This window comes from Brucella daejeonensis, from assembly GCF_014199265.1.
Classification (GTDB): Bacteria; Pseudomonadota; Alphaproteobacteria; order Rhizobiales; family Rhizobiaceae; genus Brucella; species Brucella daejeonensis.
Genome location: NZ_JACIJG010000021.1, coordinates 1 through 57671, shown reverse-complemented (window position 1 = coordinate 57671; position 57671 = coordinate 1). Strand labels below are relative to the sequence as shown.

Genomic DNA, 57671 nt, shown 5'->3' with positions numbered 1-57671 from the left:
GATCGGTTGCGGTTGCGAGGCGGCAATTGATATGGATATTCCCGCCGACCAGACGCCGGACGGGCGGCCGGGCTGCCGGGTCATGATTTTTGCGATGAGTACGGACGATCTGCAAAAGCAGCTGAAAAACCGGCTTGGGCAATGTATTCTGACTTCGCCGGGTAGTGCCTGTTATGCGGCGCTGGAAAGCGAGTTTTCGCTGCCGCTCGGATCATCGATCCGCTATTTCGGCGATGGCTGGCAGATATCGAAGAAATTCGGCGGCAAGCATTATTGGCGCGTTCCGGTGATGGACGGCGAATTTGTCTGTGAAGCCACCACGGGCATGACCAAGCAGGCGGTCGGCGGCGGCAACTTTCTACTCCTGGCGGCAGATCACGCGAAGGCGCTCGCTGCGGCGGAACGGGCGGTAAAGGCCATAGGCGAAGTGCCTGGGGCGATCATGCCCTTTCCGGGCGGGATCGTTCGCTCCGGCTCGAAAGTCGGCGGCAAATACAAGGGCATGATGGCTTCGACGAATGACGCTTTTGCGCCGACACTGCGCGGTGTCGTCAAATCCGCACTTGGTCCCGATATCAATGCGGTGCTCGAAATCGTCATCGACGGGGAAACGAATGAAGCGGTGACTGCCGCCATGCGCGCCGGGCTGAAGGCGGTCATTGAACTTGGTCCCGAACACGGGGCGAAGCGCATCAGTGCCGGAAATTATGGCGGCAAGCTCGGCAAGTATCATTATCATCTGAAGGAGCTGCTGCCATGAAGCCGCTGGTTTTCACATTGCGCTCGGCCCCGGAGGAGCGGCTGGACCTGTCCTGTCTGACGCCGGATCGTTTGAAGGATATGCAGGTAACGGACATGGCCCGGCTGGAGATTGGAACCCGCCGTGTTCCGGTACGGGTCGGCGATGTATTTGCAATTTCGGGGGAAGACAGCGCCAACATCGTCTTTTCCGGCGGCAGCAGCCGGTTCGATTGCATTGGCGCGGGTATGTCGACGGGTGCTATTCGTATTGAGGGCGATGTCGGGGCAAGGGTTGGACGAAAAATGTCCGGCGGTCATATCGTGGTTGCCGGGCAGGCGGGCATTGAGGCCGGTTCCGGCATGTCCGGCGGGCGGCTGGAAATCGAGGGTAGCGCCGGAGACAGCGCGGGCGGCCCCTTGGCGGGCGAAATGCAAGGCATGTCCGGCGGATTACTTATCATTCGCGGGAAAGCGGGTCATAAAACGGGCGAGCGGATGCGGCGCGGCGTGATCGCGGTCTTGGGCGGCTGCGGCGATTATGCCGGGCTGGAAATGGTGGCGGGGACAATCGTGGTGTCCGGGCCGGTTGGCCAGATGCCGGGGCATCTGATGAAGCGTGGGTCGCTGCTGTTTGATCGCCGCCCGGAGCATCTCTCGCCGACATTTGTGGATTGCGGTCCAGTCGATACACCATTTACGACCCTGTTCGATCGTTATCTGATCCGGGAGGGGATCTGTGCCGGGCCGCTTCTTGGCGCAAGACCGGCCAAATTCGGTGGCGATAATGGGGTGTCGGGCAAGGGCGAAATTCTATTCCGGCAGGGCAGATAGAAGCATTGTATAGTGTAGCATGATCGACAAGCTGGAATTTTTCATGGCTCTGGCCCGGGAGCGGCATTTCGGACGGGCGGCGGAAGAATGCGGCGTTACTCAGCCCACGCTTTCGGCCGGGATCAAGCAGCTTGAGGATATTCTCGGCGTCATGCTGGTGCAGCGCGGCACCCGGTTTCAGGGCCTGACGCCGGAGGGGTTGCGCGTTCTGGAATGGGCGCGCCGCATTGTCGGCGACGCGCGCGCCATGCGCGAGGAAATGCGCGCCGTCCGTTTCGGACTGAACGGCCATATCCGCCTCGCGGTCATTCCGACTGCTTTGGCCATGGTTTGCGAACTGACGACGCCCTTTCGGATGAAGCACCCGGAGGTGACCTTTTCCATCCTGTCGCGTACGTCAGTGGAAGTGCTGGCCCTGCTTGAAAATTTCGAGATCGATGCCGGTCTGACCTATCTCGACAATGAACCGCTGGGGCGGGTGACTTCCGTGCCGCTTTATAGCGAGCGCTATCACCTGATTACATCAGCCGACGGTCCTTTTGCGGAGCGCAGCACGGTCACATGGGCGGAGGCTGGCAGCCAGCCCCTCTGCTTGCTGACCGCCGATATGCAGAATCGCCGCATCATCAATGGTCATTTGCAGGATGCAGGCGTGGAAGCGCATCCGACGCTCGAGTCCAATTCGATGATCGTGCTGTTCTCACATATCAAGACCGGAAAATGGGCCAGTATCATACCGGTCAATCTCGCCGAAACCTTTGAATATTCCGGCGAGGTCAAGGCCATTCCGATTGTTGCGCCGGATGTGTCGCATTCGGTCGGGTTGATTGCGCCGGGCCGCGAACCGCATACGCCGCTCGTCTCGGCATTGCTTCAGGAGGCGCGTAACCTTGCCATAAACAGGCGCAGCAGCGGGCGGGATTGATAGAAGATTTCTATCGTCTGACGATTTGGTTCTATTGAACTTCCGTCTGCGATTTGGTCTTCTATTGAGAATGAATGGGAGCGAGTTCAGGGCGTGGTTCCAGAGGATGGGAACCGCTCTGACAATTGTATGAACTGCATTTGTGGTACTGGATGTTTCATCTGGCCGCGAGATGCCCGTGGGAGGGTTGTTGCACCGATGCGACAAGCGACGCTTAGCGTTAATACCGAACAGGTGATAGAGATTATCGATCATTTCAGGCAGTCCGAGGGACCGCTCCTGCCGATACTGCATGCCGTGCAGCATGCCTTCGGCTATGTGCCTGAAGAAGCCCTGACGGTGATTGCCGCGCGGCTCAATATTTCTCGCGCGGAAGTTCACGGCGTTGCGACATTCTATCCCGATTTTCGCGCAAAACCGGCAGGTCGGCATGTGCTGAGATTGTGCCGCGCCGAAGCCTGCCAGTCGATGGGCGGCGAGGGTCTGGCCGAAAAGGCAAGACAGGCTCTGGGCGTGGAATGGCACGGCACGACGGCGGATGGTGCTGTCACGCTGGAACCTGTTTACTGTCTGGGCTTTTGCGCCTGCGCACCGGCTGCTATGCTGGATGAAAAGCCTTTTGCGCGTCTCGACGAGGACGCGCTGAAGGAGATTGTTGCGGAGGCGCGGGCATGACGACCATCATCTATGTCCCCTGCGATGCGGCAGCGCTGGCCGTCGGAGCCAACGCGGTTGCCGCAGCCGTCGAGCAGGAAATCACCCGGCGCAAGCTCGATGCGCGGGTTGTGCGCAACGGATCGCGTGGCCTATTCTGGCTGGAGCCGCTCGTGGAAATTTCCACCGACAAGGGACGCGTCGCTTATGGCCCGGTGGTTGCTGCCGATGTCGCGTCTATTTTCGATGAGGGCGAGGCGCATTCGCTGTGTCTGGGGCCGACGGAAGAAATAGCGTTTCTGAAACGCCAGACGCGCCTGACCTTTGCCCGTTGCGGCATCACCGATCCGCTTTCGCTTGACGATTACGAGGCGCATGAGGGGCTTGCCGGCCTGCGGCGCGCGCTCGACATGCAACCCGATGCCCTTGTGCAGACGGTGATCGATTCCGGTCTGCGCGGGCGCGGCGGCGCAGGCTTTCCGACCGGCATCAAGTGGAAGACGGTTCTGGAAGCCGAGGGACCGCGCAAATATATCGTCTGCAATGCCGACGAGGGCGACAGCGGCACTTTTGCCGACCGCATGATCATGGAAGGCGACCCCTTCGTGCTGATTGAAGGCATGATCATTGCGGGTATCGCCACGGGCGCGACGCAGGGCTATGTCTATACGCGGTCGGAATATCCCCACGCCATCGCAACGATGAACAAGGCGATTGCGGCTGCCCGGCAGGCAGGGCTTCTGGGGCAAAATGTGCTCGGTTCGCAGCATAGTTTTGACATGGAAGTGCGCGTCGGCGCGGGCGCCTATGTCTGCGGCGAGGAAACGGCGCTGCTCGAAAGTCTCGAAGGAAAGCGCGGTGTGGTGCGGGCCAAGCCGCCGCTGCCAGCCCATAAGGGACTGTTCGGCAAACCGACCGTCATCAATAACGTTATTTCTTTGGCCTCGGTGCCAGTTATTCTGGCGCGCGGGTCTGCGTTCTACCGCGATTTCGGCATGGGTCGTTCGCGGGGCACAATCCCGATCCAGATCGCGGGTAATGTTCGCCATGCCGGGCTTTTCGAAGCGGCTTTCGGTCTGACGCTCGGGGAAATCGTGGAAGAAATCGGCGGCGGTGCGGCCTCGGGACGCCCGGTCAAGGCAGTGCAGGTCGGTGGCCCGCTTGGCGCTTATTTCCCGCCAGCGCTGTTCGATACGCCCTTCGACTACGAAGCCTTTGCGGCCCGTGACGGGCTGATCGGCCATGCGGGCATCGTGGTGTTCGACGATCGCGTGGACATGCTGCATCAGGCGCGCTTCGCGCTCGAATTCTGCGCGGTGGAATCTTGCGGCAAGTGCACGCCCTGCCGCATCGGTTCGACGCGTGGCGTCGAGGTGATTGACCGGATTGCGGCGGGTGTCGAGCCTGAGGCGCAGACGGCGCTGCTGCGCGACCTGTGCAATACGATGAAATATGGATCGTTGTGCGCTTTGGGCGGTTTCACGCCCTATCCGGTCGTGAGCGCGCTCGATCATTTTCCTGAAGATTTCCAGCCGACGCCAGTGCGTCAGGCCGCCGAATAGGAGTGTTTGCCATGTCGCTCATTCATGAAATCGACTACGGTACGCCCGCTTCCGGCGCACAAAAACAGGTGACGCTGACCATCGACGGCAACAGCGTGACGGTGCCGGAAGGCACCTCGATCATGCGCGCCGCCATGGAGGCGGGCATTACCGTTCCCAAATTATGCGCCACCGACATGGTGGACGCTTATGGTTCCTGCCGCCTTTGCCTCATCGAGATTGAAGGGCGCAACGGCACGCCTGCCTCCTGCACCACGCCGGTGGCGGACGGGCTTGTCGTGCATACCCAGACCACGCGTCTGAAAGACATCCGCCGTGGTGTGATGGAGCTTTATATTTCCGACCATCCGCTCGACTGCCTGACCTGCGCGGCCAATGGCGATTGCGAGTTGCAGGATATGGCGGGCGCGGTCGGATTGCGCGATGTGCGTTACGGCTATGACGGGCATAATCATGTCTTTCCGGCGGCGCGCCAAGGGGCGGGCCGAAGTGGCGGCGCGCCGAATGCGCTCTATATGCCGAAGGACGAATCCAACCCCTATTTCACCTATGATCCGTCCAAATGCATTGTTTGTTCGCGCTGCGTGCGCGCCTGCGAGGAAGTGCAGGGCACCTTTGCGCTGACCATTGAGGGGCGCGGCTTCGATTCACGCGTTTCGGCGGGCATGCATGAAAGCTTCCTCGGATCGGAATGCGTATCCTGCGGCGCCTGCGTACAGGCCTGCCCGACCGCGACACTGACCGAAAAAACGGTGATCGAGATCGGCCAGCCGGAACATTCCAAAGTCACGACATGCGCCTATTGCGGTGTCGGCTGTTCCTTCAAGGCGGAAATGCGTGGGCAGGAACTGGTGCGCATGGTGCCCTACAAGGATGGCAAGGCCAATCGGGGGCACTCCTGCGTCAAGGGCCGTTTTGCCTATGGCTATGCCAATCACCGCGACCGCATCCTCAACCCGATGGTGCGCGAAAAGATCACCGACCCATGGCGTGAAGTGACATGGGAAGAAGCTTTCGCCCATGTGGCGCGTGAATTTGGCCGCCTTCAGAGCCAATATGGCCGGGATTCGGTTGGCGGCATCACCTCGTCGCGCTGCACGAATGAGGAAACCTATCTCGTGCAAAAGCTGGTGCGCGCGGGCTTCGGCAATAATAATGTCGATACGTGCGCCCGCGTCTGCCATTCGCCGACCGGCTATGGGTTGAACCAGACTTTTGGCACATCCGCCGGTACGCAGGATTTCGACAGTGTCGAGCAAACCGATGTGATGATCGTCATCGGTGCCAATCCGACGGATGGACATCCGGTCTTTGGCTCAAGGATGAAGAAGCGTCTGCGGCAGGGCGCAAAGCTGATCGTCATTGATCCGCGACGCATCGATCTGGTGCGCTCGCCGCATGTGGAAGCTGCCTATCATCTGCCTTTGAAACCCGGCACCAATGTTGCGATGCTGACGGCGCTGGCCCATGTGATCGTGACGGAAAACCTGCTCGATGAAGCCTTCATCCGCGAGCGTTGCGAATGGGATGAGTTTCAGGATTGGGCCGAATTCGTCAGCGCGCCGGAAAACAGCCCCGAAGCTGTCGAAGCGGTCACCGGCGTTTCCGCTGCTGACGTGAGAGGCGCTGCTCGCCTCTATGCGACAGGCGGCAATGGCGCGATCTATTACGGGCTCGGCGTCACCGAACACAGTCAGGGTTCCACGGCGGTGATGGCCATTGCCAATCTGGCCATGGCGACCGGCAATATCGGGCGTCCCGGCGTCGGGGTTAATCCGCTGCGCGGCCAGAACAACGTGCAGGGATCCTGCGATATGGGATCGTTCCCGCATGAATTGCCGGGATATCGGCATATTGCGAACGATTCCGTGCGCGACATTTTCGAAAAACTATGGGGCGTTACACTTCAGAACGAGCCGGGTCTGCGCATCCCCAATATGCTGGATTCCGCTGTCGAAGGCAGCTTCAAGGGGATTTATATTCAGGGCGAGGACATCTTGCAGTCCGATCCCGATACGCAGCATGTGGCTGCGGGGCTGGCGGCGATGGAATGCGTCGTCGTGCATGATCTGTTTTTGAACGAAACCGCCAATTATGCGCATGTGTTTTTGCCCGGTTCTACCTTCCTTGAAAAAGACGGCACCTTCACCAATGCCGAGCGGCGCATCAATCGCGTGCGGCGAGTGATGGCTCCGAAAGCCCGCTATGCCGATTGGGAGGTGACGATCCTGCTGGGCAAGGCGCTCGGAATGGATTGGCATTACGACCATCCGTCGCAAATCATGGACGAGATTGCCGCGACGACGCCCAGTTTCGGCGGCGTTTCCTATGCACTTCTGGAGCGTGAAGGCTCGGTGCAATGGCCCTGCAACGAGGCGGCGCCGCTCGGTACGCCGATCATGCATGTGGATGGCTTCGTGCGCGGCAAGGGCAAGTTTATCCGCACGCAATATGTTGCCACGGACGAGAAAATCGGGCCGCGGTTCCCGTTGCTGCTCACGACCGGGCGCATCCTGTCGCAATATAATGTCGGGGCGCAGACGCGCCGCACCGCCAATGTGGCCTGGCATGAGGAGGACCGGCTGGAAATCCATCCCCATGATGCCGAACAGCGCGGCATTCGCGACGGCGACTGGGTTCGCGTTCGCAGCCGCTCTGGCGAAACGTCGCTGCGGGCGCTGATCACCGACCGGGTGGCGGTCGGGGTCGTCTATACGACCTTCCATCATCCGGCGACGCAGGCCAATGTGGTCACGACCGATTTCACCGACTGGGCAACGAACTGCCCGGAATACAAGGTCACGGCGGTTCAGATTTCGCCGTCCAACGGGCCGTCGGACTGGCAGGTTGAATATGGCGAACAGTCGGCCCAGAGCCGGCGTATCGCGGGACGGCTGGATGCGGCGGAATGACCGCATCCACGTATGTAGAGGCAGGGATTGAATGTATAAAAGTCGTATTCCGCAGATGGCCAACCAGATCGCGACATTCTTCACGTCGCAGCCGGAAGATAAACGGGTTGCGGGGGTATCCGGGCATATAAACGCCTTCTGGGAGCCGCGTATGCGCAGGCAGCTTCTCGATCTCGTTGCCGCTGGCGGGGAAGGATTGCATCCGCTGGTCCTGGCCGCTGCCGCTCATGTCCACGATCCAAAGGTGGCCACCCAGCATTAGCTGTACGATGCTCTAGATGGACGATTCCGGGTAGAGCCTGTCGAAGAATGGCAGGCAGCGGGCGCCATCCGTACGCAGGAAAGTCTGAAATGCCTGCATGGCGGGCGAAACGCTTTTATCCGTCCGCATGACGGAAAACCATTCCCGGCGGATGGGCATGCCCCTGACGTCGAGCACGACCAGCCTGCCGATTTCCAGTTCCATGGCAATCGTGTGGGCGGAAATAAACGCAATGCCAAGCCCGGCCATGACGGCCTGCTTGATTGTTTCGTTCGATGCCATTTCGGTGCCGAGATCATCCAGTTTGCCGGGTATCTCGCTCAGGAATATCTCAAGTGAAATACGCGTGCCGGAACCGGGCTCGCGAATGAGAAAATGCTCTTTGGCGATCTCTTTCTTCGTGATGTCCCGCTTGTGGGCAAGCGGATGGTCGGGAGCGGCGATCATGACCAGGGGATGATCGCCGAATATGGTCGCGGAGAGCGGCAGATCCCTTGGCGGCCTGCCCATCAGGACGATATCGAGTTCGTGATTGCGCAGCATCGTGATGATTTCCGCCCGGTTGCCGATTTCGAGCTGGATGGAAATATCGGGATGTTTCTTGCGGAAAGTCGCCATCAGGCGCGGCGCGAAATATTTGGCCGTCGAGACGACGCCCAGCTTGAGACTGCCGATTTTGAGGCCCTTGATCGCGTCGATCTCGTCGGCCAGCAGGGCCAGACGCTCCTCAATCATCTGCGCGGCGTCGATAAAGGCATGGCCTGCGGTCGTCGGGCGTAGCCCGTCGCTGGTGCGGTCGAAGAGCAGCAGCCCCGCTTCTTCTTCCATCTGTTTGAGCTGGATGGTGATGGCCGAAGGCGTCAGATGCAGGGCTTGCGCGGCTGCGGCAATCGTTCCGTATTTCAGGATCGCCTGTGTGGAACGCAATTGTTTGAGGGTCAGGTTTCTCATGGAGAGAGCTTAAAAAAATTTAGTATAAGTGTAAATATAATAAATTTTACTAAATATAGTCTGTCTGGTTTGATGCTCCCTGTCAGTCGCGAAAATGACGGATCAGGGAGGAACACAGATGACTTCGGCGACACTGGATGCATTCTTGAGATCCCACAGCGATAATGGTGCGCCGGAGCGTTTGGCGGTGGCTGCCACGATCCGGCAACTGGCGCTGGCTGCGATCCGCATGCGCAATGCTATCCATCTGGGGGTTGAGGGAAAGGGCGCTGCCAGCGGACGCGGCAACACCAATGCCAGCGGCGACATGCAGAAGGGGCTGGATATCCACGCCGATGCGCTGTTTCTCGATGCCATGCGGCAGGCGCCGGTCTGCCTCTACGGGACCGAAGAACGCGAACAGCCCGTGCTTCTTGACCGCACGGCGCCTCTCGCCATCGCCATCGATCCGCTGGACGGATCCTCCAACATTGAAACCAATATTTCGATTGGCACGATTTTCTCCCTGCTCCCCGTGGCGGGAGACCCCGACGGTGATGCACCCTGCGCTTCGTTCCTCCAGCGCGGTGCGGCCCAACTCGCCGCCGGGTTTTTTATCTATGGACCGCAGCTCGCACTGGTGCTGAGCGTGGGCAGCGGCACACATGCCTTTGTCTTTTCGCCGCGCCTCGGCACGTTCGTGCAGGCGCATGAAAGCCTCGTCATCGATCAGCGCACCCAGGAATTCGCGATCAATGTCTCCAACTACCGCCATTGGGACGAGGCCGTGCGTCTCTATATCGATGATTGTCTGGATGGGGAGGATGGTCCGCGCGAGAAGGAATTCAACATGCGCTGGGTCGCCTCGCTGGTCGCGGAAGCCTATCGCATCTTCATGCGCGGCGGCGTCTTTCTTTATCCGGGCGACCAGCGGAAGGGCTATGGCGAAGGCCGCCTGCGCCTTGTCTATGAGGCAAATCCCGTCGCCTTCCTTGTCGAACAGGCGGGCGGTGCGGCCACCGATACGGTCAACCGCATTCTCGACCTGACGCCAACCGGCCTGCACCAGCGGGTGCCGCTGGTATTCGGCGCGGCAAGGGAAGTTCACCGTATCGCGCGCTATCACACCAGCCCGAGCAATATCGGCGAGCGCGCACCCCTTTTCAACAATCGCGGCCTGTTCAGGGCCTGACCGGGAGGATTGCGATGTCAGCCAGACACCCCATTGTTTCGATCACCGGTTCGTCGGGAGCGGGCACCACATCGGTAAAGCGCATCTTCGAGCAGATATTTCGCCGCGAGGAAATTGAAGCCGCCTTCATCGAAGGCGATGCCTTCCACCGCTATGACCGGCAGGCCATGAAAGCCAGGATTGCCGAGGAGGAAAAGAACGGTAATCCGAATTTCACCCATTTCAACGCCGACGCGAATGAGCTGGAAACGCTCGAAAGCGTGTTCGAGGAATATGGAAGGCGCGGCACGGGACGCACGCGCACCTATATTCACGACGAGGAAGAGGCCGCGCGTTTCAACAGCGCACCCGGCACCTTCACCGACTGGCGCGAATTCGAGCCGAGCAATCTTCTGTTCTATGAAGGCCTGCATGGCTGCGCGGTGACGGATAATGTCGATCTGGCGCGCTATGGTGATCTGAAGATCGGCGTCGTTCCGGTTATCAATCTGGAATGGATTCAGAAGATCCATCGCGACCGCTCGACACGCGGCTATTCGACGGAAGCGGTGATGGACACCATCCTGCGCCGCATGCCGGATTATGTCCGCTATATCACGCCGCAATTCACGTTGACGGACATCAATTTCCAGCGCGTGCCGATTGTCGATACGTCCAATCCGTTCATTGCGCGATGGATACCGACGCCGGACGAATCGATGCTGGTCATCCGCTTTGCCAAGCCGCGCGGGATCGATTTTGCCTATCTCCTGTCGATGATCCACGACTCGTTCATGTCGCGGGCCAATTCCATCGTGGTTCCCGGCAACAAGCTCGATCTCGCTATGCAACTCATTCTGACGCCGCTCATCATGCAGTTGATGGAACGGCAGAAGCGCGCTTCGTGAGGAGAAGATCATGAACAATCTTGCCCCGGTTCAGAATACGGAAACAGGCCGACAGGCCGCGATGGAAACCGAAATGGCGAACGCTATCCGCATCCTCGCCATGGACGCGATCCAGAAGGCCGGTTCCGGCCATCCCGGAATGCCCATGGGCATGGCCGATGTGGCGACGGTCCTGTTCAGCCGCTTTCTCAAATTCGACCCGACCCATCCCGACTGGCCGGACCGCGACCGGTTCGTTCTATCGGCCGGTCACGGTTCGATGCTGCAATATGCGCTGCATTTCCTTGTCGGCTACCCGGACATGCCGATTGAGGAGTTGAAGCGCTTTCGCCAGCTTGGCGCGCGCACGGCGGGTCATCCGGAATATGGTCATGCGCTGGGCATCGAAACGACAACCGGGCCGCTGGGACAGGGCATCGCGACCGCTGTGGGCATGGCGCTTGCCGAGCGTCTCGCCAATGCGCGCTTCGGTTCGGATCTGGTCGATCACTATACTTACGTGATCGCCGGTGACGGCTGCCTGCAAGAAGGGATCAGCCATGAGGCCATCGATCTGGCCGGCCATCTGCGGCTCTCCCGCCTCATTGTCCTGTGGGACAATAACCGAATTTCCATCGACGGGCCGACAAGCCTGTCCACCTCGATGGATCAGCTCAAGCGGTTCAGAGCCGCCGGTTTTGACGTGCAGGAAATAGACGGCCATGATTTCGAGGCCATCGAGCGTGCGCTTCGGCAGGCGAAGCTGTCGGATCGGCCGTCGCTCATTTCCTGCCGGACGATCATCGGCAAGGGCGCGCCCAATCTGCAAGGCTCCGAAAAGACGCATGGCGCGCCGCTCGGCGATGCGGAAATCGCCGCAGCACGTAAGGCGCTGAACTGGGCGCATCCGCCATTCGAGATACCGGCCCCGGTTCTGGATCGGTGGCGTGCGGTGGGCGGGAATGGCGCGGGCGACTGGAAGCGATGGAATGCGCGTCTGGAAGCATCGCCGCAGGCCGGAGCGTTCACGCAGATGCTCGAAAAGCAACTGCCAAAATCCCTGTTCGAAAACCTTCGCAATTTCCGCAAGGATCATTTGCAGCAGGGCACGAAGGTTGCAACCCGCAAGGCATCGGAAATGGTTCTGGGCGTCATCAATGACGCGACGGGACTCACCATTGGCGGATCTGCTGACCTGACCCATTCCAATCTGACGCTGACGGCGGGCATGGACGATATCGCTCCCGACGCATTTTCCGGGCGCTATATTCACTACGGCATACGCGAACATGCCATGGCTGCGGCCATGAACGGACTGGCGCTGCATGGCGGGTTCATTCCCTATGGCGGTACGTTTCTGGCCTTTGCCGATTATGCGCGCGGCGCAATCCGCCTCTCGGCCCTGATGGGCCAGCAGGTGGTCTATGTGATGACACATGATTCGATCGGGCTTGGCGAAGACGGTCCGACGCACCAGCCGGTCGAACATCTGGCCATGTTGCGGGCAACCCCCGGTCTCGATGTGTATCGCCCCTGCGACATCATCGAAACCGCCGAATGCTGGGAACTTGCGCTGCGGCGCAACCGGCCGTCGGTGCTGGTTCTGTCACGCCAGAATCTGCCGGTGACCCGTTCGTCCTATAGCGACGAGAACCGCTCCGGCTGCGGTGCCTATGTCGTGCGCGAAGCGCAAGGCGCACGCGCCGTGACGTTGCTGGCCACGGGATCGGAGGTCGAAACCGCGCTTGCCGCAGCCGATCTCCTGCGCGAGCAGCACGAGCTGGAGGCAGCGGTCGTATCCATGCCCTGCTGGCAGCTTTTCGAGGAGCGGGACAACGCTTACCGGCAATCGGTGCTGGGCAGCGCGCCGCGCGTGGCGGTGGAGGCTGCGGCGCGGTTCGGATGGGATCGCTGGATCGGCGAAAACGGCGCCTTTGTCGGCATGCATGGTTTCGGCGCCAGCGCGCCAGCCGCCGATCTCTACAGCTATTTCGGCATCACGCCGGAAACCGTGGCCGAGAATGCGTTTCGGCTTGCAGGACAGAAAATCACGGAGGAAGTCTGACATGGCCCGTATCACGTTGCGTCAATTGCTCGATCATGCCGCCGAATACGGATATGGCGTGCCGGCGTTCAACATCAACAATATGGAACAGGGACTGGCGGTCATGGACGCGGCTGCAGCCTGCGATGCGCCGGTCATCCTCCAGGCATCGCGTGGTGCGCGCTCCTATGCGCAGGACATCATGCTCACGCGCATGATCGATGCGCTGGCCGAGCTTAATCCCGGCATTCCAGTCTGCGTTCATCAGGACCACGGCAATGACGAGGCAACCTGCATGACCGCCATCCGCCACGGGTTCACATCGGTGATGATGGACGGTTCGCTGGAGGCCGATGCGAAAACGCCCGCATCCTACGAATACAATGTCGCCATCACCGAGCGCGTGACCCGCATCGCCCATTGGAGCGGCGTTTCGGTGGAGGGCGAGCTTGGCGTGCTCGGTTCGCTGGAAAGCGGCGAGGCGGAAGCCGAGGACGGGCATGGCGCGGAAGGCGTCCTGAACCACGACCAGTTGCTGACCGACCCGGATCAGGCCGTCGATTTTGTGACGCGCTCCGGTGTCGATGCACTGGCAATCGCCTGCGGCACGTCGCACGGGGCCTATAAATTCACGCGTCGGCCCGACGGCGACATTCTGGCAATGAATGTCATCGAGGAAATCCATCGCAAGCTGCCGGACACGCATCTCGTCATGCATGGTTCGTCATCGGTGCCGCAGGCCTTGCAGGACGTCATCAACAAGTTTGGCGGCGAAATGCCCCAGACCTATGGCGTGCCGGTGGAGGAGATCGAACGCGGCATTCGCCACGGTGTGCGCAAGGTCAATATCGATACGGATTGCCGGATGGCGATGACGGGACAGTTTCGCAGGATCGCAACGGAGCATCCCGACGAGTTCGATCCGCGCAAATTCCTCAAGCCGGCCATGGATGCCATGCGCGATCTGTGCCGTGACCGTTTCGAGCGTTTCGGGGCGGCGGGGCAGGCATCGAAGATCAGGGCGATCAGTCTCGACGATATGGCCCGGCGCTATGCCTCCGGCCAACTTGCGCCACGAACGACGGCAGCCAAAGCATTTCCAGCAAAAGTGCGCAGCGGTTTTGCGTTCGGAAATGCGTAAGAAAATCGCTGCCTGACAGAAGTTCAGAACGGCTGCACAAATCTGAAAGGAACATCTCATGACGAACACATCAGAAACTGTCACAGGCAAGGAACGCTACAGATCTGGCGTCATGGAATATCGGAAAATGGGCTATTGGGAGCCCGATTACGAGCCGAAGGAAACAGACCTCATCGCGCTTTTCCGCATCACGCCGCAGGATGGCGTCGATCCGATCGAGGCGGCTGCGGCGGTCGCAGGCGAATCCTCGACCGCGACATGGACTGTCGTGTGGACGGACCGGCTCACGGCCTGTGAAAAATACCGCGCGAAAGCCTATCGCGTTGATCCGGTTCCCAATGCCGAAGGGCAGTATTTCGCCTATATCGCCTATGACCTGGACCTGTTCGAGCCGGGCTCCATCGCCAATCTCACCGCGTCCATCATCGGCAATGTGTTCGGTTTCAAGCCGTTGAAGGCACTGCGTCTGGAAGACATGCGCTTTCCTGTCGCCTATGTGAAGACGTTCCAGGGCCCGGCCACCGGCATCGTCGTCGAGCGCGAGCGGCTGGACAAGTTCGGCAGGCCGCTGCTCGGTGCCACTATCAAGCCGAAACTGGGCCTTTCGGGCCGCAATTATGGCCGCGTGGTCTATGAGGCGCTGAAAGGTGGGCTCGATTTCACCAAGGACGACGAAAACATCAACTCGCAGCCCTTCATGCACTGGAGGGAACGTTTCCTCTATTGCATGGAGGCCGTGAACAAGGCGCAGGCTGAATCCGGCGAGGTCAAGGGAACCTATCTCAACATCACCGCGGCGACCATGGAGGATATGTACGAGCGCGCGGAACTGGCGAAGGAACTGGGCTCGGTCGTGGTGATGATCGATCTGGTCATCGGCTATACGGCGATCCAGTCCATGGCGAAATGGGCGCGGCGCAATGACATGATCCTGCATCTGCATCGCGCCGGTCACTCGACCTATACGCGGCAGAAGAGCCACGGCGTTTCGTTCCGCGTGATCGCCAAATGGATGCGCCTTGCGGGTGTGGATCATATCCATGCCGGAACGGTCGTCGGCAAGCTCGAAGGCGATCCGGCCACGACGCGCGGCTATTACGATATCTGCCGCGAGGATTTTAATCCGATGCGGCTGGAAAACGGCATCTTCTTCGATCAGCACTGGGCTTCGCTCAACAAGATGATGCCGGTGGCTTCCGGCGGCATTCACGCGGGCCAGATGCACCAGTTGCTCGATCTTCTGGGCGAGGATGTCGTGCTTCAGTTCGGCGGCGGCACCATCGGTCACCCGATGGGTATCGCGGCAGGCGCAACCGCCAATCGCGTGGCGCTGGAATGCATGGTGCTGGCCCGCAACGAAGGGCGTGACATCCTGCACGAAGGCCCGGATATCCTGCGCGCCGCCGCCCGTCATTGCCAGCCGCTGCAACAGGCGCTGGATACATGGAAGGACGTGACTTTCAACTATACCTCGACGGATGCGCCGGATTTCGTGCCGACCGCGACCGCAGCAGAATAGGAGACGCGACATGCATATCACACAAGGAGCTTTTTCGTTTCTGCCGCCCCTGACTGACGAGCAGATTAGCAATCAGGTTCAGTATTGCATCGACAATGGCTGGGCCGTGAGCCTCGAATTCACCGACGATCCGCATCCGCGCAACGTCTATTGGGATATGTGGGGTCACCCCATGTTCGACAATCCGGATGCGGCAGCACTCCTCATGGAGCTTCGCGAATGTCGCAAGGTCTATGGCGACCGCTATATCCGCGTGGTGGCTTTCGACAGCAGCCATGGCTGGGAGTCGGTCAAACTGTCCTTCATCGTCAACCGGCCAAAGGACGAGCCGGGCTTCCATCTCGAGCGCCAGGAAGGGGCAGGCAGGCAGGTTCGCTATACGACCCATGCCTATGCGACGCAAAAGCCCGGAGGGCAGCGTTATGGCTGAAGCAGCCCTTGCCGAACGCCCGGAGGAGATTGCCAGTCCGCAATCGGCAATCGACCTGCGACGGGATTATATCGAGTCCGGTGTCGGGGAAATACTGGATGAACTCGACCGCGAACTGACCGGCCTTTGGCCGGTCAAGCAGAGAATCCGGGAGATGGCGATCCTTCTCCTTGTGGAGCGCGCCCGCAAAAATCTCGGACTCGTCCATGAGACGCCGACGCTGCACATGAGTTTCAGCGGCAATCCGGGCACGGGCAAAACCACGGTTGCCTTGCGCATGGCCAACCTTTTGCACCGGCTGGGCTATATCCGCAAAGGCCATCTCGTCTCGGTGACGCGCGACGATCTCGTCGGGCAATATATCGGGCATACCGCGCCCAAGACCAAGGAAATCCTCAAGAAGGCCATGGGCGGCGTTCTGTTCATCGACGAGGCCTATTACCTCTACAGGCAGGAAAACGAACGCGATTATGGGCAGGAGGCCATCGAAATCCTGTTGCAGGTGATGGAAAACCAGCGCGACGATCTGGTGGTTATTCTCGCCGGCTATGCCGACAAGATGGAGAAGTTCTTTGCCAGCAATTCGGGTTTTCGCTCCCGTATCGCGCATCATATCGACTTTCCCGATTATTCCGACGATGAGTTGCTCGAAATCGCCGGAACGATGCTGGAAAAGCAGAACTATCGTTTCGATGCGGAAGGCAGCGCCCTGATGGGGCAATATATCGGCCTGCGGCGTCAACAGCCGCATTTTGCCAATGCGCGCTCGATTCGCAACGCGCTGGACCGGGCGCGTCTGCGACAGGCCAACCGGCTGTTTGAAACATCCGGCGGCGTGGTCGATGCCGAGGCACTATCCACGATCACCGCCGAGGATATCCGGCCAAGCCGTATTTTCACGAAAGTCCCGCCAGATGGAGGTGCCACATGAGAGGAAAGACCATCATTGCCCCATCGGTGCTATCCGCTGATTTTTCCCGTCTGGGCGAGGAGGTGGAGGATGTCATCGCGGCTGGTGCCGACTGGGTGCATCTCGACGTGATGGACGGGCATTTCGTGCCCAATATCACCTTCGGGCCGCAGGTGATCAAATCGATCCGCAATCGCACATCCGCGGTTTTTGACTGCCATCTGATGATCGCGCCAACCGACGCTTATCTTGCCGCTTTTGCCGATGCGGGTTGCGACATTATTACCGTGCATGCCGAAGCCGGGCCGCATCTCGACCGCTCGCTACAGACGATCCGCAATCTGGGCAAGAAAGCCGGTGTGTCACTCAATCCCGCAACCCCGGAAAGCGTGCTCGAATATGTGCTTGACCGGGTCGATCTCGTCCTGCTCATGACCGTCAATCCGGGTTTCGGCGGTCAGGCTTTCATTCCGGCCATGGTCGAAAAGGCGCGCCGCGTCGCCGCCATGATAGGCGACCGTCCCATTCATCTGGAGGTGGATGGTGGTATTAGTCCGCAGACTGCGCCGCTGGTCGCAGCCGCTGGCGTCGATGTGCTGGTGGCTGGATCCGCTATTTTCGGGAACAACGACAAGACAGCCTATGCCCGAAATATTGCCAATATCCGTATGGCCGCTGACGGGCGGAAAGCCGCGTGATCGATTGGCCGTATCGTGGAAATACGCGTCATAAAATCGGGGCGGTTCCGGCGTAAGCCAGAACCGCCCCGATCATTTATTGATGCCTGGGGGATTATTTGAACTGTTCCAGATAGGCGAGCAGGTTTGCGATATCGCCGTCGTCCTTCAATCCGGCAAAGGCCATTTTCGTGCCTTTTACCTTCTTTTTCGGGTTATGCAGATAATCGCGCAGACTGGCTTCGTCCCAGACGAGCCCGGCCTTGCCTGCCTCTTCCATGGCCTTTGAATATTTGAATCCCTCATGCGTACCCGCGGTGCGTCCGATAAGCTTGAAAAGCGATGGACCGACTTTGTTCTTATCGGAGTCGGCCACATGGCAGACTTTGCATTTTGCAAAAACCTTTTCACCTGCGGCGGCGTCGCCGCCTTCTGCGCGTACTCCGAAAGATGATATTATCGCAATCGACATGCCTATCAAAAGGACACGATACTGCATGGCTTCTCCTCATTTCGCCAAGGGTGCCCTTTGACGAAGGCTGGCATCATGCTCCTCCATGACGTGGACAGCCCTGAATGCTTCGATCAGAAATTCCTTCTGCCGTGTTTCGGAAATTAGCTGGTATAGGGGGGATGTCAACCGCCAAGAACGGTTTTCGGAATCACCGATGTGTCAATTGACGCAGGCGCATTCCATGCCTAAACTTTTAATTCGGGCACCTTTGAAAATTCGAGCGGCAGACTGCTGCGGACGATTGTCTTCGTCTGTGTAGCGGTGTGCGGGATCGCAGGTGCATATGGATATCATAAACCTCGTTCTGACCGTTTGCCTGCTGGACTCCCCCGCCAGTTGCAGGGAGGAGACGCTGCATTTCGAGAACACGGGCGGGGCTCTCAACTGCATGTTTCTGGCGCCGTCCCAGATCGCGAAATGGTCCGACGAACATCCGGCCTATCGGGTCATTAAATGGCGATGTGTCTACCCGGATAAGGGGTTGAGTATCTGAACGGATGAACGGGGCGGCTCCGCAGCCGCCCATGATGAAATATATGGGAGGCATTACAGCGTTCATGGGATGGATAAAGAACGGATCGGCCCGCATGGTGGGGCTGGTTGTGCTGCTTTTGGTGTGGGTGAGTGGTTTTCAGGCTGTGGCAGCCGAAACGGTTCGCGTCGGAATTCTGAAATTCGGGACGGTCAACTGGGAGCTTGATGTGATGAAGCATCACAAGCTCGACGAAAAAAATGGCATCGTGGTCGATCCGGTTTTTTTCGCGGGCGAAGATGCCGCAGGCGTCGCCCTGATGGCCGGTTCGGTGGACATGATCGTTTCCGATTGGCTTTGGGTTTCGCGCGAGCGCGCCATGGGGGGCGATCTGACCATGACGCCCTATTCGACGGCGACCGGGGCACTGATGGTGCCGAAGGATTCTCCGATAAAGTCGTTGGCCGATCTTCGTGGGCGCAAGATTGGTGTGGCCGGTGGTCCGCTGGACAAAAGCTGGCTGTTCCTTCAGGGAATGGCCCGTCAGGGTTCGTCCAGGGATCTGGCGACCGATAATGAAATCGCCTATGGGGCAGCGCCGCTTCTGGCAGAAAAGGCCCGGCAGGGCGAACTCGATGCCGTACTGAACTTCTGGCAATATTGCGCGCGGCTTGAAGCTGCTGGTTTTCGCCGGCTCGTCAGTTCCGGCGAGGCGATAGAAGCCCTCGGCGCTTCCGGCCCGGTTTCCTCGCTTGGTTACATCTTCCATGATGCCTGGGCGAAGGCCCATCCCGATGCGGTGACAGGCTTTATTCAGGCGAGTGCCGACGCAAAGGCAATCATGGCCTCTTCGGACGTGGAATGGGACAGGCTTGCGCCGGTCGTCAAGGCGGACGGTGGGGATCTGACCGTGCTGCGCGACCGCTACCGGGAGGGTATTCCAAGCCGGACTGTCGCACAGGAAGAGCAGGATGCGGAAAAGCTATATGCGGTTCTCATGAAACTGGGCGGCGAAAAGCTGGTCGGGCCTTCGCCAAAACTGATGCCCGGCACGTTCTGGGGAACAGGCGGATGAGTTCCCTGTCCGCACCCTCCGGCCCGCCGTTGCGTGGCAAACGGTCTTTAACGGCTGGCCGGGGGCTTGCCGCCCTGTCCATGGCGTCGGTCTGTCTGATCGTCGTCATCTGGCAGGTGGCGACAACCCTGTGGCCAAGCCGCTCCCTGCCCGCACCATGGAGCGTGTTTCAGGCACTGTCGGAAGGGGTGGCAAGCGGCGAATTGCCCTATCATCTGGGCGTTACATTGGCGCGTGTCGCGGTATCTTTCATTCTCGCAATGGTGGCCGGATCGGTCATTGGCGTTTATATCGGCAGCCATCGCCGGGCGGATACGCTGGCCCGCCCATGGCTGGTCCTGTTCCTCAACGTTCCCGCTCTGGTGATCATCGTACTGGCCTATATCTGGTTCGGGCTGACGGAAGCAGCCGCAATCGGAGCGGTGGCGATCAACAAGATTCCCAATGTCGTTGTGACCATGCGGGAGGGCACGCTGGCGCTGGACCGGCGCTATTCCGACATGGCGCAGGTCTATAAATTCACCCCATGGGAGCGTCTGCGTCATGTGCTCCTGCCGCAGCTTTATCCCTATCTGGCGGCGGCGTCCCGTTCCGGTGTTTCACTCATCTGGAAGATCGTTCTCGTGGTCGAGCTTCTCGGCCGTTCGAACGGCGTCGGTTTCCAGATCAACCTTTATTTTCAACTGTTCGACGTGGCATCCATCCTGGCCTATACGCTGGCTTTTGTCGGTGTGATGCTGCTGGTCGAACTTGTTCTGGTGCAGCCTCTTGAACACGCATCCACGCGCTGGCGGCAACGCCCGGCTTGAACTCGATATTCGGAGCAAGACCTTTGAGGCTTCCAGAGGCGGCAGCATCGAGGTCGCGCGCGACCTGCGTTTCACCGTGGGCGAGAACGAATTTGTTTGCCTGACGGGTCCTTCCGGCTGCGGCAAGACAACGGCCTTGCGCATTCTCCTCGGGCTTGATCGCGCCTTCGAGGGCACGGTGAAAATATCCGGGGCCGGAGATCCGCGCATCGGGGTGGTGTTTCAGGAACCACTGCTGCTGCCTTGGCGGACGGTGGAGGAAAATGTCCGCCTTGCCCTGCCGAAACCGATGCGTGACCGCAATCTGGACACGCTGTTCGACCGGCTGGGCCTATTGCATCTGCGTGCCTTCTATCCTTCGGAACTGTCGCTCGGCCTTGCGCGACGGGCAGCTCTGGCGCGGGCGCTGGTCATCGAACCGGATATATTGGTACTCGACGAGCCGTTCGTTTCGCTTGACGAGGCCGTCGCCCAGCAATTGCGCCATCTGCTGTCGTCAATCTGGTCGCTGAAGCCGATGAGCGTGCTGATGGTGACGCATAATCTGCGCGAGGCAATGCTGCTTGCCGACCGGGTTGTGGTTCTGTCGGGGCGTCCGGCGCATGTCGCGGGATCGTTCCGGGTTGCTCCGCTGAGACAGGATCGCTCCGAGGAGACAATCGACGCTCTGCTGCGCGCTTTCCGGCAGATGTTTCCAGAGGGGAGGTGACGGATGGTGCGACAAAGCCGATGGCCAACACGGATGACGCGACGCGATGCGCTTCGCGGCGGGCTGTCGCTCGCCTCCGGCCTGCTGGCTTCGTTGCCTTTCTGCTCTGCCAACGCCGCAGGCGATGCCTTGCCGGTTACAAGCGTTGCTGACGGCATCTATGCCTTTTCCGGCCAGCATGGTCTGATGACGGCGGAAAATCGCGGAGAAATCTGCAATCTCGGTTTCATCGTCGGTGAAGAATCCGTGGCCGTGATCGACAGCGGCGGAAGCATCATGGAAGCGCGCGCGCTGATCGAAGCCGTTCGCAAGATAACGGACCGGCCCATCCGCTTTCTGATCAATACACATATGCATCCCGACCATATTTTTGGGAATGCCGCTTTCCGCGATCTGGGGGCAACGCTGGTCGGGCATAAAAACCTGCCGCGGGCGCTGGCCAGTCGTGGCGAGTATTATTTGTCGAGCTATCGTGATAATATGGGTGATGCGTTGATGGCCGGTATCGAGATCGTCCCGCCGTCGCAACTGGTCAGTGATGAAACCCGGATCGATCTGGGGCAGCGGCCCTTATTGCTGAAAGCCTGGCGCACGGCCCATACCGACAATGATCTGACTGTTCTCGATATCCGGACGCGGACCCTGTTTTCAGGTGATCTTTGTTTTGTCGAAGACATCCCCACTCTGGACGGGTCGCTTCTGGGATGGATCGCGCAGATGGATAGCTTGTCGAACATCGATGCAGAAAGGGTTGTTCCCGGCCACGGCCCGGTCGGGCTGCCATGGCCGGCGGCGCTCGATGCGGAAAAGCGTTATTTTGAGGTTCTGACCCGCGATCTTCGTGCGGCGATTGCAGCCGGAAAGCCGCTCGCGGAGGCTGTCGTTGGTGCGGGGCAAAGCGAGCGCAACAACTGGCTACTGTTCGATGAGCATAACATTCGCAATGCCACAGCCGCTTATGCCGAACTGGAGTGGGAGTGACGTGATGTGGCGCTGGTTTGCCTCGATTGTGAAATCCCGGATGCCAGTAATTTTAGCGGGCGGACAGCGTCTGCCCCATGAGGGAGGTGAACATGGCTTATTTTTCCGGAGTGCAGCTTCGACGGATTTTATTTGCAGCCGTTACGACGACCGGCCTGATGGGGCAGGGTATGGCTTTCGCCGGGTCGCCGAGCGAGCCCCCACAGACCACATGGGATGATCTCAAGGGCAATGTGTTTGCTGACCGGACCATCGCCGATGCTGGCAGCCTCATGACGATGGATGCCCCGAAACGGGCGGAAGATGCGGCAATCGTTCCCATCGATCTGCATTTCAAACCCGATGGCCAGGCAAATGCTATCAAGTCGGTCACGCTGATTATCGATGAAAATCCGTCACCCGTGGCGGCGGTTTTCAAATTCGGCCCCGGTGCGGCAATATCGCATTTGTCTACCCGGATAAGGGTGAACGCCTATTCCTATGTCCGGGCCGTCGCCGAAACGCAGGACGGCAAACTTCATATGACGCAGGCTTTCGTCAAGGCATCCGGCGGTTGCTCGGCGCCCGCTGTCGGGGATCAGGACGAGGCCATGGCTTCCCTTGGGAAAATGAAGCTGAAAGTATTCTCCGTAAAGGAGCAGAAGGCCGCGCCGATGACAAAGGCCGCTGAAGTGCAATTGATGATCCGGCATCCGAATAATTCGGGCCTCCAGATGGACCAGATCACCCGTTATTACGTGCCGGCCCGGTTCGTCCACGAGATGACCATCTCTCAGGGTGATCGGCTCATTCTGTCGATGGAGGGCGGTATTTCCATTTCGGAAGATCCGAATTTCCGCTTCGCTTTCGATGCCTTGTCCGACAAGGAGCTTGATGTGGCCATATCGGATACCGACGGTAAAAAGTTCACCGGGAAATGGCCGCTCGCGGCTGCTTCCAATTAGAGATTTTTGACGCGAAACCGGATTCCGGTTTCGCGTCTCAGGAATCGGAAATATAATTTATGAAATTTGCAATATAATTTATTGTGTTAATCCTTCTTGATTGTATCAAGTATTTGTTGAGCGAAGTTGTGAAAGAGTCATTGGCATAAAATGCTTGCCGATTATGCTTGATCCGCCATTATAGTGCGGAGACTCAAAATTTCTGTGTTGTGGATCGGGTTCTGTCCCGGCCCTGTATGTCATTTATGCTTTCTAACGGGAACATTAGGCTATGAAACTCCAGATCAATAATCAGTTTCACGATGTTCATTCTGACGGCGATACACCGTTGCTGTGGGTTATCCGCGACGAACTCGGCATGACCGGAACGAAATATGGCTGCGGACTGGCCCAATGCGGCGCCTGTTCCGTGATGGTCGATGGCGAGATTACACGCTCCTGCGTCACGCCGCTTGAGAGCGTCGAAGGCCGGTCCGTCACGACGATTGAAGCAATCGAAAGCGATCCGGTCGGCAAGGCGGTTGTCGCGGCGTGGATCGCGCATCAGGTGCCGCAATGCGGCTACTGCCAGTCGGGTCAGGTGATGGCCGCCACGGCATTGCTCAAGCAGACGCCCAAGCCTACGGACGAGGATATTGCGGCGGCAATGGTCAATCTGTGCCGGTGCGGAACATATAATGCGATCAAGGCAGCCGTGCATGATCTGGCAGACCAGAAGGTGGATACGCTATGAACGAGATAAGCCGCGACCAGAACATCGAAAGCGTGCTTTCCAATGGCGAGCCTGTGCCCAATGGTGCGCCTGTCAATGTTTCGCGCCGTCATTTTCTCCTTGGGTCCATGGGCCTGACCGCAGGCGCTCTGGTGCTCGGCTTTGGTTTGCCGGTCGGTCCTGCGCGCGCCCAGAAAGCGGCTGCGAAGATCGTGCCCGGCACCCGTGTCCCGGCTTTCCTCGAAATCCGCCCGGATAATACCGTGCGCCTGTTAAGCCCCTTTGTCGAAGGCGGTCAGGGTGTTTTCACCGCCATGGCGCAGATCGTCGGCGAAGAACTGGACATGGACCCGCAGTCTTTCGTGGTCGAGAATGCGCCTCCCGGACCGGACTATCTGGTGATAGGCGGCAAAATGCGCATTACCGGCGGCAGCATGTCGGTGCGCTCCAGTTACGACACCATGCGGCGTCTCGGTGCGGTCACCCGCGCGATGATGATTGAAGCCGGGGCAAAGCAGCTTGGTGTTCCCGCCGATCAATTGACGACGGAACCCGGTCAGGTGGTTCATGCGGCGTCCGGGCGCAAGATTGCCTATGGCGATCTCGCCAGGGAGGCCATGGAACTGGAAGCTCCCGCGCCCGACAGCATCAAGCTCAGGGATCCGGGCCAGTTTCGCTGGATCGGCAAGGCGGTTCAGCGTGTCGATGTTGCCGACAAGTCTACGGGACGCGCCGTTTATTCGATCGATATGAAGGTCGATGGCATGTTGCACGCCGCTGTTCAGCACGCGCCGCGTCTGGGCATGTCGGTGGGCGGTATCCGTAATGAAGATGCCGTCAAAGCCATGAAGGGTGTTCATTCCGTGCACCGCTTGCCCGGTGCCGTGGCGGTCGTTGCGGAACGCTGGTGGAATGCCAGAAAGGCTGTGGAAGCACTGGAGGTGGACTGGAGCGAGGCCGGCGACAAGCCTGCCATCGAGGGTGTCCGTGTCATGCCTGCGGATTTCTCCACGGTTGCCTTCCGCGAACGTCTGGCAAACGAGCCCGGTGACGGCAAGAATGCGGAAAAGGAAGGCGATGTCGCCGGTGCTATTGCGGCAGCGAAAACGCAGGTTTCCGCTACCTATTATAGCCAGTATCTCCGCCATGCGCAGCTGGAGCCGCCATCCGCGCTGGCGCGGTTCAACGATGATGGCAGCCTGGATGTCTGGTTGCCCAATCAGGCGCCGGAAATGTTCCATGCGGACATCGCAAAGCTGACCGGACTCGATCCGGAGAAGGTCAATCTGCACAGCCCGATCCTTGGCGGATTCTTCGGCCGGCATTTTCTCTACAAGGCAGCCAGCCCCTATCCGCAGGCGATCCAGCTTGCCAAGGCGGTCGGCCGGCCTGTCAAGATGATCTGGAGTCGCGAAGAAGAATTTCTCCGCGATCCGATGCGTCCCATGGCGGCTGTCCGGTTTCGTGGCGCGCTGGATGAAAATGGTACGCCTGTCGCGCTGGAAGCTGTGAGCGTCTGTGAAGGGCCGTCGGAAAACGGCAGCGGCCATAACCCGGACAAGCTCGATCCCATGGCGCTTGAGGGGCTGACGGACAAGGCATATGCAATTCCCAACAGACGCATCGCGCAGCTCTATGTCGAGAATCCGGCCATCCTCGCTTATTGGCGCTCGGTCGGAAATTCCATGAACGATTTCCTCTTCGAGGCCTTCCTTGACGAACTGGCCGACAAGGGCGGCAAGGATCCCTATGAGCTACGCATGCAGCTTCTCAAGGGCAATGACCGTCTGACCAATCTGCTGAAGGCTGTTGGGGATTTGTCCGGGGGCTGGAAGCGGGGGCCGTTCAATGCCGAGGATGGCCGCCGTCGCGCACGCGGTGTCGCCATGGCGTCGCCTTTCGGCAGCCATACGGCGGCGATTGCGGAAGTGTCCATTCAGGACGGGGAGGTCGTCGTTCACGATGTCTGGCAGGTGATCGATCCGGGCAGCATCGTCAATCCGGCGATCATCGAGGCCCAGATCAATTCGGCGACGGCGCTTGGGCTGTCGCAGGTGCTCATGGAAGAAGCGGTCTTTGAAAAGGGCGAACCTCTTGCCCGCAACTACGACCAGTATTCGATCCTGCCGCCCGACAAGATGCCGCGCGTGCATGTGCGTATCATCGAAAGCGGAGCCAAGATGGGGGGCATTGGCGAGCCGGGGCTTCCGGCTGTTCCACCGGCGGTCGCGAATGCGGTCTCCATCCTTTCAGGCCAGCGGATTCGCAGCATGCCGCTTTCCCAATATAAATTTGAGGGTTAGGATCGGAGTATCGCGTTGCGGAGAAATACAATGAACATGCGCAGTTCCATTCAGACAATGATAGCTGTTGGCCTCTGGGCCGGTCTGGCTTTTCCCGCAACCGCCGCATCAGAATACCCCACCTCCGTGGTTGCGGGCTATGTCTACGAATGCATGAAAGCGAACGGGGAAAATCAGGACATGCTCCAGCGTTGTTCCTGCTCCGTCGATGTCGTCGCTTCAATCGTGCCCTACGATCACTATGTTACGGCGGCGACATTCAAGGAGATGGGCCGGACCACCGGGGAAAAGGCGGTGTTGTTTCGTCAAAGCGCGCCTGCCAAGACCGCGCTTGCAGAATTGAAGCGGGCACAGGCGGAAGCCGATATACGCTGCTTTTGAGTCGATTTAAGGCGATTATGGTAGTCTTTTGATATGGACGCCTTCTCTTAATGGTGCTCAACGCAACCATTCTGCCGCATGAAGACCATAGGGGGGCGTCTACCCAATCACATCCTCGTCACCATATATAGTTGCGATGAAATATTTCAGAAAATATAACAATACAATACTACAAAAAATCGGTGAGCCATTCAAATGGATTTGCAATGCTATGCAAGCAGATCTTTTTAAGATTATTTCTGCTTGTTAAGAAAGAGGATTATCTATGTCCAACACCATTTAAACGGATCAAAAATGGCTTTTGAACAATGTCTTAATGGATTAGTTGTTCTATTTAAAGTGGTTCAAACGATCCAAAAAATCTGACGAAAGTCTCCATTGTTGTATGCATCATTAATGCTATTCTACTAATTTTTATTATACTTGTATTATGTGAATTTTTATTCCTTAATGAACGGAAGCTTTATGCATGAACTGAGGGGTTCCAATGCAAAATTGCTACCGTTTATCGTATGCTATTTTTCTTTCCAGCACCGCTCTGATCTCAATCGGCTCCGCAACATTGCATCCAAGTATAGCAGAGGCTGCCTGTTCGTTCTCACCGACGCTTGGCGACGATACATTTATCTGCGACAGCGGTGCGTCTTTGGGAGGACTGACTGACACAGACGGCAACAACACCATGCTATTGCCGTCAGGCGGCTCCGGGACGGTGAGCGGTGATGTGACGTTTGGTGCAGGTATCGATCGGATAGAAGTACATTCCGGTACAATTGCCGGCAATGTTGTCCAGGGAAATAACGATGATGATTTCGTAATTTCTGCCGGGACTGTTACCGGCAATGTCCAGCAGGGTATCGGCATTGATGACTTCCAGATGACTGGCGGTGAGATCGGTTCGCTCCATCAAGGCGATACGCGTGATACATTCTTTATGTCGGGCGGCAGAATTGTCGATGCGTTCGATGATGGCGATTATGCCATCATGACCGGTGGTCGTATCGGTCGCGTAAACATGAAACTCGACAATAACTATTTCAACATGTCGGGCGGTACAATCGACCGCAATCTGGTCGCCGGTTTTGGCGATGACACCATCATCCTTTCCGATGGCATGATCGGCGGGAATATCAGCGTCAGTGGCGGTACAGACAGCGTGTCGATTACGGGTGGTACGGTTGCTGGCGACGTCCTCATGAGCTTTGGAGAGGATCAGTTTAACTGGGACGGTGGCGGCATCGTCTACGGCGCCATTGATCTTGGCGGTGATAACGATATTGCCACACTAGCCAATCTGACCGACGCGAATATCGGTGCCACAAAGCGCCTTACCGGTAGTGCAGGAACAGACGGCCTGACCTTCGACAACGTTAAAGCCGGGGCCGTCGACCGTTTCGACAGCTGGGAAACGATCAGTCTGACCAACGATACGCGCCTGATCTTCGATACCACGCTGACCCTTGGAGATGCGGATACCGGGACGGGCACGCTTAATATTGATACCAGCAGTACGATTTATGGGGGCTCGGCTCAGTCGGGTGTCAATTCCTTTATAGCCGGACAACTGGCCAATGTGGTCAATGCCGGTCGGATCGATCTGACCAATGGTGGCTCCAGCACTTCAGACAGTTTTACCGTTGTCGGCAATTATACAGGCCAGGACGGTCTGTTATTCATCGACACGGTCCTGGAGGGGGACGCATCTCCCTCGGATAAGCTGGTTATCGACGGAGGCACCGCGTCAGGTAACACTGGCATGATTGTCAATAACGTGGGCGGAGGCGGCGCATCAACGGCTTCGGATGGCATCATGGTGGTCGAGGCGTTGAATGGTGCGACCACATCCGCCGGAGCGTTCGTGCTTAACGGACGCGTCGCTGCAGGCGCTTATGAATATTTCTTGTTCAAAGGTGGCGTTTCGGCCGACACCGATGAAAATTGGTATTTGCGTTCAACGCTCGTGAACGACAGCGAACCGGCGGCAACGACTGAGGAGGAACCTGCAGCAGAAGCTCCGGAAACGGCTCCACCACCCCCCGCGCTGGAAGAACCCGCAGCAGAACTGCCGGTCAATCCGGATGACCCCGATCTGGAAGATACGTCTGCGCCAGTCACTGAGGATTCAACGGAGCCGGAATCTCCACCGGCTCCTCCTGCGGCAGAAGCGCCCAATCCGCCGGACAATTCAACCGAATTGCCCGAGCAACCGCCCTTGCCGGTCGCAGGCGTTGCGCCGCCTTCGGCGGGGGCGACCCCGGTAGAAGATGACGTAGTAACGCTTCATCGCGAAGAGGTACCGGTTTATTCTGCCGTGCCTCCTGTCGCACATCATCTTGCACTCTCAACACTGGGCACATTTCATGAACGTCGCGGCGAGCAGGATCTCCTCAAAAGCGGCGGTTATCTGCCGGCAAGCTGGGCTCGCGTCTTTGGCCAGGATGTCGATATGCGCTGGAAAGGAACCGTTGCTCCGGGCCTCGATGGCCAGCTTTACGGTATCCAGGCAGGTCAGGATCTTTACGGTCGCGAAACCGAAAGCGGACATTCCGACCGCTTTGGCCTGTTTTTCGGCTACGCCCGTGTGACTGGCGATCTGACAGGACAGGCTCTTGGCTGGAACAATCTTGCCGTTGGTGATCTGGAAGTCACGGGTACAAGCTTCGGCGGATACTGGACGCATATCGGCCCGCAGGGCTGGTATCTCGACGCGGTGCTCATGGGCACCTGGTTCGGCGGCAATGCCACTTCCAACCAGAACCAGGGTATTGATGTTGATGGTCACGGTGTGACCGCTTCTCTCGAAGGCGGCTATCCGGTCGCGCTCAGTGAAAGCTGGACGCTGGAGCCACAGGCACAACTCATCTGGCAAAGCCTTTCGCTGGATGATCAGGCCGATCGCTTCTCGACGGTTTCGTTCGATTCAGACAATGCGTGGACAGGCCGCATCGGCCTGCGATTGCAGGGCACAGAAGAAACTTCCCTGGGCAAGCTTCGTCCTTATTTGAAAGCCAACGTCTGGCAGAACTTCTCGTCCGACCAGATGGTCAGTTTCGGAACGGATCCAATTGTTACTGACCTCAAAGGCACTTCGCTGGAAATCGGTGGCGGCCTGACATTGGACGTGACGGAAAAGGCGAGCCTGTTTGCCACAGCTGATTACACAACAAATCTCGGTGGAGAAAAGACCCGCGTATGGGAAGGGAACGTCGGACTGAATGTAAAATGGTGATCTCAAAACAGCGGTCGAAGCAGACAAAGATCGAAGGCAGTCCGAAGTGCACGAAGAAGCAGCTCACCAAACGGGCTGGCCAGTTGTCCCAGCGAGTTGCGTGGGCAAGTTTTTGACTTGACTGGTCACGAGATCGATGACGATCGGCGTCGAACCATCCGGCATTGTGAACAGGTTCGATGAATTCGTTTACGTCGAAGGCGCTTCAGATTGTCGGGCTGGGCGAATTCCGCGGCTTTCTGGCCCGCCCCGGAACATGGGGCGGGCTTTCCCGGACGAGCGGGCTTATTTTTCGATGGTACGGTTCCAGCGGCTGTTGAGCTGCTGCCGGCCTTCGTTGATCGCATCCCAGTCGAGTATCTTCGCGGTTTCCATATAGCCGCGGAAAGCGTCGAGCTTGGCTTGCGCTTCCGGCGTGCCTGCCTTGGCCTTTACGTTGGACGGGATAAGGTTGCCATGATCGAGTGCTTTGCTCTGCGCCTCCGCCGACAGGAGATAATGCGCGAGTTTCTGGCTCAGTTCAGGTTCGCTGTTGCCCGCCAGCACGCATTCGGTCACGGCCAGAACCACCGAACCTTCCTTCGGCTGCGCATATTCAACCGGAATACCCTTATCCTTCAGATTATTCACGCCGGTCGGCGTCAGCGGGAAGATCGCGGCCTCGCCTGTCTGCACCATTTCGGAAATCTTGGCGGACGACGGGATATATTCCAGAACATTCTTGCCGATAGTGTCCGGGAATTTCTCAAATCCCGGTTCGAAGTTCTTTTCGTCGCCACCCTGAATGCGATTGAACATCAGAAAGGCGTGCAGGCCGAAGGTCGAGGCAGATGCCGACTGGAACACCACGGCATTGGCATATTTCTCATCGGCGAAATCCATCCATGAGGTCGGCGCAGCCCAACCCTTTTCGTCGAACATCTTCTTGTTATAGGCAATGCCAGTCATGCCCATATCGATGCCGACGGCCATATCGCCCTTGAGGCGAGCGGCGGGCTGGACATCGCCCAGAACCGGGTCGTCCGAAATTTTCTGGCACAGGCCGGATTTAATGGCGCGCACCATTACGCCATCATCGAGCAGCATGACGTGCATCTGCGGATTGTCTTTCTGCGCGGTCGCCTTGGCGAGAATGTCGGCGGAGGTGCCCGGCACGACCACAACCTTGACGTCGTTGGCCTTTTCGAAATCCGGCAGGACGTGTTCGGTATAGGCGCGCTCCATATTGCCGCCATTCATGCCGATATAAAGCGTCTTTGTTTCGGCCGAGGCGGCGGAAGCGAAGGCTGCCGACAGGCCAAGCGCCAGAATGGCGGTCTTGGTGATGTGTTGGTTTTTCATGCTATTCCCCTTTGTGGTTTGAGGTTGGATTGTTGTTTCGTGAAGCGGTCGATGGTGAACGCACCGATGGGCGTTTCCGTCTCTCCCTTCACAGCAAGATCGGCAAGCACAGCGCCCACGGCGGGACCGGTCTGAAAACCGGCCCCATTGAAGCCGAAGGCGTGATAGAGATTCCTGACCTTGCCGCTTGGCCCGATCACCGGATGGTCGTCGGGCATCTCCGCTTCGGTTCCCGACCAGAAACGGATGACTTGCGCATTTTTCAGATGCGGGAAAAGCTCGATCGCCCGCAGCATCACCGACGATGCAGCATTGACCGATGGGCGCGAGTAATCCGGATTTTCAAGTGGCGTGCCGCGTCCGCCGCCCATCACATAGTTGCCGCGTGTGACCTGGCGGCCATAAAAGCCGCCGCCTTCCTCGCCAAGACTCATGGGCAGGTTGAGTGGAAGGGGTTCGGTGACCACCATGGACGGATAGATGCGTTTCAGCGGCACCAGCTCACCGAAGGAGGCCGCGAAACGATCCGACCAGGCGCCAGCGCAATTGAACAGGAGACGGGAACGGATTTCGATGGCTTTCTGCGGGAGATCGGTACCGGCCAGAATGGCAAAGCCGTCGCCTGTATCCCGTGCTTCGTGGACGGGCGTATTTTCCAGCACCGTCGCCCCGGCCGCTCTTGCTGCGCGGGCGAAAGCCGGGGCAACGAGACGCGGATTGGCGTGACCGTCTTCGGCGCAGAGCGAAGCGCCTGCCACATTGCCGGTCAGCCATGGAAAGCGTTCCTTGACCGCATTACCACCGATCAGTTCGACTGCGAGGCCGAACGGACGAACCTTTTCCGCATAGGCTTCCAGACTGGCGAAATGGGCTTCCGTTCGCGCCAGTTTCAGATGGCCGCTGCGGATATATTCGCCATCCGTGCCGATCAGTTCAGGCAGGCGTCCCCATAATTCATGCGAACGTTGCGCGAGAGGAAGCTGTTCGGGCGCGCGACCCTGCCTGCGCACGCCGCCGTAATTGACGCCACTTGCCTGCGCGCCGCAAAAGCCCTTATCCAGCAGGATGACCGAGAGTCCGGCCTGCCGCATGAACAGTGCCGCCGCACTGCCGACGATACCGCCGCCGATAATGACCGCATCAGCCTGAAAATGTTTGCTCATGACGCAGCACCGTCCCTGGCCGGTGCGCCGAAACCGAGCGGTATCGGCTTGACGGGAGCCTGCGCCCGGATACGCCCCGCGTCGGCGGGCATTTTTCCCCGCATCGACAAGAGAAGTTCGGCTGCGGCTGGCGTGCACATGCGGCCCTGGCACCGGCCCATGCCGACACGGCTGAGGGCTTTCAACCGGTTGATCTCGGTGGCACCGCCATTTGCGATAATCTCCTGCGCTTCACCGAGCGCGATCTCCTCGCAACGGCAGAGCGTCACGTCAGGCGCGATTGTTTCGAACCAGTCGAGCGGAAACGGAAAGGCCTTTTCGAGGATGAGGCGTTCGCGATAGATGGCGCTGAGTTTTGTCAGCAGGCGGCGCTCCAACCTGTCATCAAATGCAAGGCCGAGATCGCGAACAAGAGCGATGGCCGCAAGCTGGCCACGGATTTCCGCCGCATCGGCGCCTGCGATGCCAGCGCCGTCGCCCGCAACATAGATACCGGCGCGGCTGGTACGACCGTGCGTGTCGGCAGCGGGCAACCATGCGCGGTCGCGCTCTTCGAAATGGAAGTTGCATCCTGCGAGATCGGCAAGCTGGGTTTCCGGGCGCAGCGCAAAACCATAGGCCAATGCGTCGCATTCGACCGCATGGCTGTTGCCTCGGGCACGATAGAGCAATCCTTCCACATGGCTGTCGCCCAGTACTTCTTCCGGTCGTATACCGTAGCGGATCGGGACGCCGCCGAGTTTCAGGCGCAGGCCATAATATGTACCGAGCGCCACGATGCGTGGTGCATGAAGGGCCAGATGCGCCAGATGAAATTTCGCGCTGAAGGGAGCGGTATCCAGCACCGCGGCGACCCTTGCCCCGGCATGGTGATACTGCCAGGCGACGAGATAAAGCAGCGGTCCGGACCCCATGAACACTATGCGTTCGCCCACCGTGCAGCCCTGTGCCTTGAGTGCGGTCTGCGCCGCGCCCAGCGTATAGACGCCGGGCTTGGTCCAGCCTTTGAAGGGCAGGACGCGATCCGTCGCGCCGGTTGCCAGCACCAAATGACGGTAGGGCAACTGGCTGTGCGAGCCGCTGGTCAGAAGATCGATGCGGTCCTCGTCTTGCGCACCGGCCTGGCGTGAAATGTTCCAGACCAGCGTTTCAGGACGATAATCGATGGAGCCGCGCAAGGCGTCGAACGTCTTGTGCAGCGCTTCGGCCTTGTGCGCTTCCGAACCGTAACGGCTGCGATAGCTGCGACCGTCATCGAGGGGCGGGCGACGATAGATCTGTCCACCCGAGCGGATACCCTCATCGAGAACGATTGGCTTCAGCCCTGCTTGGACCAGCGTTTCCGCTGCTCGAATGCCCGCCGGGCCTGCGCCCACGATGACCGGATGAAGAGTTTCGCTCATTTCATCGGCTCCGTTACAAAGGCCATGCCCTCTTCGAGAAGCGTCGTGCAGGCGCGCAGGCGCTGACCGGTCGGTGTCAGGACATGACAGTCCTGACACGCACCGATGAGGCAGAAACCGGCACGCGGCTCACCGGTAAATTCCGTATGCCGCACCTTGCCCTGTATGGAGAGGATTGCGGTCAGCACGGTGTCGCCGCGCCGCCCCTCGTGACGGACGCCGTCGAGCGTGAAGTGGATCGGAGGTTCGGCAAGCCGATAGCGCCGGCGAAACTGTGCCGGAGTTGAAACCGGAACGTTCATGAGGGTCAGCCTTTTCCGACCAGTAGACGGTCGAGGCCGAAAAGACGGTCGACGACGATCATGGTGACGGTTGCAACGAGGATCATCAGCGCCGAGACCGCCGCCATCATCGGGTCAATGGATTCGCTCGCATACATATACATGCGCACCGGTAGCGTGACCGTGGATGGCGACGTCACGAAGATCGACATGGTCAGTTCGTCGAAGGAATTGATGAAGGCGAGCAGCCACCCGCCGGAAAGACCCGGCAGAAGCAGCGGTAGCGTGATGCGGCGAAACACCGTCCATTCGCCCGCACCGAGCGTGCGTGCAGCGTTTTCCGCGTTCCGGTCCATGCTGCCGAGCGAAGCGAGGATCAGGCGCAGTGCATAGGGCGTGACGACAATCGTGTGCGCGGCAACCAGCCAGACGAAGGAGCCGGTAAAGCCCATTAGCGAAAACAGGCGCAGGAAAGCGACGCCCAGCACCAGATGCGGGATGATGAGCGGAGACAGGAACAAGGCGTTGAGCGCGTCGCGTCCGCGGAAGCTGTACTGGGCAATGGCAAGGCCGGAAGGCACGGCCAGCAGCGTGGATATCGTGGCCGAGAAGAAGGCGAGCTTCACGCTGTTATAGAATGAGGTCATGAAGTCGTTATGCGCGAAGACTGCTTCGAACCAGCGCAACGACAGGCCGTTCCACGGCATTGCGAGCGTGTTCTCCGGCGTGAAGGCCACGAGGCAGACCACGACCATCGGCGCCAGCATGAAGACGACGATCAGCGTGTGGAAGAACAGGGCGAAGGGACCGTTTCTGACCATGGCGCTTATCCAAGCTTCTTTTTGGCCTGCCCTTCGAGCAGACGGTTATAGGCGATCATGATGACCAGGTTGGCCACGAGAACGATGATTGCGATTGCGGCTCCCAGCGGCCAGTTCAGTTCGATCAGGAACTCGTCGTAGACGACTGTCGCCGCCATTTTCAGACGCCGCCCGCCGAGAAGACCCGGAATGGCGAACGAGCTTGCCGACAGCGCGAAGACGATCAGGCTGCCGGACAGGATGCCGAGAACCGCCTGCGGAAACACCACGCGGCGGAGCGCCGTCAGGCGCGATGCGCCGAGCGTCAATGCCGCCGCTTCCACGGAAGGGTCGAGTTTCTGCAACACGGTCCAGACCGGGATCACCATGAAGGGGAGCATGATGTGAACAAGGCCGATCACGATGGCCGCTTCGCTGTATAGAATCTGTGCCGTGGGCAGGCCGATCAGTTCGAGAGCGCTGTTGACGAGGCCGTTGCGGCCCAGAATCATGCTCCAACCGAAGGTGCGCACGACGACCGACACCAGAAGCGGCCCGATGATGACCAGAAGGAAGATCGAGCGCCATGGCTTGCGCATGTTGGAGAGAATATATGCTTCCGGTACGCCGATCAGCACCGTGATAATAGTGGTGATGAGAGCGAGCTTGAGTGTGCGCCAGAAAATGGAGAGATAGTACGGATCTTTGACGACCTGCGCGTAATTGGCGAGCGTGTAGATGTCCTCGATGCCCTTGTCGTAGCTGTAGCTGTTGAAGGAGAGCAGTACGGTCAGCCCAAGCGGCAGCAGAACCAGCGCGAAGAACAGAAGCGTGGATGGCCCTGACAGAAAGAGCGGGATGAGATTGCGCCGGTCTTTGGGCGCGGCGGGCGTATCCTGCGAGGCGAGGGTGGACATGCTCAGTTCATCCCGGCGGCGAGAATGCGGCAGTCTTCGTGGTTCCAGCTCAAGCCAACCGATGCGCCTTCCGGCGGCGGGGGATTGCCGAGATTGGGAAGGGCGACCGAAAGCTGGCCTGCGGGCGTGTCAACGCTCAGGAGCCACTGACTGCCCATGAAATAGCGTGTCGTCACTTCCCCGGCGACATGACCTTCATTCGCGCCGACGAGATGCACTTTTTCGGGGCGGATGAAGACCGAGATCTCTCCGGATGCCTTTGTGCCGCTGGCCGGAAAGCGGATCGGCGTTCCGTCGAGTGCGATGACGTCGCCCTCAGCCTGCGCCTTCAGGAAATTCGACTTGCCGACGAAATTGGAAATGAAGTGATTTCGTGGATGCTCGTAGAGTTTATAGGGCGCATCGACCTGAGTGATAACACCCTTTTCCATAACAACGATGCGGTCGCTGATCGACAGCGCTTCGGCCTGATCGTGCGTCACCATGATGGTGGTAATGCCGATCGTGCGCTGGATGCGGCGCAATTCGAACTGCATTTCCTCGCGAAGCTGTGCGTCGAGGTTGGAAAGCGGCTCGTCCAGCAGCAGCACTGGCGGGTTGATCACCAGAGCGCGTGCGATTGCCACGCGCTGGCGCTGCCCCCCGGACATTTCACGCGGGTAACGGTCGGCAAGCGCGCCCAGATGCACCAGTTCCAGCACGTCGCGCACGCGTTTTTCGCGCTCCGCCTTGGGGATATTGCGCATTTCCAGACCGAAACTGACATTCTGAGTCACGGTCATATGCGGAAACAGCGCGTAGCTCTGGAAGACGACGCCCAGTTCACGTTTTGCCGGGGCCAGCCGCGTAATGTCGCGTCCGTCGAGGGTGATAGAACCCGCCGTCGGCGTCACAAGCCCGGCAATCATTTGCAAGGTGGTGGTCTTTCCGCAGCCCGAAGGGCCGAGAAGCGAAATGAACTCGCCCTTTTCAATCGCGAGATTGAAATTGTCTACAGCCGCGAACTTGCCGTAATGGCGCGAAATTCCGGAAAGGGTCAAAAAGCTCATTTCGTCTCCTTCTCGGCATGACTTCCGCCAGATGTGCGGGGAGCGGAAGCGCCGTGAATATTATCCGTCGCCATCCAGTACCGGTTGATGGATGAGGCTTGCCGGACACGGCTCCGGCTTCTGAGCGTGACAACGCATGGCCATGCGACCGCCTTCGCAACCGCAGCGTTTCCCGAGCCTGAAGCAAGAGCCGCCAATCCCTATGAAGCTTTCCAGTTCTTGCCGGACCTTCCCACTGGCGACGGTTTTAGATGGCAGAAAAAATCCGAGGAATACAAATTATAATTTTCAAATCTGAAAGAAATTATATATTTATTTCAAAATACAAAATTTGGAAGCAATTTTATGGATGATATATCTGAAAATCCGAAATCTGGAGCTTCGCTTAACTCAAGTCTTGTGAAGGCGATCCATATTTTGAAAGGGCTGGCAGCAAGCGCCGAGGACGGCGTGCGTCTCATCGATCTGGCGCGCGATCTGGAATTGAGCCAGCCCTCCACCCACCGTCTTCTCAAGACGCTGATCGCCGAAAACCTCGTCGAGCAGCTTTCGGACAAGAAGGCCTATCGCCTGTCGCTGGAATTCTTCGCAATCGCAGCGCAGGCACGGTTGCGCGACGGTATTCTGAACATTGCGCGTCCGTCCCTGTTGCGCCTTTCGACCACATTCAACGATACGGTCTTTCTTCTGGTGCGCAGCAATTTCGATGCGGTCTGTCTCGACCGCGTGGAAGGGCCCTTTCCAATCCGCTCCTTTACCGGAGATATCGGCGGCAAGGTTCCGCTTGGCATCGGCCAGGGCAGTCTCGCTATTCTCGCCTTCCTGCCCGAAGAAGAGCGTGAGGCGATCATCCGTTTCAACATGCCGCGCATTCTGGACAAGTCCGCCGTCGATGAAGTCGATCTACGCATCATGATAGAGGAGGTGCGCAAGACGGGCGCGGCCACGTTCAACTTCAACATGATCGACGGGATGGCAGGCCTCGGTGTGCCCGTGCTCAATCGTGACGGCGAGGCGGTGGCGGCTCTCAGTATAGGCACCCTCGCTGCGCGCCTCACTGAAAAACGCCAGCAGACGGTGACGGAACTGTTGCAGAAAGAAGCGGCGAGCATCTCGCAAAGGCTCAATCCCTTCGACCCGACGCTGCGCCACCCCAACCAGGCTCTATTGAAGTAAGTTTTTGCCGTCCTGTACGTCAGCCCTCTTTGCCTGAGCGATCAGGGCCGGTCTCGCGGCGATATATCCGCGATGACCAACTCGTGATCGGAAATGGCTGCATTGGTTTCGTCAATTGCAGCGATGGTCCGTGGATTGCTCGCGCCGATATTTCTGGTGAACAGCCAGTCGAGGCGCGCAAAGGGCGGGGTTGGCGTGCCATCGGGACGGGTTCGCTGTGTCAGCGCGAAATCATTGGCCCGTTCCCAGTCATAGCCGTGTTCTGCAAGCACATTGAAAAGCGGTTCGAAACCGAGCGGATCGCGGCATTGTTCCGGCAGCGCATTGGTGTTGAAATCTCCACCGATAACAACGGGCAGATCTCCCGCGAAACGGTCGACCGCTTCCAGAAGCCGGGCGGTCTGCCTGGCCCGGTCCGTGGCGTCGCTTTTGCTCTCAAGATGGGCCGCGACGGCTGCAAGCGAGCCGGCTTCTGTCTGCAGGCGCGCCGCAATTGCCATGCGATAGCCAAAGCGTCCTTGTCCGTCCATCGCATCGGACCACCAGACGCCTCCGTCATCAAGGCGGATGAGTGTGACATCAAGCATAGGCAGCCGGGTCAGTATCGCATTGCCGTGGAAGCCGACAGCATTTGCTTCATTCCGATGCCACTCACGTTCGCGGGAGTCGCCGAGGCCCATTTCCACGAATTCGACGCCATAGGCGTAGGACATGCCGAGATCGCGCGCCAGATCGGCGACGGTATGGCGGTTACCCGAGCGCGCCATGCCTATATCGGCCTCGGACAGAAGAACGATGTCAGCACCCGTCGCCTGAATACGTTCGGCTGATGCCTCACGATATTTCAGGCGTTCAGCATTCCAGGCGGCAACAAGCAGCGTTTCGCGTGTGATCGTCCGGTCATCCGGTATCCGATTGACCTCGATGGAGGCCAGGGCCGGGAGTTTTGCCGCCAGCCGATCATGCTCGTCCATGGTAGGCGCCGCTTGTCCGGCTTCTTCCCAAAAAAGTGGCGCAGGTGTTTCAAGCTGGCTGACAATCTTTGTCACCATGTTCGGTTCCGGTTCAACGACTGGCGCGGATGCGATACGGGAAAAATTGTCGGAGGCGGTCATTTCAATTCCTCAAGCGAATATTGCGGTCTGCTTGAAACGCGCAGCGCATCTCCGGTCGAACTCATCAATGCTCCGGTTTCCGCACAGTAAAAGTGAATAGCCAGTGGATCGATTTCTATGCCGACCCGGTCTCCCGGTTTCGTCCGGGCGGGTTCTGTGAGGGCAATCGCGAAAGGCTGGCCGTCAAGATCGGTATAGACGACCTTGCTTGCTCCCAGTTCCTCGACGAAGTCGGTTGTGGCGATGAGTGCATTGGTCGTTTCCGGCGACACCAGACGGACGGATTCGGCGCGAATGCCGAGAACGATGCGCTTACCTGCCAGCGCGCCTGCGGCTGTATCCGGCAGACGAATGGACTGTCCGCCGTCGAGGACAAGAATGCCCCGGTCGTTGAGCGAGCCTTCCAGCAAATTCATGGCGGGCGTTCCGACGAAATTCGCCACGAAGCGGCTGACCGGCTTGTGATAGACTTCCTCCGGTGTCCCGACCTGCTCGACCTTACCGGCATTCATGACAATGATGCGGTCGGCGAGCGTCATCGCCTCATGCTGGTCATGGGTCACGAAAATCGATGTGGCGCCGAGGCGACGATGGAGCCTTCTGATTTCAGAGCGCATGGCAATACGGAGCTTGGCATCGAGATTGGACAGCGGCTCGTCGAACAGAAAGACCTTCGGTTCCCTGATCATGGCGCGACCCATGGCCACGCGCTGCCGCTGGCCGCCGGAGAGCGCCGCCGGGCGACGATCCAGAAACGGTTCCAGCTCGAGAGCTTCCGCCACCTCGGCGATACGCCTGCTGCGCTCGGTCTTCGGGACGCCGGAAACCTTGAGGGCGTAGCCGATGTTCTGCGCCACCGTCATATGCGGATAAAGCGCATAATTCTGGAACACCATCGCGCATCCGCGCGCTCGCGGCTCCATCCGGTTCACAACCGCGCCATCGATGGAAATTTCGCCAGCGGTGATTTCTTCCAGCCCGGCGATCATCCGAAGCAATGTGGATTTACCGCAGCCAGAAGGGCCGAGAATGACAATGAATTCGCCGGATTTGATTTCGAGATCGACGCCGTGAACGACTGCATTCTTGCCGTAGCTCTTCTTTACGCCGCTTATGGAGATCGGTGCCAAGAGAGTATCCTTTTATTTCTCGGTGGAGATAAGGCCGCGCACGAACCAGCGCTGCATCAAAATGACGAGGATCAGCGGCGGCGACATGATGATGAGGGTTCCGGCCATGGCGACATTCCAGTCCGGCAGGCCGAATTCCGATGGGATCAGGGTTTTGAGCTGTGTCACGGCAATGCCGAAGCTCGGATCGGTGGTGATCAGCAGGGGCCAGAGATACTGGTTCCAGGCCCAGACGAACATGATCGTGAAAAGTGCGATCATATTGGGGCGGGAAAGCGGCAGCAGGACATCCAGAAAGAAGCGGATCGGACCGGCTCCATCCATCTTCGTTGCTTCTGCAAGTTCATCTGGCACGGTCAGATAGAACTGGCGATAGAGGAAGGTGCCCGTGGCGGTCGCAACCAGCGGCAATACGAGGCCGGTATAGGAGTTGAGGAGGCCCCATTGCAGATTGACCTCAATCCCGGCCAGGGAAGCCAGTAGCGACGTGACGCCCATAACATCCAGTATGGTCTGGAAGGGCTGCAACGCGTTCGCGGCGATGGAATAAGTCGGCACGATACGAACTTCGAGCGGCAGCATCAGCGTAATGAAGATCAGCCAGAAAATCAGATAACGGCCACGGAACCTGAAATAGACAATGGCAAAAGCGGCCATCGAGGACAGGACCACCTTACCGGCGGCGACGGAAACGGCAAAAATCAGGCTGTTCAGGAGCTTGTTGCCAAGATCGGCGCGCGTCCAGGCCGCCTGCACGTTTTCCCAGAAATGAGTGCTCGGCGTCAGCGGCAAGGGTACTGTGTTGACGGCGCGCAGATCCAGCGTCGAGGCGATGATCACGATGCCGAAGGGAAGCAGCGCAATTACAAGACCCAGGGCAAGGATCGTGTAGCAGACGAAATTGAAGAGGGGCGTACGTTCGATCATTTCTGCGCCTCACTTGTAGTGTACGCGCCGCTCGATGAAGCGGAACTGGAAAATCGTGAGCAGGATGACGAGGAGCATCAGGATGATCGACTGGGCGGCTGCTCCGGAATAATCGAGCCCCTTGAAACCATCGAAATAGATTTTGTAGACCATCAGTTCGGTGGCCCGCGCCGGTCCGCCTTGCGTCATCACATCGACGATACCGAACGAGTCCTGGAAGCTCTCGGTGATATTGATGACGAGCAGGAAGAAGAGCGTCGGGGTCAGGAGTGGCAGCTGGATGTCCCATATGCGCCGCATCGGTCCCGAACCATCCATCGCAGCAGCTTCGATGAGGGAGCGCGGAATGCCCTGGAGAGCGGACAGAAAGAATATGAAATTGTAGCCGATATATTTCCAGGAGAAGGCAACGATTACGGCGATCATGGCGTCTTTGCCATCGAGCGCGGGGTTCCAGAGATTGGGCCAGATCTGGTTGATAACGGAGAGCAGGCCAGCCTCGGGCGCCAGGATGAAGCGGAAGGCCAGACCCAGCGCCGGTGCCGCAATTGCATAAGGCCAGATGAAGACGGAACGGTAGAACCTGTTGCCGCGCAGTTCGCGGTCGGTGATGAGCGCGAGGATCAGCGCGACACCCATGGCAATCGTCGTCGATGCCAAGCCGAAGATCAGGCTTCGCATGATGGACTCCCAGTAGACTGGGTCCTGCAGCAGTTGCGTGAAATTGTCGAAGCCAACCCAGACATTGCCGCCGCCCCAAGGCTGTTCCAGCGTAAAGGCCCAGTAGAGAGCCTGCGCGCTCGGCCAGTAGAAGAAGACAAAGATGAGAAGCAGCATCGGCAGCGCGAACAGAAGGCCGATTGTCGTCGATGAGAACGTAACGCGCTTTTCCATGGGAGGTTTTCACTTTCTCGAGCACGTTGCCTTCAGCGCCCGATATGGAATGCAGAAGTTTCAACCCGTTCGGCACCGCTGGGCCGAACGGGTCTCATGCTGAGGGTCAGGGAAGCCGTGCACCCTTGTAAGTGCGTTCGAAGCGGCGAAGAATCTGGTTGCCGCGCTCTGCTGCACCGTCGAGCGATGCCTGCACATCTTCATTGTTTATGAAGATCGCCTGCAGGCCGTTGGCGATTTCCTGACGGATCTGCAGAAGTCCGCCGAGGCGGATACCATGCGGTGCCGGATCGTCGGACGGTGAGGCCGTCAGGCTCTGGATCGCGAGTTCACGACCGGCATATGGCGCCTTGTCATAAAAGCCCTGCTTCTGCAGATATTCATAGCCCGAATTGCGAACGGGGATATAGCCTGTGACCGTCGACCAGGTGAGAGCTTCTTCCGGCTTGGCGATGAAGTCGAAGAATGCTGCCGCTGCCTTATACTCGGCTTCCGACTTGCCCTTCAGAACCCAGAGCGAAGCGCCGCCGACGAAAGAACTCTTGCGCTCCGTGCCTTCATAAACCGGCAACATGGCGACGCCCCAGTTCATGCCCTCCTTCGCCGTGCGGCCGATATTGCCGTGGTCGCCGACCGACGTGAGGATGGTTTGACAATCGCCGGCGGAAAACGCTTCGATAAAGGTCTGGCCGGTTGCCTTGGACTTGATCACGGCTTCGCCATCGTCGTACCAGCTCTTGAGGTCCTTGATGAAGTTGACCAGCTTGCCCTTGTTGAAGGTGAGTTCCGCATCGAGACCTTCATAACCGTTGCGCTTGGTTGCAATCGGCTCGCCGTGGACCGCTTCGAACTGTTCGACATATTGCCAGACTTCATTGTTGGAAATATCGAAGCCGAGCGGGCAGGCATAACCGGCTGCTTTGAGAGCCTTGAAATCGGCTGCAGCTTCTTCCCACGTCGCGGGTGCATGATCCTTGCCGATTTTGGCAAAGGCGTCCTTGTTCCAGTAGAGAAGCGCGGTCGAGGAGTTGAAGGGGAACGAGTACATTTCACCCTTGGAAGTGGCATAGTAGCTCGCGATGCCGGAGAAATAGTTGTTCCAATCGACTGTGTAGCCCATATCGGTCATCAGTTTGTTGGCCGGGTAATAAGCACCTGAAAGCATGATGTCGAGCGTGCCTGCGTCCGAAACCTGTGCGATGGTGGGCTGCTTGCCGGCACGGAACGCGGCGATCGTGTTCTGCAGGGATGCGTCGTAGCTTCCCTGGCTCGTGCAGACAACTTCGAAGTTGTCCTGCGATTTGTTGAAGCGGTCGCATTGTTCCTCTACGCGCTTGGCGATATCGCCGGAGTTGCCGAACCAGAAGTCGATCCTGGTTTTTTCGGCGGCCGCCGGGCTTGCAAGGAAAGCGGTAGCGAGAACGGCGCCTATAGCGCTGAAAATCTTGGTCTGCATGAGAACCCTCGAGAATTTAACGCACCCCCGTTGAGCGCACGTCGTAATAACGAGTCTGGCGTCATGCTTCCAATGAAGTTTATATGAATGTATTCTGTATGTTATATTATTGTCATAATGTATGCGTGTCTTCTATCTGTAATATGTTTGCGATAGAAATTCGTTAACTGGCTTATTTATTGAATGGGAAATGTATTATTTTCTTAATTGATTTTAAATTCTTAAAATCTTTTATCGCTGCCCATATCGTTCGTTACGGCGATTGAGCCGTGCCCGCCAGCCGACGGCGGTCATTCCGCTGTGTGGGCACCTGTATATGTATCGGCGGGATGGTGCGGACTATACGCTGGCATAGAGGCATCGTTTCATATGGGGCGACTTTCCGCTCGTTGGTACGCCGGAACAGGTGGCTGAAGGGATACTCGCGCTACACCGTGCCGGCTTCGACGGTACGACGCTTTCCTTTGTCGATTATGCTGAGGAATTTCCCTATTTCCGCGATCATGTCCTGCCCATTCTGGAATCCGAGGGCGTTCGCAAGCCAACCGGATTCGCGAAAGCCTGCTGAGAGCCCGCGTCTTCCAGACAGGTTATGCTCATGCAAAAGCCGGCCCGATTATTCAGGCCGGCTCTCACGCTGTCTCTATAGGCGGGATCAGGCCTTGAGCGTTGCTTTCACGCGTTCACGCGTGAAGGGCAGATCATAAATGCGTTTGCCGGTCGCGTTCTTGACAGCATTGGCGATAGCCCCGCCGGTCGGCCCCTGGGCTGCTTCCGCCACACCAAGATAAGGCATACCAGGATTGTCCACGATATGCACATCGACGCTATCCGGAACCGCGCTGAAACGCAGGATCGGATAGCTCGACCAGTCTGTGCTGGTGATGCGCGTCTTGTCGAACTGGACCGCTTCATAGAGCGTCCAGCTCAGCGATTGCAGAATGCCGCCTTCGGTCTGGTTGACGATGGCATTGGGAGCAACCGCCTCGCCGCAATCGACGGCGGAAACGACGTGCGAAATCTTGATCAGGCCGGTTTCCGCATCCACTTCGGCTTCCAGCGCCATGGCAAGATAAGCCGCATGGTTCTTGTATTGCGCGAAGGCAAAGCCGCGCCCCTTGCCCTTCGGCATCGGCGCATTCGACCAGCCGAATTTTTCGGCGGCGACTTCGATGACCTTGCGGCCACGCGGGTCCTTCATGTGACGCAGACGGAATTCGACAGGATCGGCTCCAGCCAGTTCCGCAAGCTCGTCCATCGTGCTTTCGATGGAGAACACGTTGCAATAGGCGCCAAGGCCGCGCAACGCAGAAACACGCACCGGCATTTCCGGCACGTAACGCCAGTTCACCCGCTGGTTGGGGATGTCGTAGAGCGGAATGGCATTGCGGTCGCCATTACCGAGCGGAGCAATCTCCATCGGCACCGGTTCCTGCTGAAAATGCTTGCCCATCAGGCGACCGGCGATCAAAGAACCGGCGCTTCCCGGACGTGTGCTGTGGTTGTTGCTCCACAGATCGAAATGCCAGTTGACGATCTTGCCATCGGCGTCGAGCGCGGCCTCGGAGCGGGTCATCATGGCTGCGCCATAAGGCTCCCACTGGTGTTCCTGTTCGCGCATCCACTGCACGCGGACCGGCTTGCCCGGAACGTGGCTTGCAATCAGCGCGGCATCGGCTGCCGCATCGTCGGCACCGTTATGGCCATAGCAGCCCGAACCTTCCGCGTGGATGCAGCGCACCTTGTCCGTCTCCATCCCCAGCATTTCGGCAATGGCGTTGCGGTCGGGATAGACGCCCTGCGTGTGCGTCCATACGGTCAGCATATCCTTGTCAAGGATAGCAACGGCAGCAGAAGGGCCGATGGAGCCGTGCATCTGGTAGGGGCGGGTGAACTGGGCCTTGAACGTCTTGGCGCCCGCTACCGATTCCTGTCCGACAGACGCGACAACGCCCGTTTCGCTCACGGAGCTTTCGAGAAAAGCTCCAATGTTGTTCTGGTCGGGGAGACCAGCGCTTTCTTGCCATTTCGCATTGGCGGCCAGCGCTCGCATCGCTTGCACGGCCTTGAATTCCTGACCAGCTACAACCGCAAGGAAATCACCGTCGCGCACGACTGCGATCACGCCCGGCATGGCCTTGATGGCGGCTTCATCGAAGCTGACCAGCTTTGCGGTGTATGATGGCGGACGCACGATACGGGCATGAACCATGCCTTCCGGGCGCATGTCCTGCACATAGGCTTCGCCACCCGTGACCTTGGCCGGAATATCGACGCGCGCGAACGGCTTGCCGATGGAGCGATAGGTCGAAGGGTCTTTCAGCCTGGATTCAGGTTGGGCCTGAATGTGGAGCAGGTCCTCGGAGATGACCTCGCCATAGCCGATCGAAGCGCCGTTCGGCCCAGTGATCTTGCCACCATCGGCCTTGAGCTGATCGGCTGGAACGCCGAGCTTGGCGCTGGCTTGCGCGATCAGGATTTCGCGAACCTGGGCGCTCGCGTGACGGATCGCCGTGCCGCTGTTCTGGATCGTCTGGCTGCCGGCCGTATAGCCTTCATTGGGCGTAAGGCTGGTGTCGCCGGTGACGAGATTGATTTCGCCCGGTGCGACTTCCAGCTCTTCGGCCGCTATCTGGCGCAGCGAACTCTTGGTTCCCTGGCCGAGTTCTACCTTGCCGGTGAAAACCGTGATCTCGCCGTTCGGATCGATATGAATCCAGGCGTCCAGCGATGGTGTCGTGGAAAGGCTGCCGGGCAGCTTTGCCTTGGGCTTTTGAAGCTGCGATGCGGCGACTTCGCCTTCCTGCGCGAAAGCCTCGGTCGGGATGGCGAAGGAGACAAGCAGTCCGCCAACTCCACCGAGAAAGCCGCGACGCGTGACGTCAGGAACAGTTGGAGCGTTCATCAGGACCTCCCTTGACTGGCCGCAGGCGCGGCGGATGCCGTTTTCATCAGTTCACGCGCATGTTTCACAGCGCGCAGGATGCGCATATGCGTTCCGCAACGGCAGAGATTTGGCTCCATACCGGCCTGAATCTCGGCATCCGTTGCCTGCGGATTGGCTTCAAGGATCGATTGCGCCCGCATCATCATGCCGGAGATGCAATAGCCGCATTGCGCTGCCTGCTCTTCGATGAAGGCGGTCTGCATCGGCCCCGGATTTTCGATGGTGCCAAGGCCCTCGACCGTCTTGATCTTCTGGCCTTCCACCAGCATGATCGGCGTGAGGCAGGAAAAAACCGCCTCGCCGTCGACCATCACGGTGCAGGCGCCGCACTGGCCAAGTCCGCAGCCGAATTTCGCGCCGTTCAGCCCGAGATTGTCGCGCAGAACGTAAAGAAGCGGGGTTGAAGGGTCGGCATCGACCTCGCGGTCAACACCATTCACGTTGAGTTTTATCATTTGTCCTGAGCTCCAATATTGTCGGGACCGCGTTCAATGCCGTCGGAAGGTCGCACGCTGACGTGATATTTGCCGCTGCGGGTATCGGCGGCGCGGGTTTTCACATCTGTCCAGGCAGGCTTCCCGGCGAAATGATCGCGCAGATAGGTCAGAAGATCGTTCAGTTCATCGTCATCGATAGTGGCTGCAAAGCCCGGCATGATCGCGCTAGGCCGTCCGCTTGCGGCGGGAAGACCGAAGAGCACCGCATTGATGGCGTTCTGCGGATCGGGCGCGCTGATTGCGGTGGCAAGATGAAGATCAATGCCGCCGAAGGGGAGGGGACGGCTGCCGTTATGGCAGGTGGCGCAAGCCGCCTGATAGATCGCTGCGCCGCGTTCGGCGGGCGTGGAGGCCATTGCGGGAGCTGGAGCCTTGGCAGTCTGCGAAACCTGCTGGCGAATTTCGTCGGCACGCTTGGCGCGTTCCGGCGCAGGTTCGCTCATCAGGGAAGCAAGATAGGTTGCAATGGCGCGAATGTCGGAATCCGGCAGCAGGCCGAGATTGCCGGTCACTTCGCCCATCGGGCCATTGGCAACACCGTGATCCGGGTGCCAGCCCTGCCGTAGATAGGCAAACAGGCTGTCGCTTGTCCATGGCAGCGGGGCGGCTGTCGATGCGTTCAACGCATAAGCCGACCAGCCTTCGGCTTCACCGCCAGCCAGATATTCGCTGGATTTTTCGGCGCCGAACTGGTTGCGTGGCGTGTGGCAGGCGCCGCAATGGCCAAGACCATTGACCAGATAAGCGCCGCGATTCCATTCCGCGCTTTGAGACGCATCGTTTTCATACGCGCCTTCACGGAAGAACAGCATCTTCCAGCCTGCGAGAACCGGGCGGAAATTGAGCGGAAAGGGCAGATCATTTGCCGGCGGCGTTTGCTTCACGGCCGGGCGGGTCATGAGGAACGCGTAGAGCGCCTTGTTATCCTCATCCGACACATAGGTGAAGTGATCGAACGGGAAGGCCGGATAAAGCTGCGAGCCGTCACGGCTGACGCCGCTGCGCATGGCGCGGCTAAAGGCAGTTTCCGACCAGCGCCCGATGCCGGTTTCTGCATCGGGTGTGATATTGCTGGAATAGATGGTTCCAAATGGTGTCGGCATCGGGAAACTGCCCGCAAAGGAACGCCCGCCTGGATTGGTGTGGCAGGCTACGCAATTGCCAACCGCGGCCAAAGCCGCGCCTTTTTGAACAAGTGCCTTATCAAAGGACGTGGGATCCGGCGGGTTGATAGGATCGATCGCGGATTTCCAGCTATAAGCCAGAAAACCCCCACCGCCAACGACCGCAACGGTCGCGACTGCAAGTAACAAATGTCGTAATTTCATGCTCTCATCTCGCCAAACCAATCTCGAGACGGGATGTATCAACTGCAACCGCTTCAGTCTGAAAAGCGGACAGGATTCCCCTCAATTTTTGCGATGGCCTGTTTTCCCTAGAAAAGTTCCAAACTGTCAAGGAGCTAATCCCTTAATATTATGAACAATTTGTAATGTTTTCTTTTCAGCAGACGGGAACAGCGTTACCCGCGTTCGAGGGCAGGTTTCCCTTCGCTTGGCTGAGTCCGGTTTGGAAAACCACGCTAGTGGTCTGATTCCGACATTTGCACCCCTCTGATACAGGCGCCGAGCAAATGTCGGAATCGAAGAGACCACTAGCAACTTTATGTATCTAGTGGATTTTTCGAATTTGACGTTTGAAACAGCATCTCATTCAGGCGGGATTCAAACGTCAAATTCAATCCACTAAATCGACCCGCCAAGGGACAATAAATCATCTTGCGTATCCACATCGGTCAACGCGGATAAACCGATCTCGACATCGATCACAGCGACCTTGGCGTCTTCGATCAGGTAGCGCGCGCCAACATCGCCCTGAAGTTCAAGGGCGGCATCAAAAAGTGCGCGGGGCAGGATAACCGGGTTGCCGCGCTTTCCATCATGGGAGGCGCGCACGACGCATCGTTCGTCGGCTTCTGAAAAGCTGGATATAAGGTGATCGATATGCTGGCTCTCGACCATCGGCATGTCGCCGAGCATGACCAGCGCTCCCGATGCGGATGCGGGTAGATGCCGGATGCCGGTCTTCAATGATGATGACAGGCCGGAGCGATGATCGGGATTGTGAATGATGGTCACGGGCAAGTCCACCAGCAGTTCCTCGATCCGCTGTGCTTCATGTCCGGTCACGACGGAGACGTGTTCAGCGCGCGATGCCAGCGCATGTTCCACGGTTTGCCGGATCAGCGCTTTGTCACCGATAAGCGCGGCAAGCTTGTTGGGGCCGTTCATGCGCCGGGAGCTTCCGGCGGCCAGAATCAGGGCATGTACGGACATGATGTTCCCCCTTCAGCTTTCACGTGGCTGCGGACGGCTTGAGATTTCCTTCAGAAGTCCGCCGACGCCCCAGCCGGCAATATCGCGGGCAGATATGTCAATTCCCGCGAGCAACCGGTCGAGCACCCAGTCAAACCCGTTTTCCTTCGGCGCGCGCGAACAGCCTGGAGCGCCGATGATGGATATATGCCTCACCCGGCCCAAAACCAGAAGATTGCCCGGATCGACCGGCATGCCCGCACGAATGATTTCGCCACCCGCCAGCCGGATCGCAGCGGGAATGACATCGTTGAAATCCGCCATCGCCCATGCGCCATAAATGACAATGAGATCGGCCTCGTCCGTCAAGGACAAAATGGCCTGTCTGACTGCTTCGGCTTCATGCGCAACCCGTAATTCGCGGCAAATCACGCTTGCGGAAGGTTCAAGTCGCGCTTGTGTGACACGGGTGGTCTTGTCGAGAACCGAAGTCTTTATGCCGGGCTTGAGCGACTGGATGAGTCCGACTTTTTTCGCGCTGAAGGGATGAACCCGGAAAGCTTCCTTCTGTGCGCATAGTCCGGCAATCGCTTCCGTCTTCCGGGCTGGGACTGCATAGGGGATGATCTTGATGGTCGCGACCAGTTGCCCGGCTTCGACAGGCGTATGCCGGGCGAGGGTGGCAATCGTGATAGCCGGATCGACGGCGTTGATTGCATCGATCAATGCGGCATCGGCGTCGAACAGCCCCGAAGATGCAGCGTGGAAATTGACCCTTCCTGTCGTTGGCGGCTTTGTGTCTATGCTGGATGCATGGATGAATAATGCGATGGCCTGCGCCGCCCGGTTCTCGTCCAGATCGTCGCTGTCCAGACGTGCAGCGCGGACCGATTGAATGCCGTTTTGTATAAGAAGGACGATATCGTCGTCACTCAGACAATGCGCTTTGGGAAAGCGTTTTTCAGGCAGCGCAAGAGAATGGGCCAGTAGCGCGCCCTTGGCGCGACGGACCGGAATGTCACCGAATTTCATTCAGGCCTCTGCTTTAGGGAAACGAAACGACCGAATAATTTCTGCAAGCACTGCCACGGCAATTTCAGACGGCGTGGCGGCGCCAATATTGAGGCCGATGGGGGCTGCGATCCGGTCGAGATCGGGTTGCTTTGTGCCAAGAGCGGCCAGTCGTTGCAGGCGCTGTGCATGGGTTTTGCGACTGCCCAGCGCGCCGACATAAAAACAGCCGGCTTCCAAAGCCGCCGCCAGCGCCCAGTCATCGATCCTGGGATCGTGGGTTAGCGCCGCAAGAGCCGTATGGCGATCAAGCGGTCGTTTTGTCAGGATATCCTGCGGCCAATCAGGGTATATCCTGCTCGCCGGAAAGCGCTCGGGGCTGGCGAAAGCGGTGCGCGGATCAATGATTTCAACATCATAGCCGACCATATGCGCCATCGGCGCCAGTGCCTGGCTGATATGAACCGCGCCGATAATCACCAGTCGTGGCTTGGGCCGAAAAACGTTGAGAAAATACGTCTTTTCGCCGACTTCCAGAATTCTGGAAACGCCATTGCGCAAAGCAGTAGTCGCTTCATCGCGCAAGTCGTCTTCAACGTCATCGTTTTCACGAATGAGACGTTGATGGCCTTGGTTCAGATCGCTGATGACGAGGGCCGTGCGACGGGCAGAGCGTTCCTGATTGAGGCGATACAGCAATTCCTTGTCGGGACATTCGACAGACACGCGAATCCTGCCGCCACAGGACAGGCCAACGCGCCAGGCCGTTTCGTCGGCAACTCCGAATTCAAGCAGCTTCGGTTCCCCCGTCGCAATGACATCGGCGGCGGCGGTTATCACTTCCGTTTCCACGCATCCGCCGGACACGGAGCCAAGGAAAACACCTTGCGCATCGATAATCATCTGGCTGCCAATGCGGCGCGGCGCAGAACCCCATGTTTCTATAACCGTTGCGAGCGCGGTCTGCCGCCCTTCCCGCAACCATTGTTCGGCAACAAGGAGAGTGTCGGACTCATCGTTGCTGGCATACATATCTAAAATCTCCGCTGGGCGGTTTTCTCGCACCAAAGCAATCTTGGACACAAGACATTGGGAACAGACGAATATGCGAAATATGACTGGAACTGAAACAGACTCAAATCACACTATACTGAACGTCGGGATACACGCAAAAACCAGCATTTAACAAATCGCGCAACCTCTGTCCCGGTTTCTGACAATATGCTGGGTGGTGACAAGGGGTGAGGCGACTTCTGTAGCCTGGCCTGTTGGATGTCGAAGGTCAGGTCGCGCGGCGTGAAGCGCGCCCTCGACGGCAATAGGTCCGGTTGGGGGCGTTCGATGGAAAATCGACTCTCGCTTTTTTACGCATATCTTGATGCGTGATTTTCATGAAGCCCCGAAATGCCGCTCTGGTTCGCTTCCTGGCTTTATGCAATGATTTTGGACCAACCAGAGGAGGGGTTAGGAAAAATGAAAAAAATGATTTCCGTCTTGTTGACCGCTGGCGTCGTCGCGGGAGCGGCTTTCTCAGCACATGCCGGGGACACGCTGGATCGCGTGATGTCCAAGAAAGCCATGGTTGTCGCCACCAATGCGGGCTGGCCGCCGCAAAGCTTTCTCGATGATTCCAACAAGCTCGTCGGTTTCGACATCGATGTCGCCAACGAAATCGGCAAGCGTCTGGGTGTGGAAGTATCTTTTGAAACGCCGGATTGGGCAACGCTGACGGGCGGGCGCTGGCAGGGTCGTTATGATGTGGGCGTAGGGTCGGTGACGCCGACCAAGGCCCGTGCCAATGTCATCGATTTCGCAGGTATCTATTATTACAGCCCTTACGTTTTCGTCGTTCACAAAGACAGCGAAACCAAGTCCTCTGCGGATTTGAAAGGCAAGGTTATCGGTGTTGAAACCGCGACAACATCCGAGGACTATGTACGCCGCCAGCTCGAGATCGACGCGCCGGGTTTGCCTCCGGTCGAATACAAGCTTGAACCCGGCGAAATCCGCACTTTCGCGGATTCCATGCTGCCTTTCGACGATCTGAGGCTTGGTGACGGTGTGCGTCTCGATGCGATCGTCGCGCCCGAGCAGACGGCACAGAACGCAATAAAGAACGGTTATCCGGTCAAGATCGTGGAAGGCGAATATGCTTTTCGTGAACCGCTTGTGGTCATTGCGGAAAAGATCGACCCCGAATGGACCGCCAAAGTCGGTGAAATCATCAAGCAGATGAAGGACGACGGCACTTTGGCGACCCTGACTACCAAATGGTACGGCAAGGACTATAGCGCCGACTAATTCACATATCAGGTCCGCTTCATGCGAGCCGCCTCACGGCGGCTTGCCCCGCCTGCTATTTTCGGGGTTCTCATGACTTATCCTTCAACCTACTACACACAAACCAAGGCTGACGACCAGTCGCGTCCGACGCTCGAGCAGGAAATCACTGCCGATATCGTCGTCATCGGCGGCGGGCTGGCCGGTCTCTCAGCCGCGCTGCAAATGGCCCGCGCGGGCAAAAAAGTCGTTGTGCTGGAAGCCGAAAGCATCGGTTTCGGTGCATCGGGACGCAATGGCGGCTTTGTCAGTCCGGGTTTTGCCACGGACACGGCATCGATTGCCGCGCAGGCGGGAAAAGGCGTCGCCGATGATTTGCACAAGCTTTCCATAGAAGGCGTCGAATTCGTCCGGCAGAATATTGCGGATCTCCGTATTACCGAGGCAGGTCTTACGCCGGGCATCATGAGTGTGCGCCGCTACGATGATGGCGACAATCTGAAACATTATGCGGAGCAGCTTTATCGCGACTATAACTACCGGATCGATTTCCTGACCACGGCGCAAACCCGCGAGCTGCTCAATTCGAAACGCTATTTCCAGTCGGTCAGCGATCCCAATGCCTTTCATATTCACCCTCTGAATTATCTGCGCGCATTGGGTCGCGAGATCGAAAGGCTGGGTGGCCAGATTTTCGAGAACAGCCGCGCTGCCGCATTGCAGGACCAGAGCATGTGCAAGCTGGTGAAAACGGCCTCGGGCAGTGTGAAGGCCGCATCCGTTCTGATCACTACCGGTGGCTATACAGACGGCTTGGTGCAAAAGATCAGACGGGCTTATCTGCCGATTGCGACCTATGTCATGGTCAGTGAGGAAGCGCCGGAGCTGATAGCATCGGTCATCCGCACGACAGCCGCCATCGGCGACAACCGCCGCGCGGGCGACTATTACCGTGTGGTCGATAACGGGCGCAGGCTTCTTTGGGGCGGACGCATCACAACCAGAGCCGCGGATACGCCGGGCGTGGTGCGCGAACTGCGAAGTGAGATGGTCGGCACCTATCCGCAACTGGCCTCGCTCAAGACCGAGTTGGCCTGGTCCGGGCTGATGTCTTACGCACGGCATCTTATGCCGCAGATCGGGCAACTGGATCACGCGACCTGGTATTGCACGGCCTTCGGCGGTCACGGCCTGAACACGACTGCCATTGGCGGAAAAGTCATAGCCGAAGCTATCTGCGGCCAGACCGACCGCTATCGCCTGTTCGAGAAGTTCGGGCTGGTCTGGGCCGGGGGAGCGGCCGGGCTCGCTGCGGCGCAACTGACATACTGGAAGCTGCGTATGCAGGACTGGATGGCGGAACGTAAAGCCGGCTAGTGGTCTGATTCCGACATTTGCATCCTTCTGATACAGGCGTTGAGCAAATGTCGGAATCGAAAAGACCACCAGTAAGTTTATGTATCTAGTGGATTTTTCGAATTTGACGTTTGAGACAGCATCTCATTCAGTCGGGATTCAAACGTCAAATTCAGTCCACTAGGGCCAGCCAGAATTGCCTGGCTCCATATAAAGCGGCGAAAACAACAAGACAGAGTGGTCCGAGAACCAACAATTCCAAGCAAATCGGAACCGCTCTCACGGGAGGCTCATCATGATCGGGCGTTTTCTTCTGACGCATCCGGAAGCTGCGAAGCGAACCGTTCAACTCGCATTCTTTGTGCTTCTGGCGACCGCACTTTGTGTGCTGAATTTTCATTTTTCGGGGATTGCGAGCTGGCTCGGTATCGATCCCAAACTGGCGCGGGCAGGTTTTACCCAGGCTACACTGGTTTCCTCGGTCCTGCTGACGGTCGCGATCTTCATCAACTGGTATGCATTCAAATTGCTGCCGCGCTGGATGCAGATCATCGTCATATGGCTGGAACTCTTCATCCTGTTGATGATTTTCTTCTATTCGTTCGATTTGTCGTTTGACTTCATTGCGAGAAAGATTGGCTTCCTGATCAGTCAGGGAGTTGTCACGACGCTGTATATTTCCGCAATTTCCATTTTCTTCGCCACGGTCATTGCCCTTTTGGGTGCGGTTGCGAAGCTTTCTGAGAACGGGGTGATCTTCGGGCTGGCGACGTTCTACACATCGCTGTTTCGCGGCCTTCCGCTCCTGATGCAGATCTACATTATCTATCTGGGACTGCCACAGGTCGGCTATGTGATCGGGCCTATTCCCGCAGGCGTACTGGCCCTTTCGCTGTGTTATGGCGCGTATATGACGGAAATTTTCCGCGCGGGAATCGAGAGCATTCCGCGCGGGCAGCAGGAAGGCGCTTACGCGCTGGGTCTCGGACCGTCGCAGACCATGTGGCTGGTCATTCTCCCTCAGGCGATGCGCGTCATCATTCCGCCGACGGGTAACCAGTTCATCGCCATGCTCAAGGACTCTTCGCTGGTGTCGGTCATCGGCGTCTGGGAACTCATGTATCTGGCGCGTACGCAGGGACAAACCGAATTCCGGCATATCGAAATGCTCATCACGGCTTCGATGATCTACTGGGCGCTGTCCGTGGTCCTCGAATATGGGCAGGCCAAGCTGGAAGCCCGTTTCAAGCGGTCGCTGGTGCGTTAGGGACAGTCATGGAAAAACGTTATAGCGTATTGTTTGAGCCGGTCCGCATCGGACCGGTAATGGCCAAAAACCGCTTTTATCAGGTTCCGCATTGCAGCGGCATGGGACACCGCTATCCCGAACACGACCTGAAGATGCGCCAGATGAAGGCGGAAGGCGGATGGGGCGTTGTCTCGACGCAGGAAACGGAAATTCATCCGACCTCCGACATCACACCTTCCAATCAGGGGCGCATCTGGGACAAAAAAGACGCCGACCGGCTGAAAAAGCTCACCGAAGCCGTCCATGATCGCGGTAGTCTGGCCGCGATCCAGCTGGTGCATAACGGCATTCATGTTTCCAATCGCCTGAGCCGGCTTGCGCCGCTTGGGCCGATGGACATGATCGTCGATACGGAAGACCCGGTTCAGGCCCGCGCCATGGACAAGGCGGATATTGCACGGTTTCGCAAATGGCACCGCGATGCGGCGCTGCGCGCAAGAGATGCCGGTTTCGACATTGTCTATGTCTATGCCGGTCACGACATGACCCTGCTCCAGCATTTCCTGCTCAAGCGCTATAATGGACGAACCGACGAATATGGCGGTTCGTTCGAAAACCGCTTGCGGCTGTTCCGCGAAGTGTTGGCTGACACGAAGGATGCCGTCGGCGACCGCTGCGCCGTTGCGGTGCGCTTTGCCGTGGAAGAGTTTCTGGGCACGGACGGCATCGAGCACAATGGCGAAGGACGCGACGTCATTGCAGCACTTGCCGAAGAACCCGACCTCTGGGACGTCAATCTGTCGGGCTGGTCCAATGACAGCCAGACATCGCGCTTCGCTCAGGAAGGTTTTCAGGAGCCCTATATTTCCTTTGTGAAATCGCTGACCAGCAAACCCGTGGTCGGCGTGGGACGCTACACCTCCCCCGACGCCATGGTGCAGGCGGTCAAATCCGGAATTCTGGACCTGATCGGCGCGGCGCGGCCGTCCATCGCCGATCCGTTCCTACCGGAAAAGATCAGGACAGGTCGTCTCGACGATATTCGCGAATGTATCGGATGCAATATCTGCACGGCGAGCGACAACATCGTCGCCCCGCTACGCTGCACGCAAAATCCGACCATCGGCGAGGAAGCGCGCAAAGGCTGGCACCCGGAAAAGATCAGCCGGCTGAACAAGGCCGAGAAAATACTCGTTGTTGGTGGCGGACCTGCCGGTCTGGAAGCGGCCCGCGCCATGGCCGAACGCGGCGCGGAAGTCATTGTGGCCGAGAAGCGGACACGCTGGGGCGGACGGGTCAGCGACGAAGCCGCCCTGCCCGGTCTGGCAAGCTGGGCGCGGGTGCGCGACTGGCGCATGACGCAACTGCAACGCGCCACCAATGTCGAAATGTATCTCGACAGCGCGCTCGAAGCCGACGACATATTGAGCTACGGCATTCCCCATGTCGTGCTGGCGACAGGCGCGCATTGGCGCACCGATGCGGTCGGGCGCGCGCACCGACAGCCGCTCGACGGGCTCTCGGCAGGCCGTACGCTCGGCGTCGATAGGCTGTTGAACGATCCGGCTTTGCTTGACGAATGCCACGGGCCTTTGGTCGTTTTCGACGATGACCGCTATTATCTCGGTTCGGTTCTGGCGGAACTGGCTGTCGCGCGAGGTCTGGAAACAATTCTGGTAACGCCCGCGCCCATCGTCGCGCCATGGACGGAGCACACGCTGGAACAGTCGAAAATCCAGACCCGCCTTCTGGAACGAGGCGTGAAGATCATGGCATTGCAAACGCTGGCGGGTAGAAGCGCCGATACGCTTACACTCGCTTGCGTCTATTCGGGTCAACGATCTGAGATCGCCTGTAATACGCTTGTTCCGGTCACCAGTCGTTTGCCGAACAATGCCCTGTCATTGGCACTGCAATGCCGCAGGGGTGAGTGGGACGACGCGGGCATTCAAACCGTTACCGCCATCGGTGACTGTTTCGCTCCATCTATCATCGCGGCAGCCGTCTATGGCGGGCACCAATATGCGCGCAATTTCGGCGTTGCTCCGTCCGATGATCTGGATGCTTACCGATAGGGTGGCGAGTTAGAGCGTCCCGAAAAGTGTGAAACGGTTTTTGGATAAGGCGCACCTAAAAACAGAAGGTTAGAGCCGGTTGACTGGTCACCGTCGGTTTCGGTTGGGGAACCCCGCTGAAATACTCAAAGGCGGCTTTTTGGCGAAATGTTCCTGCAGCCATTTTGCTGCGGGGCCTTGCGGCCGTCGCTTGTTCCAGATCAGTTCGAGCGCAACCGGGTGTGCTCCTTCATCGAATTGGAGCACCGGTATTGTGAGCTGGGGCATGAGGGGGGAATCCTTCAGAATATGTTCCGGGATAAAGGCCCAGCCGATGCCGCGCGTGAGAATCTGGAGAATGACCCAGTGACTTTCCACCCACCAGACCTCTGCGGCGACCCTGAGACGACGGCTTTCGACAGCATCGCTGTGTTTTCTGGCCATGATCTGACGACAGGTCCTGAGGTCTTCCCAGCTCACCGCAGTCTGCGCTAGAGCGGTTCAGCCTTTGACAGAATCGAAGGGGATTCCGTCGAGGCCTGTTTTGTGATTCAAGATGCTGGCTGGAGTGGAGGCCAGCATCAG

Annotated in this window: 51 protein-coding genes and 1 pseudogene (1 of these 52 running past the window's edge); 31 read left to right on the top strand and 21 right to left on the bottom strand. The window is 58.4% G+C overall.

Annotated features, from left to right (window positions below; translation table 11 throughout):
* From fhcD to FHS76_RS19130, 7 genes are all read left to right on the top strand, one after another.
* Positions 1-760 carry the 3' portion of a formylmethanofuran--tetrahydromethanopterin N-formyltransferase gene (fhcD, locus tag FHS76_RS19160; RefSeq protein WP_183656731.1) on the top strand. Its footprint begins 140 nt before the window's first position, so only the last 760 of its 900 coding nucleotides appear in the window; the start codon falls outside the window, past its left edge; its stop codon occupies positions 758-760.
* Entirely contained in the window at positions 757-1572 is an 816-nt protein-coding gene (locus tag FHS76_RS19155) for a formylmethanofuran dehydrogenase subunit C (RefSeq protein WP_183656728.1), read from the top strand. Before fhcD ends, FHS76_RS19155 begins: the two co-directional genes overlap by 4 nt.
* Positions 1573-1591: 19 nt before the next feature.
* Positions 1592-2497, top strand: a complete 906-nt coding sequence (locus tag FHS76_RS19150) for a LysR family transcriptional regulator (RefSeq protein ID WP_183656725.1) — start codon at positions 1592-1594, stop codon at positions 2495-2497.
* A 198-nt stretch (positions 2498-2695) separates the two neighbouring features.
* The gene (locus tag FHS76_RS19145; protein WP_183656722.1) at positions 2696-3172 is read left to right on the top strand and encodes a formate dehydrogenase subunit gamma; all 477 of its coding nucleotides are present in this window, start codon (positions 2696-2698) and stop codon (positions 3170-3172) included.
* Positions 3169-4713 (top strand): formate dehydrogenase beta subunit, encoded by a 1545-nt coding sequence (locus tag FHS76_RS19140; RefSeq protein ID WP_183656719.1) that lies wholly within the window; start codon positions 3169-3171, stop codon positions 4711-4713. Before FHS76_RS19145 ends, FHS76_RS19140 begins: the two co-directional genes overlap by 4 nt.
* Positions 4714-4724: 11 nt before the next feature.
* Positions 4725-7625 carry a formate dehydrogenase subunit alpha gene (gene fdhF, locus FHS76_RS19135; RefSeq protein ID WP_183656716.1) on the top strand — a complete coding sequence of 967 codons (2901 nt, stop codon included), beginning with the start codon at positions 4725-4727 and terminating at the stop codon, positions 7623-7625.
* A gap of 31 nt (positions 7626-7656) precedes the next feature.
* On the top strand, positions 7657-7887 hold the full coding sequence (locus FHS76_RS19130; protein WP_183656713.1) for a formate dehydrogenase subunit delta: 231 nt from the start codon (positions 7657-7659) through the stop codon (positions 7885-7887).
* A gap of 12 nt (positions 7888-7899) precedes the next feature.
* Here FHS76_RS19130 and FHS76_RS19125 read toward each other — a convergent pair whose 3' ends face one another.
* Positions 7900-8838 (bottom strand): LysR family transcriptional regulator, encoded by a 939-nt coding sequence (locus FHS76_RS19125; RefSeq protein ID WP_183656710.1) that lies wholly within the window; start codon positions 8836-8838, stop codon positions 7900-7902.
* Positions 8839-8956: 118 nt separating this feature from the next.
* Here FHS76_RS19125 and FHS76_RS19120 point away from each other — a divergent pair, with 118 nt between their 5' ends.
* From FHS76_RS19120 to rpe, 8 genes are read left to right on the top strand one after another with little or no spacing between them, the layout of a single operon-like run.
* On the top strand, positions 8957-10009 hold the full coding sequence (locus tag FHS76_RS19120; RefSeq protein ID WP_183656705.1) for a class 1 fructose-bisphosphatase: 1053 nt from the start codon (positions 8957-8959) through the stop codon (positions 10007-10009).
* A 14-nt stretch (positions 10010-10023) separates the two neighbouring features.
* Positions 10024-10896, top strand: a complete 873-nt coding sequence (locus FHS76_RS19115; RefSeq protein WP_183656702.1) for a phosphoribulokinase — start codon at positions 10024-10026, stop codon at positions 10894-10896.
* A gap of 10 nt (positions 10897-10906) precedes the next feature.
* Entirely contained in the window at positions 10907-12940 is a 2034-nt protein-coding gene (gene tkt, locus FHS76_RS19110; RefSeq protein ID WP_183656699.1) for a transketolase, read from the top strand.
* 1 nt (position 12941) lies between these two features.
* The gene (fba, locus tag FHS76_RS19105) at positions 12942-14060 is read left to right on the top strand and encodes a class II fructose-bisphosphate aldolase (protein ID WP_183656696.1); all 1119 of its coding nucleotides are present in this window, start codon (positions 12942-12944) and stop codon (positions 14058-14060) included.
* Positions 14061-14118: 58 nt separating this feature from the next.
* A complete protein-coding gene (locus FHS76_RS19100) occupies positions 14119-15579 on the top strand; it encodes a form I ribulose bisphosphate carboxylase large subunit (RefSeq protein WP_183656693.1) in 1461 nt (486 codons plus the stop codon).
* Positions 15580-15589: 10 nt separating this feature from the next.
* Positions 15590-16009 carry a ribulose bisphosphate carboxylase small subunit gene (locus tag FHS76_RS19095; RefSeq protein ID WP_183656690.1) on the top strand — a complete coding sequence of 140 codons (420 nt, stop codon included), beginning with the start codon at positions 15590-15592 and terminating at the stop codon, positions 16007-16009.
* On the top strand, positions 16002-16940 hold the full coding sequence (gene cbbX / locus FHS76_RS19090; RefSeq protein ID WP_183656687.1) for a CbbX protein: 939 nt from the start codon (positions 16002-16004) through the stop codon (positions 16938-16940). The genes FHS76_RS19095 and cbbX overlap by 8 nt, the downstream gene beginning before the upstream one ends.
* The gene (gene rpe, locus FHS76_RS19085) at positions 16937-17617 is read left to right on the top strand and encodes a ribulose-phosphate 3-epimerase (protein WP_183656684.1); all 681 of its coding nucleotides are present in this window, start codon (positions 16937-16939) and stop codon (positions 17615-17617) included. Before cbbX ends, rpe begins: the two co-directional genes overlap by 4 nt.
* A gap of 94 nt (positions 17618-17711) precedes the next feature.
* Here the strand turns inward: rpe and FHS76_RS19080 are convergent, their stop codons facing one another.
* Positions 17712-18095: a c-type cytochrome gene (locus tag FHS76_RS19080; RefSeq protein WP_183656682.1), complete on the bottom strand. Its 384-nt coding sequence runs from the start codon at positions 18093-18095 to the stop codon at positions 17712-17714.
* A gap of 298 nt (positions 18096-18393) precedes the next feature.
* Here FHS76_RS19080 and FHS76_RS19075 point away from each other — a divergent pair, with 298 nt between their 5' ends.
* The 10 genes from FHS76_RS19075 (at position 18394) to FHS76_RS19030 (ending at position 29725) form a co-directional block, all read left to right on the top strand.
* Entirely contained in the window at positions 18394-18603 is a 210-nt protein-coding gene (locus tag FHS76_RS19075; protein WP_183656678.1) for a hypothetical protein, read from the top strand.
* 64 nt (positions 18604-18667) lie between these two features.
* Positions 18668-19657 carry an ABC transporter substrate-binding protein gene (locus tag FHS76_RS19070; RefSeq protein WP_183656675.1) on the top strand — a complete coding sequence of 330 codons (990 nt, stop codon included), beginning with the start codon at positions 18668-18670 and terminating at the stop codon, positions 19655-19657.
* Positions 19654-20466, top strand: a complete 813-nt coding sequence (locus FHS76_RS19065; protein WP_183656672.1) for an ABC transporter permease — start codon at positions 19654-19656, stop codon at positions 20464-20466. Before FHS76_RS19070 ends, FHS76_RS19065 begins: the two co-directional genes overlap by 4 nt.
* Positions 20426-21175: an ABC transporter ATP-binding protein gene (locus FHS76_RS19060; RefSeq protein WP_183656669.1), complete on the top strand. Its 750-nt coding sequence runs from the start codon at positions 20426-20428 to the stop codon at positions 21173-21175. Before FHS76_RS19065 ends, FHS76_RS19060 begins: the two co-directional genes overlap by 41 nt.
* Positions 21176-21208: 33 nt before the next feature.
* On the top strand, positions 21209-22156 hold the full coding sequence (locus FHS76_RS19055) for a quinoprotein relay system zinc metallohydrolase 2 (RefSeq protein ID WP_183656656.1): 948 nt from the start codon (positions 21209-21211) through the stop codon (positions 22154-22156).
* Positions 22157-22248: 92 nt separating this feature from the next.
* Positions 22249-23100, top strand: coding sequence for a quinoprotein dehydrogenase-associated SoxYZ-like carrier (locus FHS76_RS19050; protein ID WP_235992774.1), 852 nt, complete (start codon positions 22249-22251; stop codon positions 23098-23100).
* Between the two features lie 271 nt (positions 23101-23371).
* Positions 23372-23833, top strand: coding sequence for a (2Fe-2S)-binding protein (locus FHS76_RS19045; protein WP_183656650.1), 462 nt, complete (start codon positions 23372-23374; stop codon positions 23831-23833).
* Positions 23830-26115: a xanthine dehydrogenase family protein molybdopterin-binding subunit gene (locus FHS76_RS19040; RefSeq protein WP_183656647.1), complete on the top strand. Its 2286-nt coding sequence runs from the start codon at positions 23830-23832 to the stop codon at positions 26113-26115. Before FHS76_RS19045 ends, FHS76_RS19040 begins: the two co-directional genes overlap by 4 nt.
* Before the next feature lie 30 nt (positions 26116-26145).
* The gene (locus FHS76_RS19035) at positions 26146-26496 is read left to right on the top strand and encodes a hypothetical protein (protein WP_183656644.1); all 351 of its coding nucleotides are present in this window, start codon (positions 26146-26148) and stop codon (positions 26494-26496) included.
* 487 nt (positions 26497-26983) lie between these two features.
* Positions 26984-29725, top strand: a complete 2742-nt coding sequence (locus FHS76_RS19030) for an autotransporter family protein (protein ID WP_183656640.1) — start codon at positions 26984-26986, stop codon at positions 29723-29725.
* Positions 29726-30010: 285 nt separating this feature from the next.
* Here the strand turns inward: FHS76_RS19030 and FHS76_RS19025 are convergent, their stop codons facing one another.
* The 7 genes from FHS76_RS19025 to FHS76_RS18995 are packed head-to-tail and all read right to left on the bottom strand — an operon-like array spanning position 30011 to position 36679.
* Positions 30011-31066 carry an ABC transporter substrate-binding protein gene (locus FHS76_RS19025; RefSeq protein WP_183656637.1) on the bottom strand — a complete coding sequence of 352 codons (1056 nt, stop codon included), beginning with the start codon at positions 31064-31066 and terminating at the stop codon, positions 30011-30013.
* Complete coding sequence (locus FHS76_RS19020; protein ID WP_183656634.1) at positions 31063-32229, bottom strand: NAD(P)/FAD-dependent oxidoreductase; 1167 nt, start codon at positions 32227-32229, stop codon at positions 31063-31065. The genes FHS76_RS19025 and FHS76_RS19020 overlap by 4 nt, the downstream gene beginning before the upstream one ends.
* Positions 32226-33632: an FAD/NAD(P)-dependent oxidoreductase gene (locus FHS76_RS19015; protein ID WP_183656631.1), complete on the bottom strand. Its 1407-nt coding sequence runs from the start codon at positions 33630-33632 to the stop codon at positions 32226-32228. The genes FHS76_RS19020 and FHS76_RS19015 overlap by 4 nt, the downstream gene beginning before the upstream one ends.
* Positions 33629-33934: a (2Fe-2S)-binding protein gene (locus tag FHS76_RS19010; RefSeq protein WP_183656628.1), complete on the bottom strand. Its 306-nt coding sequence runs from the start codon at positions 33932-33934 to the stop codon at positions 33629-33631. Before FHS76_RS19010 ends, FHS76_RS19015 begins: the two co-directional genes overlap by 4 nt.
* A 5-nt stretch (positions 33935-33939) precedes the next feature.
* Positions 33940-34734, bottom strand: coding sequence for an ABC transporter permease (locus FHS76_RS19005; RefSeq protein WP_183656626.1), 795 nt, complete (start codon positions 34732-34734; stop codon positions 33940-33942).
* Positions 34735-34739: 5 nt separating this feature from the next.
* Positions 34740-35630, bottom strand: coding sequence for an ABC transporter permease (locus tag FHS76_RS19000; protein ID WP_183656623.1), 891 nt, complete (start codon positions 35628-35630; stop codon positions 34740-34742).
* A 2-nt stretch (positions 35631-35632) separates the two neighbouring features.
* Positions 35633-36679, bottom strand: coding sequence for an ABC transporter ATP-binding protein (locus tag FHS76_RS18995; RefSeq protein WP_183656620.1), 1047 nt, complete (start codon positions 36677-36679; stop codon positions 35633-35635).
* Positions 36680-37024: 345 nt separating this feature from the next.
* Between FHS76_RS18995 and FHS76_RS18990 the strand changes: the two genes are divergently transcribed.
* Complete coding sequence (locus tag FHS76_RS18990) at positions 37025-37855, top strand: IclR family transcriptional regulator (RefSeq protein ID WP_183656617.1); 831 nt, start codon at positions 37025-37027, stop codon at positions 37853-37855.
* 41 nt (positions 37856-37896) lie between these two features.
* On the opposite strand, the gene FHS76_RS18985 is transcribed toward FHS76_RS18990, so the two are convergent.
* The 5 genes from FHS76_RS18985 to FHS76_RS18965 form a co-directional block, all read right to left on the bottom strand.
* Complete coding sequence (locus FHS76_RS18985) at positions 37897-38970, bottom strand: endonuclease/exonuclease/phosphatase family protein (RefSeq protein ID WP_235992773.1); 1074 nt, start codon at positions 38968-38970, stop codon at positions 37897-37899.
* Complete coding sequence (locus FHS76_RS18980; protein WP_183656614.1) at positions 38967-40100, bottom strand: ABC transporter ATP-binding protein; 1134 nt, start codon at positions 40098-40100, stop codon at positions 38967-38969. The genes FHS76_RS18985 and FHS76_RS18980 overlap by 4 nt, the downstream gene beginning before the upstream one ends.
* 12 nt (positions 40101-40112) lie before the next feature.
* Positions 40113-41027, bottom strand: coding sequence for an ABC transporter permease subunit (locus tag FHS76_RS18975; RefSeq protein ID WP_183656611.1), 915 nt, complete (start codon positions 41025-41027; stop codon positions 40113-40115).
* Positions 41028-41036: 9 nt separating this feature from the next.
* Positions 41037-41921: a carbohydrate ABC transporter permease gene (locus FHS76_RS18970; protein ID WP_183656607.1), complete on the bottom strand. Its 885-nt coding sequence runs from the start codon at positions 41919-41921 to the stop codon at positions 41037-41039.
* A 106-nt stretch (positions 41922-42027) separates the two neighbouring features.
* Positions 42028-43377 carry an extracellular solute-binding protein gene (locus tag FHS76_RS18965; protein ID WP_183656604.1) on the bottom strand — a complete coding sequence of 450 codons (1350 nt, stop codon included), beginning with the start codon at positions 43375-43377 and terminating at the stop codon, positions 42028-42030.
* A gap of 406 nt (positions 43378-43783) precedes the next feature.
* Between FHS76_RS18965 and FHS76_RS18960 the strand changes: the two genes are divergently transcribed.
* A complete protein-coding gene (locus FHS76_RS18960) occupies positions 43784-43945 on the top strand; it encodes a hypothetical protein (RefSeq protein ID WP_235992772.1) in 162 nt (53 codons plus the stop codon).
* Between the two features lie 87 nt (positions 43946-44032).
* Here the strand turns inward: FHS76_RS18960 and FHS76_RS18955 are convergent, their stop codons facing one another.
* The 6 genes from FHS76_RS18955 to FHS76_RS18935 all read right to left on the bottom strand — a co-directional run bounded on the left by FHS76_RS18955 (position 44033) and on the right by FHS76_RS18935 (position 51179).
* Positions 44033-46282: a xanthine dehydrogenase family protein molybdopterin-binding subunit gene (locus FHS76_RS18955; protein WP_183656602.1), complete on the bottom strand. Its 2250-nt coding sequence runs from the start codon at positions 46280-46282 to the stop codon at positions 44033-44035.
* Positions 46282-46779, bottom strand: a complete 498-nt coding sequence (locus FHS76_RS18950) for a (2Fe-2S)-binding protein (RefSeq protein ID WP_183656599.1) — start codon at positions 46777-46779, stop codon at positions 46282-46284. The genes FHS76_RS18955 and FHS76_RS18950 overlap by 1 nt, the downstream gene beginning before the upstream one ends.
* Complete coding sequence (locus FHS76_RS18945) at positions 46776-48149, bottom strand: c-type cytochrome (RefSeq protein WP_183656596.1); 1374 nt, start codon at positions 48147-48149, stop codon at positions 46776-46778. Before FHS76_RS18945 ends, FHS76_RS18950 begins: the two co-directional genes overlap by 4 nt.
* 417 nt (positions 48150-48566) lie before the next feature.
* A complete protein-coding gene (locus FHS76_RS22805; protein ID WP_328700536.1) occupies positions 48567-49157 on the bottom strand; it encodes a nucleotidyltransferase family protein in 591 nt (196 codons plus the stop codon).
* Between the two features lie 12 nt (positions 49158-49169).
* Complete coding sequence (locus FHS76_RS22800; RefSeq protein ID WP_328700535.1) at positions 49170-50168, bottom strand: molybdopterin-binding protein; 999 nt, start codon at positions 50166-50168, stop codon at positions 49170-49172.
* Complete coding sequence (locus FHS76_RS18935) at positions 50169-51179, bottom strand: XdhC family protein (protein WP_183656592.1); 1011 nt, start codon at positions 51177-51179, stop codon at positions 50169-50171.
* A 450-nt stretch (positions 51180-51629) separates the two neighbouring features.
* On the opposite strand from FHS76_RS18935, the gene FHS76_RS18930 reads away from it, so the two are divergent.
* The 4 genes from FHS76_RS18930 to FHS76_RS18915 all read left to right on the top strand — a co-directional run bounded on the left by FHS76_RS18930 (position 51630) and on the right by FHS76_RS18915 (position 57107).
* Positions 51630-52448, top strand: a complete 819-nt coding sequence (locus tag FHS76_RS18930) for a transporter substrate-binding domain-containing protein (RefSeq protein ID WP_374828651.1) — start codon at positions 51630-51632, stop codon at positions 52446-52448.
* A gap of 72 nt (positions 52449-52520) precedes the next feature.
* Positions 52521-53804: an NAD(P)/FAD-dependent oxidoreductase gene (locus tag FHS76_RS18925; RefSeq protein WP_183656585.1), complete on the top strand. Its 1284-nt coding sequence runs from the start codon at positions 52521-52523 to the stop codon at positions 53802-53804.
* Positions 53805-54078: 274 nt separating this feature from the next.
* Complete coding sequence (locus FHS76_RS18920) at positions 54079-55050, top strand: amino acid ABC transporter permease (RefSeq protein WP_183656581.1); 972 nt, start codon at positions 54079-54081, stop codon at positions 55048-55050.
* An 8-nt stretch (positions 55051-55058) separates the two neighbouring features.
* Positions 55059-57107, top strand: coding sequence for an oxidoreductase (locus tag FHS76_RS18915; RefSeq protein ID WP_183656578.1), 2049 nt, complete (start codon positions 55059-55061; stop codon positions 57105-57107).
* 87 nt (positions 57108-57194) lie between these two features.
* Here the strand turns inward: FHS76_RS18915 and FHS76_RS18910 are convergent.
* A pseudogene (locus FHS76_RS18910) lies at positions 57195-57581 on the bottom strand (LysR substrate-binding domain-containing protein); the annotation flags it as partial.
* Between the last annotated feature and the right edge of the window lie 90 nt (positions 57582-57671).

Bases quoted from the DNA above. Each gene is read 5' to 3' on its own strand.
- FHS76_RS19155 (WP_183656728.1), top strand. From the start codon at position 757: ATGAAGCCGCTGGTTTTCACATTGCGCTCGGCCCCGGAGGAGCGGCTG.
- FHS76_RS19150 (WP_183656725.1), top strand. From the start codon at position 1,592: ATGATCGACAAGCTGGAATTTTTCATGGCTCTGGCCCGGGAGCGGCAT.
- FHS76_RS19145 (WP_183656722.1), top strand. From the start codon at position 2,696: ATGCGACAAGCGACGCTTAGCGTTAATACCGAACAGGTGATAGAGATT.
- FHS76_RS19140 (WP_183656719.1), top strand. From the start codon at position 3,169: ATGACGACCATCATCTATGTCCCCTGCGATGCGGCAGCGCTGGCCGTC.
- fdhF (WP_183656716.1), top strand. From the start codon at position 4,725: ATGTCGCTCATTCATGAAATCGACTACGGTACGCCCGCTTCCGGCGCA.
- FHS76_RS19130 (WP_183656713.1), top strand. From the start codon at position 7,657: ATGTATAAAAGTCGTATTCCGCAGATGGCCAACCAGATCGCGACATTC.
- FHS76_RS19125 (WP_183656710.1), bottom strand. From the start codon at position 8,838: ATGAGAAACCTGACCCTCAAACAATTGCGTTCCACACAGGCGATCCTG.
- FHS76_RS19120 (WP_183656705.1), top strand. From the start codon at position 8,957: ATGACTTCGGCGACACTGGATGCATTCTTGAGATCCCACAGCGATAAT.
- FHS76_RS19115 (WP_183656702.1), top strand. From the start codon at position 10,024: ATGTCAGCCAGACACCCCATTGTTTCGATCACCGGTTCGTCGGGAGCG.
- tkt (WP_183656699.1), top strand. From the start codon at position 10,907: ATGAACAATCTTGCCCCGGTTCAGAATACGGAAACAGGCCGACAGGCC.
- fba (WP_183656696.1), top strand. From the start codon at position 12,942: ATGGCCCGTATCACGTTGCGTCAATTGCTCGATCATGCCGCCGAATAC.
- FHS76_RS19100 (WP_183656693.1), top strand. From the start codon at position 14,119: ATGACGAACACATCAGAAACTGTCACAGGCAAGGAACGCTACAGATCT.
- FHS76_RS19095 (WP_183656690.1), top strand. From the start codon at position 15,590: ATGCATATCACACAAGGAGCTTTTTCGTTTCTGCCGCCCCTGACTGAC.
- cbbX (WP_183656687.1), top strand. From the start codon at position 16,002: ATGGCTGAAGCAGCCCTTGCCGAACGCCCGGAGGAGATTGCCAGTCCG.
- rpe (WP_183656684.1), top strand. From the start codon at position 16,937: ATGAGAGGAAAGACCATCATTGCCCCATCGGTGCTATCCGCTGATTTT.
- FHS76_RS19080 (WP_183656682.1), bottom strand. From the start codon at position 18,095: ATGCAGTATCGTGTCCTTTTGATAGGCATGTCGATTGCGATAATATCA.
- FHS76_RS19075 (WP_183656678.1), top strand. From the start codon at position 18,394: ATGGATATCATAAACCTCGTTCTGACCGTTTGCCTGCTGGACTCCCCC.
- FHS76_RS19070 (WP_183656675.1), top strand. From the start codon at position 18,668: ATGGGATGGATAAAGAACGGATCGGCCCGCATGGTGGGGCTGGTTGTG.
- FHS76_RS19065 (WP_183656672.1), top strand. From the start codon at position 19,654: ATGAGTTCCCTGTCCGCACCCTCCGGCCCGCCGTTGCGTGGCAAACGG.
- FHS76_RS19055 (WP_183656656.1), top strand. From the start codon at position 21,209: ATGACGCGACGCGATGCGCTTCGCGGCGGGCTGTCGCTCGCCTCCGGC.
- FHS76_RS19050 (WP_235992774.1), top strand. From the start codon at position 22,249: ATGGCTTATTTTTCCGGAGTGCAGCTTCGACGGATTTTATTTGCAGCC.
- FHS76_RS19045 (WP_183656650.1), top strand. From the start codon at position 23,372: ATGAAACTCCAGATCAATAATCAGTTTCACGATGTTCATTCTGACGGC.
- FHS76_RS19040 (WP_183656647.1), top strand. From the start codon at position 23,830: ATGAACGAGATAAGCCGCGACCAGAACATCGAAAGCGTGCTTTCCAAT.
- FHS76_RS19035 (WP_183656644.1), top strand. From the start codon at position 26,146: ATGAACATGCGCAGTTCCATTCAGACAATGATAGCTGTTGGCCTCTGG.
- FHS76_RS19030 (WP_183656640.1), top strand. From the start codon at position 26,984: ATGCAAAATTGCTACCGTTTATCGTATGCTATTTTTCTTTCCAGCACC.
- FHS76_RS19025 (WP_183656637.1), bottom strand. From the start codon at position 31,066: ATGAAAAACCAACACATCACCAAGACCGCCATTCTGGCGCTTGGCCTG.
- FHS76_RS19020 (WP_183656634.1), bottom strand. From the start codon at position 32,229: ATGAGCAAACATTTTCAGGCTGATGCGGTCATTATCGGCGGCGGTATC.
- FHS76_RS19015 (WP_183656631.1), bottom strand. From the start codon at position 33,632: ATGAGCGAAACTCTTCATCCGGTCATCGTGGGCGCAGGCCCGGCGGGC.
- FHS76_RS19010 (WP_183656628.1), bottom strand. From the start codon at position 33,934: ATGAACGTTCCGGTTTCAACTCCGGCACAGTTTCGCCGGCGCTATCGG.
- FHS76_RS19005 (WP_183656626.1), bottom strand. From the start codon at position 34,734: ATGGTCAGAAACGGTCCCTTCGCCCTGTTCTTCCACACGCTGATCGTC.
- FHS76_RS19000 (WP_183656623.1), bottom strand. From the start codon at position 35,630: ATGTCCACCCTCGCCTCGCAGGATACGCCCGCCGCGCCCAAAGACCGG.
- FHS76_RS18995 (WP_183656620.1), bottom strand. From the start codon at position 36,679: ATGAGCTTTTTGACCCTTTCCGGAATTTCGCGCCATTACGGCAAGTTC.
- FHS76_RS18990 (WP_183656617.1), top strand. From the start codon at position 37,025: ATGGATGATATATCTGAAAATCCGAAATCTGGAGCTTCGCTTAACTCA.
- FHS76_RS18985 (WP_235992773.1), bottom strand. From the start codon at position 38,970: ATGACCGCCTCCGACAATTTTTCCCGTATCGCATCCGCGCCAGTCGTT.
- FHS76_RS18975 (WP_183656611.1), bottom strand. From the start codon at position 41,027: ATGATCGAACGTACGCCCCTCTTCAATTTCGTCTGCTACACGATCCTT.
- FHS76_RS18970 (WP_183656607.1), bottom strand. From the start codon at position 41,921: ATGGAAAAGCGCGTTACGTTCTCATCGACGACAATCGGCCTTCTGTTC.
- FHS76_RS18965 (WP_183656604.1), bottom strand. From the start codon at position 43,377: ATGCAGACCAAGATTTTCAGCGCTATAGGCGCCGTTCTCGCTACCGCT.
- FHS76_RS18955 (WP_183656602.1), bottom strand. From the start codon at position 46,282: ATGAACGCTCCAACTGTTCCTGACGTCACGCGTCGCGGCTTTCTCGGT.
- FHS76_RS18950 (WP_183656599.1), bottom strand. From the start codon at position 46,779: ATGATAAAACTCAACGTGAATGGTGTTGACCGCGAGGTCGATGCCGAC.
- FHS76_RS18945 (WP_183656596.1), bottom strand. From the start codon at position 48,149: ATGAAATTACGACATTTGTTACTTGCAGTCGCGACCGTTGCGGTCGTT.
- FHS76_RS22805 (WP_328700536.1), bottom strand. From the start codon at position 49,157: ATGTCCGTACATGCCCTGATTCTGGCCGCCGGAAGCTCCCGGCGCATG.
- FHS76_RS22800 (WP_328700535.1), bottom strand. From the start codon at position 50,168: ATGAAATTCGGTGACATTCCGGTCCGTCGCGCCAAGGGCGCGCTACTG.
- FHS76_RS18935 (WP_183656592.1), bottom strand. From the start codon at position 51,179: ATGTATGCCAGCAACGATGAGTCCGACACTCTCCTTGTTGCCGAACAA.
- FHS76_RS18930 (WP_374828651.1), top strand. From the start codon at position 51,630: ATGATTTCCGTCTTGTTGACCGCTGGCGTCGTCGCGGGAGCGGCTTTC.
- FHS76_RS18925 (WP_183656585.1), top strand. From the start codon at position 52,521: ATGACTTATCCTTCAACCTACTACACACAAACCAAGGCTGACGACCAG.
- FHS76_RS18920 (WP_183656581.1), top strand. From the start codon at position 54,079: ATGATCGGGCGTTTTCTTCTGACGCATCCGGAAGCTGCGAAGCGAACC.
- FHS76_RS18915 (WP_183656578.1), top strand. From the start codon at position 55,059: ATGGAAAAACGTTATAGCGTATTGTTTGAGCCGGTCCGCATCGGACCG.